A 56537-nucleotide genomic window follows, 5' to 3' on the forward strand; every position below is an offset into this window, starting at 1 on the left:
GACAAATAGTTTATTTCAAACGATTTAATGAACCGATTCCGTGTCTTGCAAACTAGCAAGACACGGAATCGGTTTTGTTATTCAACAAATAATTTATTGAAACCGTTTACAAGTTAAAAACCAATGTGCTATAGTCGATATAAAGTTAGATAATAAATTTAATTTACTAAGTTCATGGTCAACTAAGTGGAGGTGGATGCAGGTTAGCAGGGGCTAATCAAGCTGAAGCAGGAAAGGGAGGCATCGCGCAATGGAACCACACGATCCATGGGTTTCGTACCGTGAAGCTTTCGGGCGTTACGGAGCAATCCGCGGTTTTTATTTTCATCGGTCAACGCAACAGATGACAGAACAGGGTCCAGGCGATGTCCCGACAGACGAGCAGGATATCGTGCTCGTCCGACCACGACGTGACGGTGTGTTTCAATTCCGGATGTCATCGGTACAAGGGGTCCTGACGATCCGTTCATCCGAGCTACACATTCGAAAAAATGAGAGCGGATACATTGAATTACGCGCACTCATGCAACACATGCGCTCTGCCGGTTGTTTGACGCTGGGTGGAGAGTTATATCTCTTCGTCCGACCGGACGTCGATACGCTGGCATACCGTCTTCGATTGATCGCCCGTGTATTGATTCAGCTACAGGGAATGCCGATTCAGACGAAGGTGATCGAAGAATGGTGCCGACAGGCACTAATCGAAGGGGAACACGCTAGACGATACGCTTGACTACTTACACATAAAAGGGGAGCTCTTACATGAAATTCAAAAAAACGAAACTCGTTGCTGCAGCATCAGTCCTAACATTATCCGCATTCCTCGCCGCTTGTGGTGGCGAAGACGAGCAACAAACGAAAACAAAAGACGGTAAGACGATCGTCACATGGTGGGGCTGGGCACCGCAACCAGAAGCGGGGAAAACTGTCGTTGATGCTTTCAATAAATCACAAGATAAATACGTCGTTCAATTCAAACGATACAGTGAAGACTACGAAAAACAATTACAGGTCGCGATGCTGTCAGGTAAAGGTCCAGACATCATCGGTCTGAAAGAACCGATGATTCAGCAGTACAAGGATCGCGTCGTACCGGTCGATTCGTACATGGATAAAGCAGCAGGTAAAGGCTGGAAAGATAAGTTCGTCGAGCTTGGAATCGAACAAACAACGATTGACGGCAAACAATATGCAGTTCCAATTGGTTTCACAGGTCAAGCGTACTTGATGTACAACAAGACGATGCTTGATAAATACGGTGTGACACCACCGAAGAACTACAAAGAAACAGTCAGCGCAGTCAAGAAGATTAAAGACTCAGGCGATAAAGTCATCCCACTCATGCTCGGAGCAAAAGATGCATGGATTGACATCGATGTCTACAACGTCCTCAGCCACCAGGTCGCACCAGGTTACATTCAAAAAGTCCTCTCGGGTCAAGCAAAATGGACAGACGACGAAATGGTTAAAACAGCACAAGTCTGGCAAGATCTCTTCAAAGATAAAGTTTTCCAAGAAGGAGCGCTTGGTCTAGCGACATACAATGACGGGATGAACCAATTCTTTGATAAAAAAGCAGCGATGTGGGTCATCGGTTCATGGGAAGCACACTCGATGACAACAGCTGAGAAAAAAGACAAATGGAAAATCAAAGATGAACTCGGATTCGTTCCACTCCCGAACTTAGTAGGTGGAACAGAGCAACCGGTCATCGCATCGATCGATATGGCACTTGGTGTCAATAAAGAGTCGAAACAACAAGAAGGTGCAGCAGAGTTCATCGCCTTCATGAGTCAAGGAAAAGGACAAGAAGTCTACATGGGTGAGTTTGAAATGGCACCTGGTATCAAGGATGTCAAAGTCGATTCAGACGCTGCCTTCACATCTGAAGGCGAAAAAGAATCGTACAAGATGTTAAACGACACATTAGCAAAAGCGGTTGCTAGCCGTGGTATCCGAGATACGAAATTAAACGATATCCTCGGTAAGGAACTTCAAAACATCGCGACAGGACAAGATCCGAAAGAATCATTACAACGCGTTCAAGACGCAGCGGATCAATCAGCGAAATAAGACTCGACAGTGAAGTGGTACGCCTGCGTGCCACTTCCTGATTTTTGGACTTGAGGAAAGTGGGGAATCGATATGCAGACAGAGCGACAGGAATTGCCGATTAAACCAAAAGCAGAACCGCTCCAGCCGGTGGCGACACGCCCGCCCGCACCGAAGAAGAAAAAGAACATGAAGCGAAACATGGTCGGATGGGCCTTCGTTGCTCCGATCGTCTTGTTCGTCGTCAGCTTCATCTATTATGGGATTTTCTATAATGCCTATAACTCATTCTTCTCGTGGGACGGGATTTCGTTTGACAAAGTATTCGTCGGACTCGACAACTATGCTGAGATGTTCCAAGATCCGGACTTCTATCTCTCGCTGAAGAACACATTCATCTTCACGATTTTGACCGTTTCGATTCAAGCTGGTATCGGTCTCGTCTTGGCGTACTTCCTGCATACACCGGGACCATTGCGGACGGCGATGAAGTCGGTCTTCTTCTTCCCGGTCGTCTTGAGTCCTGTCGTACTCGGTGCGGCATTCTCACAAATTTATGATTTCCAGTTTGGTTACATCAATGAGTTCCTCCGTGCGATTGGTCTCGGTAGCCTCGAGCAGAACTGGCTTGGTGATCCGGACATCGCGCTTTATTCCGTCATTGCGATCAACATCTTCCAGTGGACGGGTTCTTCGATGGTCATGTACTACATGGCAATGTTGACGATTGAGAAGGAAATCTTCGAAGCAGCAAAAATCGATGGAGCTGGATTCTTCCGGACACTGTGGAGCATCGTCTTCCCGAACTTGAAAGGAACGACGTTCACTCTGTCGATTCTCGGAGTTATCGGTGGTCTGAAGACGTTTGACTTAGTCTGGATCACGACAGCTGGTGGACCAGGATCGTCGACGGAGTTCATTTCGACATACCTATTCCGAAAATCGATGTTGCAACAGGAAGTTGGTTTCTCGAGTGCTGTTGCCATCATCCTACTGACGATCGCCTTGCTGATCACGTACTTCCAATTGCGTGTACAAAAGAAAATGGATAACTAAGGAGGAACGACCCATGGATGTAGAATCTAAAAAAAGCCGCTGGATGATTAACCTCGTATTGGCGCTTGCGTCAATCGTCTGGTTATTCCCAATTTTCGTCATGTTCAAAGAGAGTCTTCGCGTCAATGGATTCGATAACTATATTGCGACATTGCAAAACCCGAACTTCCCGACATTCGTCTTCAACAGTTTCTTTGTCGCTTTCTTCATGATCATCATCTCGATCACGATTTTGGCGTTCGCAGCGTTCGCTTTCTCGAAGCTTGAGTTTGCTGGAAAACGTCTTTTGTTCAACATGGTCCTTGCTGGACTCATGTTACCGGTCGCTTCGATGATCGTACCCTTGTTCTTCACGCTTCGTTCATTTGACGGGCTGAACAACCACTGGGGACTGATCGGAGCGGAAGTTGCCTTCTTCTTACCATTCGGTCTGATGCTTATCAAAGGATACTTTGATGAATTGCCAAACGAATTGATGGAAGCAGCGTATATCGATGGTGCGACGATTCTTGAAGTCTTCTTCAAAGTCATGCTACCGCTCGCAAAACCAGCGCTCGCAACAGCTTTAATCTATGCGTTCCTTAACTCATGGAACGAGTACTTGATGGTTCTTACGTTCATGACCGACCCTGCTTATCAGACAGTCACGATGGCACCAAGTTTCTTCAAGGATGCGCTTGGCGGGGACCCAGGGAAAATCTACGCTTCACTTGTTTTGATCAGTTTACCGACGATGATCTTCTATATCTTCTTCCAACGTTTCTTCCAAAAAGGGATGACGGCGGGTGCAGTAAAATAATTGTTTTTGCGTAAGGGGGAGCACAATGTATTTAGGAGTCGATTATTATCCAGAACAAACACCACGAGCACTATGGGAGGAAGACTTCCGACTGATGAAGGAACTTGGTGTCAACGTCGTTCGTCTCGCAGAATTCGCTTGGTCGATGATGGAGCCGGAAGAAGGCGTCTATGACTTTAGCTTTTGGGATGACGTCATCGAACGTTTGAGTGCGGAAGGATTCGATATCGTACTCGGGACACCAACCGCGACACCACCTGCGTGGTTGTGTACGAAGTATCCAGAAATCTTACCGGTCGATGAGAACGGTGTGACGATCAGCTTTGGTGCTCGTCGCCATTATACGGTCCACAGCGAAACGTACCAACGACTATCCGTCAAGATCACGGAAGAGATGGCGAAACGATACGGTCAACATCCTCGTGTTATCGGGTGGCAAACGGATAATGAATATGGGCATGAGAAATCGGATCGTTCTTACGGTGCTGTCGACCGCGCTGCTTTTCAGCGCTGGTTAAAGAACCGTTACGGAACGCTTGATGCTTTGAACGAAGCATGGGGAACCGTCTTCTGGAGTCAGACGTACACGGCGTGGGATCAAATCCCGGTACCGCGTAAAGTCTATCAGGAACATAACCCATCCCTGCTCGTCGACTTCGATCGTTTTTGTGCCGACGGCTATACGTACTACAACAAATTACAAGTCGATGTCTTACGTCGCTACATCCCAGAGAACGTCTTCATCACGCACAACCTCGTCTACAGTGACATGGCGGTCAATCAACAGCAAATGGCGCAAGATCTCGATTACGTCGCGTTCGATAACTACCCGGTCTGGGGTGGACTACCGGAGCCGAACCGGTTCGAGAAGATGGCAAGCGATCATGATCTTTGCCGCTCTTCGAAGCAAGGAAAAGGCTTCTGGGTCATGGAACAGTTGAGTGGCGCACAAGGCTGGAGTAAAATCGGTTACTTGCCACGACCAGGGCATATTCGTCTCTGGACGTATCAAGCAGTCGCGCGGGGAGCAGAAGCGATCGTCTACTTCCGATTCCGGGCTGCTCATTTTGGAACAGAGGAGTTCTGTCACGGCATCATCGATCATGATGGAAAACCGAAACGGAAATTCGAAGAAGTCAAACAGATCATGACGGAACTGAATACGTATGGCGATGAGATTAACGCGAGCCGTTACGACGCGAAGGTTGGTGTCTATTTCGATCAAGAAAACGTCTGGGCGTGGACGCATCAGCCGCACAGTGATGCGTTTGATTTTCGGACGGAGTTCGTCCGCTTCTATGGCGGAGCGGTTCGTCAACAAGTCGCAACCGACATCGTCTTCCCAGGTGATGATTTATCTCGTTATAAACTGATCATCGTTCCACTCTATTTCTTGACGAATCCTACGTTCGATGACGCCTTGATTGCGTACATGGAACAAGGCGGTCACGTCATCTTCACGTACCGGACAGGTGTCAAAGATGCACAAAATCATGTCGTACCGACGACGTTACCGGGTAAATTCGCACCGTATGCGGGTATTGAAATCGACGAATATGAGTCACTTCAATCCGTTCAGCAACATCAGGTGGCAGGTATCGGCGAGATGTCAGGACAATCCTCAACAGCGCGCCTCTGGTGTGACTTGATCACACCAACGACAGCAGAGACGCTTGCTGTCTATGAAGATACGTTCTACGAGGGTGTAGCGGCTGTGACGCGCAATGCCTATAAAGGAATGATTACCTACATCGGCTCATCGATTGATGATGCGATGATTGATACAATTTACCGTCAAGCGTTCACAGAGGCTGGCATCGAGATGATCGATGCTCCGGATCAAGTTGAAATCATTCGTCGTCACGGCGAACAACGCGATTTCCTCTTCTTGATGAATCATGACACGAAAGAAGCACGGGACGTCACGCTCGACGGAACATACCAAGCATTGACAAAGGAAAAGACATATCGTGGAACGGTCCGACTCGCACCACTCGAGACACTGATTCTGACGACGTAAGGAGGAAGAGAACCATGGCAATCTTTGAAGTAGCAGGACGTCGTTTCGTCGTCGAGGGGAAACGGGTCGCTCACGTCGTGACAGTCGGTGCGAACGGGAAGCTGATTCACACCTATTTCGGTGCCAAGTTACCGTACCGGGATGATTATGAAGCATTACCGAGTCCGGTCGTCGCACACAGTTCGTTTGAATCACCAGACGGCGTCGCGACGTATGATTTCGTACCATTCGGCGAGATGTTGTACACGGAGCCAACTTTGAAATCGGAACGAGAGGACGGACAACGGATTCACCAGTTCCAGTTTGAACGCTCCGAGCAGACAGAAACGAAACTGACATTGTGGCTTTTTGATTCCTTGCAGGAGATGCGTGTCGGAGTGCAATATGAACTGTTTGAAGATTACGATATCATCGGTCGTTCGATTGTCGTCGAAAATACAGGACGATTACCTGTTCGTTTAACAGCAGCCCAGTCCTTTGCGATGGGACGTTGGCATCAACCGAATTTAAAACTGCATCACTTCGCTGGGATGTGGACAGGTGAGTTCAAGAAACAAATCACACCGGTGACACCAGGACGCCAGACGATTGAAAGTCGGCGCGGGGTGACGAGTCATCAAGCGAATCCTTGGTTCGCACTCGAGCAGGATGCGACAGAAGACGGCGGTGAAGTCGTTTACGGACATTTTGCCTATTCGGGTAACTGGGCGATTCACGTCGAACAAGATGCGTTTGGTTTCGTTCAGCTATCGGGTGGCATGAATCCGTTTGATTTCAGTTGGAAACTATCACATCAACAACAGTTGACGACACCGACGTTCTACATCGGGTATGCGGACGGTTTCGCAGATATGAGCGCCCATGCGCATGCGTTCCAACGTGATGTCATCATGCCGCGTGCGACTGATCGTCCAGTTCTCTATAATTCATGGGAAGCGACCTATTTCGATGTGACGGAATCTGGTCAACGTGAACTCGTCGATCTTGCAGCAGGAATCGGCTGTGAACTGTTTGTCGTCGATGACGGTTGGTTCGGTGAACGCCATTCCGATCAAGCGGGACTCGGGGACTGGCAAGTCAATCGGGAAAAGTTTCCGAATGGTCTAGAGCCTTTGATCTCATATGTGAAACAACAAGGGTTACAGTTCGGGCTATGGGTCGAACCGGAGATGGTCAATCCGGATTCTGATCTATACCGGGCGCATCCGGATTGGATTTATCATGCACGGGATGCGGTTCGGACGACGTCACGGAATCAATACGTCTTAAATCTAGGATTACCAGAAGTTGAGCAATTCATTCTCGAGATGATGGATGACTTGCTGACGCATCACGCGATCGACTACATCAAATGGGACATGAACCGTGCCTTCTCGGAACCGGGTGTTCCAAAAGACCAGACGGATCGCCAACAGGAATTATGGAAACGTCACGTCGATGCATTGTACCGGATCTTTGATGAATTGCGTCGCTTGCATCCGACGGTCGACTTCGAAGCCTGTGCCGGTGGTGGCGGACGAATTGATCTCGGGATCCTCGCACGGACGGAGCAAGTCTGGACAAGTGATAACACGGATCCACTCGATCGCTTACAAATTCAGCATGACTTCTCTTACGCTTATAACGCGAAGATGATGAGCTGCTGGGTAACGGACGGACCGAACTGGTTAAATGGACGCAACGTGCCACTTGCGACACGCTTCGTCTCCTCGATGCAAGGAACGCTCGGGATCGGTGGTAACTTAAGCGAGTGGTCGACGGATGAGTTAGCGGAAGCAAAAGGCTGGATCGAGACCTATCAAGCGATTCGTCCGACAATCCAACGCGGCATCCAGTACCGTCTTTCATCCTTCACACAACAGACACCAAGCGTCATGCAGTATACATCGGAAGAAGAAACAGTCTTGCTCGCGATCGCGCCACTTCGGCAATACGGAATACATCAGTATCACTTCAAGCTAAAAGGACTCGACCCAACAATGCGCTACCAAGTCGAGGACCGGACGTTAAGCGGTGCCTACTTGATGCAACAAGGCTTGACGTTCTCATACACGACGGATTATGAAGCCCGCTGTCTGCGGATTCAGCCGGTCCATCGTGCGCTCTCACTACTCGAATCAAAGGAGACGATCGTATGACAGACCAGACGTTAGAAGCACAATTTGAACAGCGGTTTGGCTCACCGTCGACGCATCGCTTTTTTGCCCCAGGTCGGATCAATTTAATCGGTGAGCATACGGATTACAATGGCGGTCACGTCTTTCCATGTGCGTTGACGTTCGGTACGCATGCGATCGCGCGAAAACGAGACGATCAACGTTTCCGCTTCTACTCGCTGAATTTTGAGCAGGACGGCATCATCGAAGTCGCACTCGAAGAACTGGCGTATGACGCGAAGCACGGTTGGGCGAACTATGCGAAGGGTATGATTACAGTCTTACAGGAAGCAGGGTACCGAATCGATTCAGGATGTGACATCCTGATTCAAGGTGACATCCCGAACGGAGCCGGTCTTTCGTCATCCGCTTCACTTGAACTCGTCATCGGAGTCTTGCTCGATCGATTGTATGGATTAGACATTCCACTTCTTGATCTCGTTCGGTTTGGTCAACAGGTCGAAAACCGTTATATCGGCGTCAATAGTGGTATCATGGATCAATTTGCGATCGGTATGGGGAAAGCGGGAGCGGGATTGTTGCTCGATTGTGAAACGCTCGACTATACGTATGCTCCACTCGATTTGACGGGATATACGATCATCATCATGAATACGAACAAACGCCGTGAACTGGCAGATTCGAAATATAATGAACGTCGGGCGGAATGTGAGGCAGCACTCGCTTATCTCAATCAGTTCACATCACGGGAAACGCTTGGAAAATGGACGACGTCAGAATTCACGAAAGTCGCATGGGAAGACGAAATCTTGATGCGTCGTGCCCGACACGCGATTTCAGAAAATGAACGAACACTTCAAGCACTAGCGGCACTCGAAGCGGGAGAACTGAAGACGTTCGGTCAGTTGATGAATGCTTCACACGTCTCGTTACGGGAAGATTATGAAGTGACAGGGATTGAACTCGATACACTCGTCGAAGCCGCTTGGGAGCAACCGGGCGTGCTCGGTGCACGGATGACAGGTGCTGGTTTTGGTGGCTGTGCGATTGCGATCGTTGAAGACGAGGCAGTCGACGCGTTCAAACAAGCTGTCGGCGAACAATATGAAGCAAGGATCGGTTACCCAGCGACGTTCTATACAGCGACGGTCGGTGACGGAGCACGTGAAATCGAACGGGAGGTCATCTAAATGGCAACTTTAGTCGTAGGTGGAGCTGGTTATATCGGCTCCCATGCTGTCTATCAATTGATTGATGCCGGAAAGGATGTCGTCGTCATCGACCATCTGCAGTCCGGTCACCGTGAAGCGGTTCATCCGCGGGCACGTCTATATGAAGGAGACATACGCGATCGTGCTTTTCTCGATCGCGTCTTTACGGAAGAGACGATTGAGCAGGTCATCCATTTCGCTGCTTTTTCACTCGTTGGCGAGTCGATGACGGAACCATTACGCTACTTTGATAACAACGTTTACGGGACACAAGTGTTGCTCGAAGCGATGATTGCCCATGACATTAAACAGATCGTCTTTTCTTCGACGGCAGCCACATACGGTGAACAGGAGCAGATGCCGATTCTCGAAACAGCAGAAACGCGTCCGACGAATGCCTATGGTGAGACGAAGTTGATGATGGAGAAGATGATGCGATGGTCTGAACAAGCATATGGCTTACGTTATGTCGCATTACGTTACTTCAACGTTGCCGGTGCGCGCGTAACAGGAGAAATCGGGGAAGATCATACGCCGGAAACCCATCTAATCCCGCTCGTCCTCGAAGTTGCCAACCGACAACGGTCAGAAATTTCGATCTATGGCGATGATTATCCAACGCCTGACGGTACCTGTATTCGTGATTACATCCATGTCGAGGACTTGATCGACGCCCATATGCGAGCACTTGATTATTTGGCTGATGGAAACGAGAGTACGGTCTTTAACCTCGGTTCAAGCCAAGGGTTTTCAGTTCGGGAAATCATTGAAGCAGCCCGTCGCGTGACGGGACATCCGATTCCAGAACGGATCATTGAACGTCGTGCAGGGGATCCGAGTATCTTAATCGCCGGATCTGCCAAAGCAAAAGAAGTTCTCGGCTGGACACCACAACGTACCGACATCGAAACGATCATCCGTGATGCTTGGAATTGGCATGCGCACAATCCAGAAGGGTACCGGACGAGCGTTCGTTAATAGAGAGACAGAATGAGGAGAGTGACGGCGATGAATGAACTCATCCAACAGTTAGTAGCGCAAGCGATCCAGAAACGCTTGATTGAACCGGAAGATGCGATCTACGCCCGGAACCGGATTCTAGCACGAGTCGGTCAAGATGACTTTGAAGAAATGACCGACGTACCATCTCGCCCGATTCCCGATATATTGGATGACATGATTGAAGTGTTGATCACGAATGGACAGTTACCGGCACGTCTTGAAGACAAAGAGCAGTTCGCAGCAGATGTGATGGACATCTTCGTTGCCCGTCCATCTGACGTGACGGCGGCATTCCGCCGTCTATACGCTGAATCACCGGTAGCGGCAACAGATTACTTCTATCAACTGAGCCAAGCGAGTAACTACATCCAAACGAAACGGATCGCTAAAAATAAACGGTATCAAGCAGAGACGGCTTACGGGACGATCGATGTCACGATCAACTTATCGAAGCCGGAAAAAGATCCACGTGAAATCGCGGCAGCTCGGACGGAAGCACCGACGACGTCGAACTATCCGACCTGTCTGTTGTGCGTCGAAAACGTCGGCTACGCGGGCCGTGCGAATCACCCAGCCCGTGCGAATCACCGAATCGTTCCGCTAACACTGCTGGAAGAACCGTGGGCATTACAATACTCACCGTACGTCTATTACAACGAACATAGCATCATCCTGTCGCAGGAACATCGTGACATGGTCATCAATCGGGATGCCTTTGCACGTCTGATTGCCTTCGTTGAGCAGTTTCCACATTACTTCGCTGGTTCGAACGCTGACCTGCCGATTGTTGGTGGATCGATCCTGACGCATGATCATTATCAGGGCGGACGCTATACGTTTGCGATGGACCGAGCAAAAACTTTAACATCCTTTACGTTCCCGGATCAGCCGACAGTCACTGGGGAGACATTACACTGGCCACTGAGTGTGTTGCGTCTGAAGAGTAAAGATGCGTCGGCATTACTCAATGCTGCGACGACCGTCTATGAGACATGGTTGACGTACACGGATGAGAGTCAAGAGATTCGTTCACATACTGGTGAGACGCGACACAATACAGTGACGCCGATCGCCCGTCAACGTGATGGACAATTCGAGCTCGATCTCGTCTTACGGAACAACCGGACGTCAGCAGAACATCCGGACGGTATTTTCCATACGCATGCCGATATTCACCACATCAAGCGAGAAAATATCGGTTTGATCGAAGTGATGGGACTAGCAGTCTTACCGGCACGCCTGCTTCAAGAGTTGCAACAGGTCGAACAGTTCATCACAGGTGAAGTCGACGAAGTAGCTGTCGCTCATGCTGACTGGGCGCAAGAACTAAAACAAGCGTATGTCGGACAACATGTCACGACATACGTCGAGCAAGCGGTCGCTGCGAAATTCGTACGTGGTCTCGAAGACTGTGGCGTCTTTAAACAGACAGAGGAAGGTCAGGCGGCGTTCGGGCGATTCGTTCAACTCGTGACGCGCCAACCAGTGGAGGAACAACGATGACACGACTACTTGAGAAAGAGTTGATTCGACATACATTACGTCAGGAAGGCATCGAAGTGACACTCTGGAACTATGGCGGCATTATTCAGGACATCCGGACGATTGATCGGGATGGTCATTTGGAAAGCGTCGTCTTAGGTCTAGAGACGGTGAAAGACTATCAACAACACTCGCCGTACTTCGGGGCAATCGTCGGACGCGTTGCTGGTCGAATCGGACAGGCACGTTTCGAAGTAGAGGGAAAAGTCTATCCGCTCGTCGCAAATGACGGGGCGAATCATCTGCATGGTGGAATTCACGGATTTGATCAAGCGTGGTTTGATGTCATCGAAGCGACGGATACATTATTCCATTTGCGCTTAAAAAGTCCAAACGGAGAAGAAGGTTATCCGGGAACAGTTACACTTGATGTGTTTTATCGACTAAAAGATACGACATTGACACTTGAGATGTCGGCGGTGACGGATCAGACGACACCACTCAATCTGACGAATCATACGTATTTCAATCTATCTGGAAATGCAAAGCGAGATGTGTTAGATCATGTCTTGACGTTACCAAGCGACTGCTACTTACCGGTCCAGCCAGACGGCTTACCGACAGGGGAACAACGGGATGTCTCCGGAACCCCGTTTGATTTCCGGAACGGTCAGTCGATTCGTGACGGGATTACGCTTGAGCATCCCGAGACGATTGCTGTTGGAAACGGCTACGATCATCCCTTCGTGTTGCGGGATGACACACTTCGACTTGAAGATCCGGTGTCCGGTCGTTTCGTCGACGTGACAACGAATCAGCCGGCGGTCGTGCTCTATACCGGAACGCAACTACTGACCGATTATACGGTTCATGGTGTTCCTGCTCGACCATCACTTGGTTTATGCCTTGAAGTACAAGTGCATCCGAATGCAGTCCATGAACCCGATTTTCCATCGATCTTGTTATCACCTGGTGAGACCTACCACTGGAAAACAGCTTATCATTTTAGTGTAGTATCTTGAAATAAGCCCCGCTTCCCGTGTCCAATTGGACAGGGAAGCGGGGCTTATTTGTGGTAGAACAGGGAAGGAAAAGTTTCAATTCACAGACGTTGCTCGAGCGCGAGTAGCGTCCGCTTCATATTCAGTCCGCCATGATAGCCGAGCAAATCGCCTTTTTTGCCGATAATCCGGTGACACGGGATCGCAAGCAGTAATCGATTTTTGCCGATTGCCGTGCCAATCGCGCGAGTCGCGTTCGGTCGGAAAAGACGTTCCGCGATATCGGAGTAGGTGGCGGTTTGACCGTACGGTACCGCACGTAGAGCATGCCAGACTTCAAGTTGAAACGGAGTACCGACTGGTGCGATTGGAAAGGAGAGTGTCGTCGACTGCTGATTCAAGTAGGCCAGCAGTTGCTCCGTATATGGAGCAAGCGCGGTATCAGAAGCAATTCGTTCCGCCCGAGGCAAGTGTTTCCGCGACCAGTCGTCGAATAAATCCTCCGGTTCATCCCAAGCACCGACATAACAGAGACCATCCGCTGTAGCGGCGACCGGAAACGTATGGGTGTTCCATTGCATGCGAGTGAAGTACAGTTCCATGACCATATTTTCCTTTCTACACGAAATGAAGTGACGCATCCCAAAGAGGTGCTTTTTGCGCAGAGGCACCTCTTTTGATTACGCGCGCGAACCGACCTGTTGCCGCGGTGGAAGGTGGATCGATTGACCGAATAAGGATTCCATCGATTCCGTCAAGGCTTCGACCCTACTCGGATGTGCCATGACAGGGAAGAGGAGATCTTCTCGTTTCGCTGTCAGTTCCAGTGCTTGGGTGAATTGACCGACGAGACGATGAGCATCGTCTCCTATCATATGAATACCAAGGATCAGTGATGTCTGTTCGTCAGCGATGACCTTGACGAACCCACTGCCACCTTCAATCGTCGTCGTTCCGTTTGCATTTAGTGGGAACTGTCCACTCTGAACAGTATGTCCGGCTTCACGGGCTTCCTGTTCCGTCATCCCGACCGAAGCAATCGGAGGAAACGTTCGCAGAACGGTAGGATAATACGGTGTCGTCGGATCGACGTCTTGACCGGACAAGTGAGCTGCTGTCCGCTTCGCTTCGTGAATCGCACGAGTGGCGAACTGTGGACCCGGTGTGACATCACCGATCGCGTAAATATGCGGTTGATTCGTTTGTCCGTATGCGTCGACGGTGATCGTCCCGTCTTCTGCAAGCGTCACACCGATCCGTTCGAGACCGAGCGTCAAACTGTTCGGAATCCGGGAAAGGGATTGGAACAGATAGGTGCCCTGATAGGTGACTTCTTCACCGTTTTTCATGACCGTGACGGTCGCGTCCATTGAAGCATCGATCCGTGTCACGACATCCGGCACGAGACGGATTTTTTGTTTTTTGAATGTCCGCTTCAGTTCCTTTTCAAGGCTTGGCTCGAGTGATAAGCGATCCGCAAACAACGTCACCTCTGTACCGAGCGCATGGAAACAGGCTGCGGCTTCAAGTGCTAATGTGTCGGAGCCAATGATCAATAAACTGTCTGGTAACTGCTCGAGTTGATAAAGCTGTTCGGCATTCAGTCGGCACGATTCCTCGTGCTGGATGCTGTGACTACCGGTCGCGATGATGACATCTTGGAATCGATACGTATCGAACTGATGTCCCGACTCAACACCGATCCGGTCTTCTGACAGAAAGGAAGCTGCACCAGAAATATGCTCGATTTGATTCGCCTGACAGAGGGCGACGACACCTTGACGTAATTGCTGCACGACACGATTGCGGTAAGCATTCAGTTTACTGAAGTCATGGACAGTAGGGGTGGTGAATCCAAGGTCTTCAAGATGAGGCAAGCGTAACATTTCTTCTGCCGCATGCGCATAAACCTTGGACGGGATACAGCCTCGGTTCAAACAAAGTCCACCGAGTTCAGCTTGTTCAATCAGTGTCACCTTACGACCGCCTTGCGCAGCACGGATCGCTGCCGTGTAACCTGCGGGACCCCCACCGATGATCAGGAGATCCCGTTCTTGTGTAAGTTCGCCAACAACCATGTTAGATCAACTCCAAAAGTAGGGTAGTCGGATGTTCAATCAGTGAAACGAATCGATTTGTAAAGGCAACGGCCGTTGCCCCGTCTGCGACGCGATGATCGAACGACATCGACAAATTCATCATCGAGCGGACGACGATTTGATCGTCTTCATCGACACAGGCTCGTTTTTTCGTCTTGTGGAAGGCAATCAATGCCGTTTCCGGATAGTTGATGATTGGCGTAGCCCCCGTACTGCCCAGTGGACCAACATTGCTCATCGTAAAGGTACTTGGCTTTAAGTCCGCTGCACGTAAGGCACCGTTTTGAGCACGTTGTTGCAACGAAATCAGTTGATCATGCAATTCCGTCAGTGAGAGCCGATCGGCATGACGGATGACTGGCACCATTAACCCGTCTGGTGTCTCGGTTGCCATGCCAAAGTGGAAATCCTGCTCTAATCGAATACATTCATTCGCTTCATCGAGTTTGGCATGGAAGACGGGATAGTCTTTTAAGGCAACGATCAAGGCTTTGATGAAGAAAGCATTGATGTTGATATTTCGTCCAGCGGTTTTCCATTCTGCGCGCAGGGCGAGCAAGCGCGTCATGTCAACTTCTTCAAAGTGGGTGACGTGCGGAATCGTGTACAGCGACTGGGTCATCTTTTTCGCGATTTGCTTACGAATGCCGCGGAACGGAATCGTTTCCGGTGGCGTTTGTTGTTGCGTGACCTCCTCTTCGACGACGGATGGAACCGTCTCCTGTGGAGCAACTGCAGCATTGACGAAGCGAAGGACATCGTCCTCTGAAACTCGACCTGATGGATCCGAAGCCGTCACAGCTTCGATATCAATCCCGTGGTCACGAGCAAGTTTTCGTGTATAAGGTGTCGCTAGGACACGTTTTGATGGAGATGCTTGAGCAGGTGGGGCCGCGACAGCGACAGGCGCTGGTTCAGATACGCGCGACACTTCAGGTTTTACCGCGACCGGCACTTCAGAAGCGTTACTTGCTTCGATGTGCAACAACGTCGTACCGACTTGCACCGTCTGACCGACCGGAATGATGATCTCCTTGACGATTCCGGAGACAGGAGCCGGTAGTTCAGCGACCATCTTATCGGTCGCAACCTCAACGACCGGTTGATCGGTCGTGACGTGGTCTCCGACTTGAACGAGATAATGCGCGATTTCACCTTCCGTCATACCTTCCCCGACATCATGTAACTTGACTTCGATCATGGGACTCAGCTCCTTAAAACTCGACCGTACGCTGAATCGTCGCAAGGACTCGTTCCGGCGTCGGAATGTAATGGTCTTCGAGGGCGAACAGTGGAACCGGAACATCAAAACCTGTCACACGGGCAATTGGTGCCCGTAAATAAAGAAACGCCGTATCGTTGATCAACGTGACGAGATCATTCCCGAGACCACCCATCGCTGCGGCTTCATGCACGATGACGGCACGACCGGTCTTTTGAACGGAAGCAGCGATTGTGTCCCGGTCAAGCGGATAGAGCGTCCGTAAGTCGAGGACTTCGCAAGAAATACCGCGTTCCTGTGCAGCCATCGCTGCCTTGTGAGCCACTTGGACCATTGCCCCCCAAGCGATCAACGTCACGTCCGTCCCTTCACTGACGCAGCGCGCTTTTCCGATCTCGACGGTATAGGACTCGCTCGGTACGACTTCCTTGAATGAACGGTAACTACGCATCGACTCGAGGAACAACACGGGATCTGGATCTTCAATCGCAGCAATCAATAACCCTTTTGCGTCGTACGGTGTCGCCGGACAGACGACCTTGAGACCGGGCATTGATGTAAAGAGCGCCTCCGTACTATCGGAATGGATTTCCGGTGCCCGGATGCCAGCACCATAAGGCGCACGAATGACCATCGGCACACTATAGCGTCCCATCGTTCGCATCCGGATACGAGAGACATGGGTCATGATTTGTTCATAGGCAGGGTAGATGAAGCCGAGAAATTGAATCTCGACGATCGGTTTAAAGCCATTGATGGCAAGACCGATCGATGTACCGACGATGCCGGCTTCACTGAGCGGTGTATCAACGATCCGGTCTTCACCGAACTCTTCTTGTAAGCCGTCCGTCGCTCGGAAGACGCCACCGTTTTTTCCGACATCTTCTCCAAGAACGAGTGTCGTCTCATCCTCCGACAATTTTGTCCGCAGGGCATCCGTGACAGCTTGAACGAGTGTCATCTCTGTTTGACGATTGATTGGTGTTGCCATCTCATTTCCCCCTTGCTAGCAAATACGCTTCTTTTTGTTGCTGCACATCAACCGGTAAAGTCGCGTACGTATGATCGAACAAGTCATTGATGTCTGGCGCCTTGAATTGCTCCATCGCAGCTACTGCCGCTTCGACTTCTGTTTGATGCCGTTCCTGCAGCTGTTGCATCCATGTTTCGTCAAAATAGCCTTGGTGTTTTAAGAAGTGTTCGAGTCGATCGAGCGGATCAACTCGGTCGCGCGAGCGTGCTTGATCCCGGTATTTTGTTGGATCATCTGCTGTCGTATGGGCACCAAATCGCCACGTGACGGCTTCGATCAATGTTGGTCCACCACCAGAACGGGCACGTTCAACGGCTGCTTGCATCGTAAAATAGACGGCAAAGGCATCATTTCCATCAATCCGAACACTCGGCATCCCATAGGCAATCGCTTTTTGCGCGATCGTCTCAGAATGCATCTGTTTTTCGATCGGAACAGAGATCGCGAACTGATTGTTTTGGTTAAACAGGATGACTGGTGCTTGGAAGACGCTTGCAAAGTTCATTCCTTCATGGAAATCCCCTTCAGACGTCGCTCCGTCACCAAAGTAGGCGACCGCGACATTCGTCGTGCCTTTTCGTTTTTCCGCCCATGCGGCACCGACGGCATGCGGAATTTGCGTTGCAATCGGCACAGCAGGAGGAAAGATGTGTTTCTCAGACGGGACGCAGCCTTCAACACGACCGTTCCAGTAGAGGAGTGTCCGCACCATGTCGGCACCGAACGTCAACGTTGCGCCGTGATCCCGGTACGTCGGGAACAACCAGTCTTGATCGGACAACGCGAGTGCACTACCGACTTGCGCTGCCTCTTGTCCTTCGAACGGTGCATAAGTGCCGAGGCGCCCTTGGCGTTGTAAGTTGATCGCCTTCCGGTCGAACGTCCGGATCCGGTGCATCTGTTCATATAGGGTGAGGGCAAGCTCTTTTGTCAGATCGTGTTCTTTTGAGGCATCGATGATACGACCTTCTTCATCGATAATGCGTTGAATCGGAAAATGTTGCTCCATGTCAGTCCCTCCTTCAGTGGTTACGGATATCCCATTTTGGTTTTGTCGTGTTCGTGAAGATGTTGTTGTGTTTCGCCCGAATCTGCATCCGTTTTTCACACATCCGGTTCGCCGCTTCGACCGTCGTGATGTTTTCTGCTTGCGACTCTTTGAAGACTTCGAGAACTGCGTCATAGATGTGACGCGTTTTTAGGAGAACCCGTTCGTGATTTGCTCCATACAGTTCGTCTGCCACTTGGATCAGCCCACCACCATTGACGATATAGTCTGGGGCATATAAGATGCCACGATCCATCAAGACGTGAGCAAGTTGTTCTTCCGCGAGTTGGTTGTTCGCCGAACCACAGATGGCTTTGCACGGTAAGAGCGCGATGTTTTGAGCGTGAATGACACCACCGTATGCACACGGGACAAAAATATCAGCATCCGTCAGATGAATTTCATGAGGCGAGACGACGCGAACCGTGCCAGGCGCCATTTCTGCTTGGGTTACGATTGCTGCTAGTGCCGCTTCATTGACGTCAGAGACATAAATCGTCGCCCCGGCGAGCAACAGTTGTTCGGCGACCTTAAAGCCGACTTTTCCGAGTCCTTGGATCGCGTAGGTTGCCCGACTTAATTCATCTGAACCGAATAACGTCTCGATCGTCGCCCGCAGTCCATAGACGACACCTTCAGCCGTTGGAATCGATGAATCACCACTACCACCAAATGCTTCCGGAATGCCGACGATCCGTGATGTTTCTCGGCTAGCATGAACGAAATCATCCATCGTCGTGCCCATGTCCGTTCCCGTGTAGAACCGACCACCGAGCGAATCGACGAAGCGACCGAAGGCACGGAAAAGCTCTGGTGATTTATCCGTCGCTGGATTACCGATGATGACGGCTTTACCACCACCAAAATCAACATCAGCGGCAGCGCATTTATACGTCATACCGCGCGACAAACGCAGCACATCGTCAAGTGCTTCATCAACAGAAGCATAAGGCGCCATACGGCATCCACCGAGAGCAGGACCGAGCGTCGTATCATGAATGGCGATGATGGCTTGTAACCCCGAGACAGGGTCGTTGCAAAAGACGACTTGTTCGTGACCAGCGATTTTTTCCATGATCGAGAGCGTTGGATTCGTAGATGGGTTTAACATGTTCATAGTAGAGTCCTCCTCTATCAAATATAAGTAAGCGCTTTCATTTTGTCGGAACATTATTTTGTAATTTTTCTTGAATCCGGCTTTTTTCTAAAATGAATTGTGTGACTTCCCCTGTACCGATGATCGTTTGTCCGTCTCGGACTTCAATGCTCGCGTCAACGCGACGTGAGGTCATCGACGTTACTGTCGCGGTTATGATCAATCGTGCTCCTTCCGCTGCCATACCAAGATGCTTCAGTGAAACTGCACCCCCAACACCTTCTTCACCAGCTTCTAGGTAAGGAAAGATTAGTTGACGTGCTGCCCATTCCATGTGATAAACCATCGAAACGGTGGAGTATGCTGGATGAACGAGCTGACCTTCGAATCGTGCAAACATATCTTCCGAGACGACCGCTTGAATCTCTGCTGTATCCCCGACAGCTAACCCTAGTTTCATCGTGATCCCCTTTCACAACACAGCATCTTTATTCAACCAAGTGGTCTTACCAAAAATAGTATAACACTTGTCACACGATATTTTATCAACCCGTTACAAAATGAGCAAATCATTTCAAAAATATTTTCCAAAAAAAGACTATATATCATGAAATCTCTTGTTTAATGTTGATTATTTTATCGATAAGGTGCGTTGAAGTGATAAAGTGAGAATCGTTTGGGAGCATTTAACAAAACAAGATTGACAACATTGTGAACGTATCGTACGTTAAACATATAACTAAAAACAAACGACCGTTTTATTATTGTATACATGATGAGGAGGTGCAGATATGTACGATCAACATCACGAAACGATGGATGCTCAAACGCGGGAGCAGCTACAGATGGAGCGATTACGTCAAACGATGGAACACATCACGCGCGTCCCGTTCTATCAAGAACGTCTGCAGACCTTACAGATGACGGCGAACGATTTTCAAACGATCGAGGATCTACGAAAGTTTCCCTTCACACGTAAACAAGATTTACGCGATCATTATCCGTTCGGACTATTTGCCGTCGAACGAGAACAGGTCACCCGGATTCATGCCTCGTCTGGAACGAGCGGTAAACCGACCGTCGTCGGATATACGCAAGAAGATTTAGATGACTGGGCCGGTGCCGTGGCACGCAGTTTAGTCTTAGCCGGTGGATCACCAGCTGATTTGCTGCACAATGCGTATGGTTACGGATTGTTCACAGGTGGTCTCGGGCTTCATGCAGGAGCAGAAAAACTAGGCATGACGATCTTACCGATTTCCGGTGGCAACACGGATCGCCAAATCACATTGATCGAGGATTTCCGACCGGACGGAATCTGTGGGACGCCTTCGTATATTTTACGCTTGGCAGAACGCATGATTGAACGTGGTATCGATCCACGGAAAACAAGTATGCGTTATGGCATCTTTGGGGCCGAGCCCTGGTCTGAGGAGATGCGGCAGACACTCGAACAGACCTTTGACCTGCAGGCACTCGATATCTATGGACTCAGCGAAATCATGGGACCGGGTGTCGCAATGGAGTGTCAAGAGCAAGCAGGTCTGCATATCATGGATGACTTATTCATTACGGAAGTCGTCGATCCCGTTACGGGGGAACCGTTACCAGATGGCATGGTCGGGGAACTCGTTTTTACAAGCTTGAAAAAGAAAGCGCTTCCAATCATTCGATACCGGACAGGCGACTTAGCTTCGATCACGCGTAAAGTGTGCGCTTGTGGTCGGACGACGACACGAATGTCACGTGTCAAAGGGCGGACGGACGACATGCTGATTATCCGAGGGGTCAACGTCTTTCCGTCAGAAATCGAGCGGGTCTTGCTCCAACAACCGGACGTGACGCCACATTATCAAATCCATCTCGTACGTAAAGCCGGACTCGATGCCGTTGAGCTACATATCGAATTCGAAAATATCTCAGAACGACAAATGCGTTCGATATGTGACGCCATCAAGTCGGAATGTCTCATTTCCATTGATCTCGTCTGTCACCCGCATCAAGGGTTACCACGATCGGAAGGGAAAGCCGTCCGGGTCGTTGATCGACGCTCGACATCACTCGTCTGATTCAAAGGAGGAACTAGCATGTATGATGCAACACAACTGTTCGAACCCGTCCAACTGACGGAAGACGAAAAATTAGCACGCTTCAAGGAACGAATCGAGCAAGGTGAAAAGATCGAAGCCGATGACTGGATGCCTGCCTTTTACCGAGACACACTGATTAAACTGATTTCGATGCACGGTATCAGTGAAATCATGGGTGCACTTCCGGAAAAAGAATGGGTTCCAAAAGCACCATCGCTTCGACGAAAACTTGGCATCATGGCGAAGGTCCAGGATGAAATGGGGCACGGGCAATTGTTGCTTCGTGTCGTTGAGGATTTGATGAAGCCGTATGGCAAGACACGTGGGGATTTGATGGATGATTTATTTACGGGACGATTGAAATTTCACAACGTCTTCCACATGCCGACACGGTCATGGGCCGATGCCGGAATGATTGGTTGGCTTGTCGATGGGGCGGCAATTATCACGCAGACGAACATGCTCGGCGCTTCGTACGGACCGTACGCGCGTGCCTTGCAACGGATCTGTGCAGAGGAAGTCTTCCACGCACAACATGGGGAGTCAATCATCATGGCACTCGCAGAAGGAACACCGGAACAGCGGGCAATGATTCAAGAATCACTGGATGAGTGGTGGGAATCCTTGTTGATGTTCTTTGGACCAGCCTCGAAAGAGACGACCGGGACATCGAAACAGGACGTGACGATCGCTTATAAGATTCGGACGAAAACGAATGAAGAGCTCCGGCAAAACTTCTTTACAAAGTACGTGCCGCGGATTCGTTCGCTCGGACTCGTCATTCCAGACCCGACGTTACGTTTTGATGAAGAGACAGGGCAATGGGAATACGCACAGCCGGACTGGACGAAATTCAAGACGATCATCCAAGGTGGAGGACCGCGTTCGAAAGAGCGACTAGATCTGCGCCGGACATCTTATGAGAATAATGCTTGGGTACGGGATGCACTCGCTGAAACGAAGGCATGAGAGGGGAAGGTACGATGAACGAGACGTTCTATCACGAATTCGAAGTCTTTAGCAAACGGACGCCGAACGCGGCGTTCACGCATCAATTCAGTTTACTTGCTCCAAATACAGAGATGGCGTTACTGATGGCACAAGAAAACTTCATGCGCCGGGAACCAGTCGTCGATATCTGGGTCGTCAAACGTGAAGATATCCGTGGTTTGTCACCCGATGAAAAGCAGATGCTCCAACGCCTTGATAATAAGGACTACCGGACGACTAAAGGATATGGCTACTTGAAGAAAAAATGGCGGCATTACGAGCAACAGATGCTCGATGAAAAAGAGATCATGTCTTGGCAAGGAGGCGATTCGAAATGACGGAACAAGAACGGACGGCACTCGCCTCCTTACTGTATCAACTCGCAGATGATGACTTCCTCTATGCGTATCGTGGTTCGGAATGGCTCGGGCTTGCACCGCATATCGAAGAGGACGTCGCTTCATCCTCAATCGCGCAAGATTCGATGGGGCACGCGGCGATGTATTACCAACTCCTTGAGGAACTTGGTGAAGGGAATGCCGATGCGTTAGCCCACGTCCGCTTGGCACATGAACGGAAGAACTCGATTCTTGTCGAACGTGTCAATGGACCCGGCTACTATATGGAAAAACCCGAATATGACTGGGCATTCGCTGTCGTCCGGAACTATTGCTATACGGTCGCGAAAAAGATCCGGATTGATGCGTTGAAATCGAGCAGTTACGAGCCACTCGCTGCTGCTGCCGTTAAGATCAATATGGAGTTGTACTATCATTTGCTGCACTGGCAAACATGGTTCACCCAGCTCTACCAATCGACGGAGACAGCTCGCCAGAAGATGGACGCAGCCCTAGAAAAAGTCCTCTATGACTTCGGCGACATGTTCGATTATGGCGAACACGGTCAACTGATCGAAGAGATGCGGTTGATCGAAGGGCAAGGGATTTTACTTGATCGTTGGTATCAGACGATCACACCGTTACTCGTCGAATTGAACGTGACCCTCCCAGAAATGCAGATGACACGCAATGGACGAGACGGCGATCACACGGAAGACTTGAATGACGCACTCGCGACACTCGGAGAAGTCTATCTGATCGATCAAACGGCAACGTGGTGAAAGGAGAGGGAAGCATGACGACGACACTTCAACATGCGATCCGTGAAGCCCTGAACGGGGTGAAGGATCCAGAAATCGATAGCGTCAGTATTTTAGATCTTGGCATGGTCGAGACGATGGACGCGGAAGCGACGGCGCATGGCTACACGGTGCACGTCACGCTTCTCCCGACGTTTCTCGGTTGTCCGGCGCTTGAAATCATTAAAAAAAATACCGAAGCTGCCTTGCAGGTGATTCCGAACGTCGAACAGGTCGATGTCCAGTTCCGGTTTGATCCACCGTGGACATCGGACCGAATCACAGAACAAGGGATGCAAGGATTGAAGGCATTCGGCATCGCACCCCCTCGATTCGAACAAGGAAAGTGGGAGATTGACTGTCCGTATTGTGGATCGACGTATGTGACGATGGAAAACTTATTCGGACCGACGGCATGTCGAAGTATTCTCTACTGTAAATCGTGTAAAAATCCATTCGAGGCGATGAAACCCGTCTCTACTCTCATGTGAAGGAAGGTAATCAATATGGCAAAATTAATCGCATTGTACAAACACCCGGAAAACAAGGAAGCATTCGATCAGCATTACTTTGAAGTCCATGGTCCGCTAACAGCAAAAATTCCAGGACTACAAGAAATGAACGTCACAAAAATCGTTGGTTCACCAATGGGTGGAGACGGAAAGTACTACTTAATGTGCGAGATGGTCTATGAAAGTCAGGAAGCGATGCAAGCTGGCATGCGTTCTATTGAAGGAAAAGCGTCAGGGAAAGACTTGATGAGCTTTGCGGGGGATCTCGTCACATTGATGATTGGTGAAGATGTCCATGCCGACACAACAGTACGTTAAGACGGAAATAGTTGGTCGGATCGGTCGAATTCGCCTCGACCGGACGGCACGATACAATGCGCTGAACCGGACGATGGTCCGCGAAATCGTCGAGGCGATGGAGATATTTGATCGTGACGACCAGGTGACGGTCATCGTCTTAACGGGAAACGGAAAGTCGTTTTCAGCAGGTGCTGATATCGAGGAGATGCTCGAAGCGACACCGATCTCGATGGAACTCCTCGATCCATTCGCGGACTGGGACCGGATCAGCCGAATCAAAAAGCCGATCATTGCAGGTGTCCATGGTTTCGTCCTTGGCGGCGGTTTCGAACTCGCACTTGCTTGTGATTTAATCTACGCCGATCCTGCGACACAGTTCGGTTTTCCAGAAGTCGGACTCGGCGTCATGCCGGGAGCAGGCGGGACGCAACGTTTGACGAAATGCATCGGTCGGACGCGGGCGCTCGAATGGCTCTTCACGGGTGACCGGATGCAGGCAGACGAAGCAGAACGACTTGGCATCATCAATCGAGTGACGATGGACGTTGAAGCGACGGTGCTTGCGATGGCAGAGCGGTTATCGAACCAGCCGAGCATGGCGTTACGACTGATCAAGGACGCAGCAAACAAAGCCGTCGATTTGTCGTTACAAGATGGCATGGAGCACGAACGCCGGAACTTCTATCTGTTGTTCGCAACGGCCGATCAAACAGAAGGTATGCAAGCTTTTCTCGAAAAACGCCCACCGATTTTCAATCAACAGGAACAGGAGTGAATACAATGTCGACAGTACATGAAAAAACACTTGAAATGAAACGGTCCGTCTATCATTTGCTCATTAACGGCGAACAAGTCGAAGGTGCAACAGGCGAGACATTTAAAACATATAATCCGGCAACAGGTGAAGTGATTGCAGAAGTTGCAAAAGCGTCGAAGGAAGACGCTGATCGTGCCGTTCAAGCCGCACGGGATGCGTTTGATCACGGGAAGTGGAAGATGTGGCCAGTCGGACGCCGCGCGCAAATCTTAAATAAGATTGCGAGCATCATGCGTTCCCGCTTCAACGAAATCGTCGAACTTGAGATTCTCGATACAGGGAAATCACTAGCAGCGGCGCAAGGACAAGTCACGCAAGCGATTGAAGACTTTGAGTTCTACGCAGGTGCGATCGTCGGTCACCGCGGTGTCGTCAATAACGTGCCGGGACAATTCCATAACTACACAGAAAAAGAAGCGGTCGGTGTTTGTGCGCAAATCATCCCGTGGAACTATCCGTTGATGATGGCAGCTTGGAAAGTCGCACCAGCAATCGCAGTCGGTTGTTCGGTCGTCGTCAAACCAGCGACGTTGACTCCGTTGACAGCGATCATTCTTGGTGAGATTTGTCTAGAAGCTGGTGTACCAGCGGGTGTCGTCAACGTCATTCCGGGATCTGGACGCGAGATCGGTAACCATCTCGTCGAGCATCCTCACGTCGATAAAGTCGCCTTCACGGGCTCGACGCCAGTCGGTAAAGACATCATGGGACGTGCGTCCGAGACGTTAAAACGAGTCACACTCGAACTCGGTGGAAAATCACCGAACATCGTTTTTGAAGATGCAGACGTGACAGCAGCCGTTGATGGTTCGTTGTTCGGAATCTTCTATAACAGCGGTCAATCGTGTGAAGCACGCTCGCGTTTGTATGTTCACGAAGAGATTTACGACGCGTTCATGGAGCAATTCGTCGCGAAGACAAAACAACTCGTTCTCGGCAATCCATTTGATAAAGGGACACACGTCGGAGCGATCATCGACCAACAACAAGTCGACGTCATCGATGGATATGTCCAGTCGGCGAAAGCGGACGGCGCAACAATCGTCACAGGAGGTCACGCGACAGCACCAGAAGGATACGAAAAAGGCTTCTGGTACGCACCGACGATCATCACGGACGTCACACACGAGATGAAAGCGGTCAACGAAGAAATCTTTGGACCGGTTGTCGTCGTCATGCCGTTCAAAGATGAAAAAGAAGCAGTTCGTCTAGCAAACGATACATCGTTTGGACTCGGATCAGCCGTTTGGACGAAAGACGGCGCGAAAGCGACACGTGTCGCAAATCAAATCAAAGCCGGCATCGTCATGGTCAACTGTCCGTTTTCTGCCTTCCCAGGCACACCGTTTGGTGGCTATAAACAATCGGGCTTCGGTCGAGAACTCTGTATCGAGACGCTTGATCTGTACACAGAAACAAAAAGTATCTTGTCGTATTACGGCAGTCGTCCACTCAATCCGTTCGGACTATAAGCAAGAGGGAAGGCTGGAGTTCCGTCGGGAAGTCCAGCCTTTTTTAACAGCACAGGGGATAAGGGGGAATTCAGATGGTAGAACAAATCGTCGTCGTCGGATCCGGCGTCATGGGACGTGGCATCGCTTATGTTGCCGCACACCGCGGATTTCAGGTGACACTCGTTGATATCAAAGAAGCGTATGTCGAAAGTGCCTATCGAGAACTCGAACGTATCGCAGAGAAAGGCATCACGCGAGGGAAGATGTCCGCGAATGAGGTCGAGGGACTGTTCGATCGACTGCATCTGTCGACCGACCTAGCTGAGGCGGCACAACAAGCGGATCTCGTCATTGAAGCAGTACCGGAACAACTCAGCATCAAACAGCAAGTCTTTGAAACGCTAGAAGCGAATGCACGTCCGGACTGTTATTTCGCGACGAACACGTCGACGATGAGTCCAACGGAAATTGCGTCCTTTACGAACCGGGCGGACCGGGTCATGGCGATGCATTTCTTCAATCCGGTCCATCTGATGCCGCTGATCGAGCTCGTTCGTGGTCTTGAGACATCGGATGAGACGGTTGCAGCTCTTGAACAGGTAGCGCGTCAAATGCAGAAGGAAACGGTCGTCATCCGTGAGTTTCCTGGGTTCGTCACTTCGCGGATCAGTGCGCTCGTCGGAAACGAAGCGTTCTACATGTTACAAGAAGGACTCGGGACACCAGAAGAGATCGATAAAGCGATCAAACTCGGCTTAAACTACCCGATGGGACCATTCGAACTCGGGGACTTGGTCGGACTTGATACTCGGCTCCACAACTTAAAGTATCTGCATGAGAAGCTCGGCGAAAAATACCGTCCGGCACCACTGCTCGAACAGTATGTCAAAGCGGGTCGACTCGGTCGTAAGACAGGTCGTGGTGTCTATGATTATACGAATCGCGAGGTGACATCATGAAACGGGTCGCCATCATCGATGCCGTTCGGACACCGATCGGTCGCTATAACGGCGCGTTGCGTCAGGTCCGTCCAGATGACTTAGGAGCACGCGTCATCGAAGCGTTGCTTGAGCGTAATCCACAAGTCGATCCGAAGACGATCGAGGAAGTCATTTTTGGCAATGCGAATCAGGCGGGAGAAGACAATCGCAACGTCGCCCGGATGTCGGGACTACTAGCTGGTCTACCGGTCGAAGTCGCCGGTACGACGATCAATCGTTTATGTGGATCAGGACTCGACGCCGTCATCGCGGCGGCGCGCGGAATTGCCTTAGGTGAAGGTGATATCTATATCGCTGGTGGGACGGAAAGCATGACGCGTGCACCGTTCGTTCTCGCGAAGCCGGATCAGGCCAACCCACGTGGCAATCAGACGATGTACGATACGACGATTGGTTGGCGCTTCGTCAATGATCGTTTAGCAGATCAATACGGAACGGATTCGATGCCGGAAACAGCTGAGAACGTCGCCCGTCAGTACGGAATCTCGCGCGAAGCACAGGACGACTTTGCGTTCGAAAGCCAACAACGCGCAAAACGAGCGATCGAGGCAGAGCACTTCACGGACGAACTGGTTGCGGTCACACAAACGGACCGGAAAGGTAACGTCAGCGTCTTCGACCGCGATGAACATCCTCGTCCTGAGACGACACGTGAGAAACTGGCGACACTTCGTCCGTTATTCCCGAACGGTACCGTGACGGCGGGGAATGCATCTGGTGTCAACGACGGTGCGTCGGCGTTGTTATTGATGAGTGAAGAAAAAGCAAACGAACTCGGTTTGACGCCGCTTGGGTATTACCGGGCGAGTGCGACGGCAGGGGTCGAACCTGCCATCATGGGGATCGGACCGATCGACGCGACGAAAAAAGTCCTCCGACGGGCAGGGTTGACGGTCGAACAGCTCGATCAAATCGAGTTGAACGAAGCGTTTGCGGCTCAAAGTCTTGCCTGTATCGAAGCACTTGGTTTACCAAGCGAAAAAGTCAACGTCAACGGCGGTGCGATTGCCTTCGGTCATCCACTTGGTGCAAGTGGGGCGCGGATTTTGACGACATTATTGCATGAGATGCGCCGGACGAACCGGACGTATGGTCTCGCGACGATGTGTGTCGGAGTCGGACAGGGTATCGCACTTGTCGTCGATCGGGAGGGGCTCGTATGATTCACTTAGAACGAGAAGGCTATATCGCAATCGTTCGGATTGATCGTCCAGAACGTTTGAACTGTCTCGATTATCCGACGCTTGTCGCTTTGCAAGAACAGGTCGATGCGTTATCGGTCGACCCGGAAGCGCGGGTCGTCCTGTTTACGGGAACGGGGAAAGCATTTAGCGCCGGCGCCGATTTAAAAGAACGCGTGCATTTAAACGAAGAAGAAGTCCGGCGCAATGTCCTTGCGATCCGGAATGTCTTCACTTCGATCGCACAATTGCCGCAACCAACAATCGCAGCCGTCAACGGTCACGCGCTCGGCGGTGGGTTCGAGTGGATCCTTGCCTGTGATTTCCGTTTTCTCGTCGAGGATGCACTCGTCGGCTTGACGGAAACTAGCTTCGGGATCATTCCAGGAGCCGGTGGAACACAACGCTTGCCACGACTGATTGGGGAGACGCGGGCAAAGGAATTGATCTTCACGGCGAAAAAAATCGATGCGATGACAGCAGAACGGTACGGACTCGCGACAGCCGTCGTCGCCCGGGAAGCGTTGATGACGACCTGTCTTGAGTTTGCCGGTCAGATGTTACAGAATGGTCCGATCGCCTTGCGCCAAGCGAAGCGAGCGATTGATCAAGGGCGGGATGTCTCACTCGAAGAAGGACTACAGCTCGAAACAGAAGCTTATGAAGTCGTCATTCCGACGGCTGATCGTCAGGAAGCGCTACAAGCCTTCGCTGAAAAACGACCACCGCGCTTTGAAGGAAGATGAGGATGGTCGACGTTTGAAATAAACCGTATACTAACGATACACACTATGAACGACTGAAGAGAGAGTGAATACCATGAGTGCGAACACCCAATCGATGATCTTTACGATTTACGGCGATTACATTCGCCATTACGGCAATCAAATCTGGGTCGGGAGTTTAATTCGACTCGTCAAAGAGTTCGGACATAACGAACAGGCCGTTCGGGTTGCTGTGTCCCGAATGGTTAAACAAGGCTGGCTCGTCTCCGAGAGACAAGGAAATAAAAGCTTCTATTCATTGACACCACGTGGGGTGGAACGGATGGAAGAAGCAGCGCGCCGGATCTACAGATCAACACCGCACGACTGGGACGGGAAGTGGCGGACGCTGATGTACACGATTCCTGAGGATAAACGCCAAATTCGCGATGAGCTCCGCAAAGAACTGACGTGGAGTGGGTTTGGCAACTTATCGAACGGGGTTTGGATTTCACCGAACCCGCTTGAAAAAGAGGCGGAACGATTGATTGAAGCGTACGAAATCGAAGAGTATGTCGATTTCTTCGTCGGTGAATACCACGGTCCGAAGCAAGACCAATCCCTTGTTGAGCGCGCTTTTCCACTAGAGGAATTGCAGGAACGTTACGAAACGTTCATCACGGATTATAGCCGACAATACATCGTCCATCAGAGTCAGCTCCAACTAGGAGAAATGACGGATGAGCAGTGTTTCGTCGAACGGACGATGCTCGTACATGAGTACCGAAAATTCCTCTTCACGGATCCGGGACTCCCGCAAGAACTATTACCGGATGCTTGGAGCGGACACCATGCGGCACTGTTGTTCGAGCAATATTACCGTCTGCTTGCGCAACCAGCGAGCCGGTTCTTTGAATCAATCTTTGAAGAGACACACGATGTGTCACAACGTAGCGCTTCGTATGATGCAACAGAACACCCGCTGTTTGCGGAACGATGATATATAAAAAAGCGGGACGGATCACGCGATCCGCCCCGCATTCGTGTCATTCAGATGTGTTTTGTTCGGTTGATCCTGCGAGAATGTTTCGGAAAGCGTAACCTTTATCGACATAGGAATCAATCGACTCCTGAATCATCGCGAGGTCCGCTTCCGTCAGTTCACGCACGACTTTACCCGGTGAGCCGATGATCAGCGAACGGGGTGGGAAGACTTTTCCTGATGGAATCAACGTGTTCGCCCCGATGATGCATTCTTCACCAACATCTGCGTGATCAAGAACGGTCGCGCCCATTCCGACGATCGAACGACGTCCGATTTTACAGCCGTGTAAAATCGCGTTATGTCCGACCGTCACTTCATCCTCGATGACGACAGGTGCGCCTTCGTACAGATGAATCGTTGCGTTGTCTTGGATACTGCAGCGTTTGCCGATTGTAATCGGTCCTTCGTCACCGCGTAAGACAGCGTTGAACCAGATGGTAGACTCGGAACCGATCGTGACGTCTCCAATCAGATAAGCGCCAGGAGCGATGAATACATCGGATGCTACGTTCGGATGAATCGATTGATACGGAATCTTCATAACAGAACGACCTCATTTCTAGGATAAGATGAACTACTATTCATTCCCTGTCAGTATATCATGCGGTGGGAGTCGAGAACGGAGGAAAGATATGTTTCCGATTTGTGAGCTATTCAACATTCGTTATCCATTGATCCAAGGAGGGATGGGTAACATTAGTCATGCAGCACTCACGGCAGCGGTGTCGAATGCCGGAGGACTCGGAACGCTTGGGTGCGGTACGTTGTCGGTCGATGAAGTAGCGTCTCGGATTCAGGAGACACGAACCCTGACGGAGCAACCATTTGCCTTGAACATCGCGATTCGTGTATCTCCTTATACGGAAGCACTGATCGATCTCGCGATTGCAGAAAAGATTCCGGTCGTCTCTTTGTCGGCAGGAAATCCGGCACCATACATAGAGCGACTACAAGCCGCTGGCATCAAAACGATTGCGGTCGTCGCCTCGGTCAAACAGGCAGTAAAGGCAGAACAGGCAGGCGCTGATGTACTCGTAGCAGAAGGGGTTGAAGCGGCAGGTATCAATTCCCCGCTTGAACTGACGACCCTCACTTTGATTCCGCAGCTTGTCGACCGGGTCAAGATTCCAGTTCTTGCAGCGGGTGGGGTTGGCGATGGGCGTGGGCTAGCAGCTGTCCTGTTGCTTGGTGCTGCCGGCGTCCAGCTCGGAACACGGTTGATCGCGACGGAAGATGCGAAGGTCCACCCAGTTTATAAATCGCGCTTAACGGATGCGACAGATACCGATACACGCATCATCGGGCGCTCCGTTGGATTTGTCCGACGTGTCCTTGATGGTCCTTACGTCGAACAGCTCACAGCCAAGACACCTGCTGCTTTTCTCGATCAGACGAATGAGTCGTATCATATTACAGGCGCTCTTGAAGGCGATGAAGAGAAAGGATATGTCAACGCTGGACTGGTTGCCGGTTTGATTCGTGATGTGCCAACGGTTGCTGAGTTGTTTACGCGCATGATGGAGGAAGCAGAGGAACAGCTGAAGCGGACGACTGCTCGTTTTGCGACATGAACATACAATGATGACCCGTAAACCCGCTTGTGGAAAGCGGGTTTTTTCATGTTTTTTTGAAAATGGGACATTTGTCCTTTTCAAGTGAGGCACGAATAAGGTCTACTCTAGTGTAGAGATTAAAGGAGGAGATGACGTGCAAGGAGTCGTGTTTGCTTTGATGAGCGGTCTGTTCATCGCCCTGCAAGGTATATTCAATGCGCGCCTTGCGACAGGCGTCGGACCGTGGTTATCCGTATTGATCGTCCACTTTGTTGGTCTGATGGGTTGTTTAGTCATTTATAGCTTCGTACGAGATCGGAAAATCGGCGGATTCCGTCAGTTACCGTGGATTTATGCGAGCGGTGGTTTGATTGGCGTGCTAGTCGTCGTAACGGAACTGACAGCGATCCAAAAACTCGGCATGACATGGGCGATGTGTTTGTTACTCGTCGCGCAGATTTTATGTGCCTTTCTGATTGATTTAAAAGGATGGTTCGGTGTCTTAAAAAAACAAGGAAATCGTGGTCAGTGGGTTGGTGTGGGTCTCATGCTTGCAGGAGTTGCGATTTTCTCACTTGCTTAAAGGGAGGGAACGAACATGGAAACCGTCATCCAACAATATGGACTGGATACGATTTTAACGGAAGAGACGCGCGCTTGGTTGCGTGAAGAAACCTTCCGAAAAGGAGAACTCCTCTGTACGACCGGTGCGACAATCGACCGGATGTACTTCATCGTCGCAGGCAAGGTCAAGATTTCTGCTGCTTCGTCAGAAGGGAAACAACGGATTTTACGATTCAAAACACCACTGACAGTGATTGGTGACGCTGAATTCATCAACGAACGGGAAGTGCTGAATACGGTCGAAGCAGTGACCGATGTCGATGTGTTGAGCGTGCCGTATGCGATTTTACGCGAGCACAATACAACGAACGTCTTTCTGCAATTTTTACTACGAACAATTACAGCGAAGTGGTATGCCGATTCGAAATCAGCGTCGCACCACGTACTCTATACGGTCGAGGAGCGATTTGCAGGCTACTTATTATCGATTGCGTCCGAAGCTAGTGACAGTTTGTTTTATCAGGAGATGCGGACGTCGAATCTACATGACGTCGCTGACTGGCTTGGAACGAGTTATCGTCATCTCAACCGGATCATCACGAAGTTGTGTGAGGAAGAGATTCTTGTTCGACGACGTGGCAAGATCATCATCGTCGATTTGGAACGGGTTCGCGAGAAAGCGAACGGTAACAGCTATGAGTAAGGAGGAACGAACATGATAATAGGCATTGTGTGTGCCGTATTGGCTGGAATGTTAATCAGTTTGCAGACGGTATTGAATGCTCGGATGAGTGATGCATTCGGCGCATGGGCGACGACGACGCTGGTTTTCTTCGTCGGATTCATCGGAGCAAGCATCACGTATGTCCTGTTTCATGGTGGAACGATCGGACAGATTCAAAATGTGTCACCACTCTACTGGTTCGGTGGACTCGTAGGTGTCGGTGTCGTCTTTTGTGTCATGCGCGGGATTCAATTGCTTGGTCCGTCCGTCGCGATTTCTGTCGTGTTGATTTCGCAGTTGAGCTTTGCCCTCGCTGTTGATACGTTCGGTTGGTTCGGTTTGCCGCAAATCGACTTATCGTTTGGTCAGCTCATCGGTCTCGCTGTCATGGTGTGTGGCATCTTCGTCTTGAAACGGTATCAAGTCGTGGCACCGGAACAACAGGCAAAGGATCAAGTAGAACGTGTTTCATAATAATTGAATACAGAACGGAGACAGTGGAGTTCCAATCCACTGTCTTTTTTGACTAATCTTCTATTTGTATCATGCGTTTTCTGAAATAGAGTGATAGGACAAAAATAAGAAGACCACAGTACAACATAATCGTCGTGATCGAAACGTGAAACGACAATAGAAACGAGAGGAGGGCGTAAGATAATGGAACGAGACCGTTGGACGATGCATTGACAACACTCATGACACGTCCCATCGTCTGTTCCGCACACTGAGACTGGATGAACGTAATGAAGCGAATATTGATGATGGAAGAAAGGACACCAAGCGATAACAGGATGATCAAGTACAACAAAATCTGCTGAGTTTGACTAAGCAGGAAGAGAAGCAAACCTAAGGCGCCAATCAATCGGACCGATGAGGTAAGCCCATTTACTTTCGTCTGCGCAAAACCACTCCAGAGCGCTCCTCCGAGCATTCCCATTTGATAAGCCCCTTGCATATAACTTAAATCCATCGCGTCTCCTTGTAACACATCATGAACGAGTAAGGGAATTCCGAGTAGGAGCGGTCCAAAGAAAAAGAAATTAACGCAGATGACGAGAAAAAGCGTCTGCTTGAGTTGCTGAAAGTGTAAAACGTAATGCAGCCCTTCTTTTAGTTCAGATAGAGCGGAATGCTGGAGTGATCGCCTAGTCTTAGCCTCACGAATCCCATACGTGAAGAGAAGCGTCAGACAGAGCGTCCCGAAAATCACGAGAAAGACGTGCGAGTAAGAAGAATAGCTGAGAATGACTCCACCAAGAATCGGACCTGAAAAGAGGGCGATTTGATTAGATGTCTGAATCAGTGAATTGGCTTTAGTGAGTTGTTCTTTCGGAACGAGTGTAGGAAGTAAGGAAGCATTCGCCGGCGAAAAGAATGCATCCACACTACCGAATAGAAAGGCGAATCCTAAAATCGTCAGCAATGTAAGCTGATCGGTATGAAGTAATGCGAGAAGACAGAGAATGAAACTGATTCGTAAAGCGCTCGAGATGCGCATGATCGTCGAACGTTTATAGCGATCGGATAAGACGCCACCGAATAACATGAGAAAAATACGGGGTAACAAGGTGGCCATGAGGACGAATCCAAGATATGAAGCCTGGTTTAGCGTATGGATGACATACCATTGTTCAACAAACAGATAGGTTGATAGGGAGAGGGCAGAGCACATACCGGACCCCCATAAAAATAAAAAAGATCGATTTTTAAACAGCGATTGTTGCGTATCCATTTCAATAGGCAGCATGTGGCACCTCCGGTTTAGACGTCGTCATTCTCAAATAGTGGTTCATCAATTGCAAAGGCAGTCGTCATGATATAGAAGTGTTTTTTATCTTCTTCGTCTAGTGAAGGGGACCGTGTGAACTCGTCCAATAGAGCACGATATTTTGTAGCAAAGCGTTGAAAGTCGGCTTCAGACATCGTCAGTTCCTTTTGAAGTGATAAGCTCATCCAGTCCTCGACGTTCGAAGATGAAGGAGAAAAAGTAGCTGTCGGTGCCGTAAGAACGCGTGTCTTTGCCCGGTCCAGTACTTCAAGATACGATTGCCGAGTCGCTTCTTTCGTCTCGATGAAGTTCAGAAGATGATCAGCAGGAATGTATCCTCGGGCAATCGCTTGATAGTATTTCAATAGATTGCCGCCTTGTTCTTCTGTTCGAACGAGGCGAATCAAGTCATGCTTTTCAAGTTCCCGTACGTGATAAAGGACCTTTGCGCGCGATAACGTTAGCAAATGAGCCAACTGATGCACCGTATGCGGTTTTTCGACGAGAAACATGAGAATTTTTGTTCGCAATGGATCACTGATCACTTTTAACTGTTCATAGTTCTCTAATATATGAATCGCTTTTTGTTCCATTCAATCATCTCCTTTTTAACCGGTTAATTTTTATTAACCGTAAAGCAAAAGCTTCTTTTTGTAAACGATTACAAATTTATGTAAGGGTAACGGCAAAGGATAAAGCAGTTGGTTTACATACAAAAAACTGACTTCATTGACATCTCGATCCTCCACCTTCTACTAGAAAGTACGGGAAAAACGAGATGTTTGAAATCAGTCTCAGCTACTGTATGTGGTTCGAGGCGGTTAGACCGTCGTCGTATCTTTCCATTCCTGTTCGATGAAGGCATCACGACCAGAAGCAGCACGATCTTTTTTGTAGTGTTCTGGATTTTTCTTATGGAAGTCTTGGTGGTACTCTTCCGCTGGATAAAATTCAGAAGCAGCATCGATCCGCGTCACGATTGGCTGTTTGAAACGGTTGCTTGCAGCAAGAGCGTCACGAGAAGTAATCGCAGCTTCATGCTGCGCATCCGTATGATAGAAGATTGCTGGCGCGTACTGCGTACCGCGATCTTGGAATTGACCTTCTGCATCCGTCGGATCCGTTTGGGGCCAGTAGAGTTCAAGTAAACGCTCGTACGGGAACAGGCTCGGATCAAACGTGATTTGGACGACCTCGAGGTGTCCCGTCGTTCCTGTTTTGACTTGCTCGTATGTCGGGTTATCGACGTGTCCGCCCATGTAACCTGATACGATTCCCTCGATTCCTGGTAATTCTTCAAATGGTGTCACCATGCACCAAAAACATCCACCTGCAAATGTTGCTTTTTCCATCTGTCTCTTCCTCTCCGTGGGAAATCCCCATTGTATGTCTGACAGCGAGAAAACGAAAACGACTCCTTCGCTTGGTTGCAAAAGGAGTCGCCGCTTTTTATCAACCAAAGCTTTCGCTTTGCTGGTCGTAGCACCTTGCTATGCGCAGGTTGCTGGGACGTCATCGATCCAGATCTCTCGGTCCACTCTTGATAAGGGTATATGAAGTTGATGTCATTCGTTATCATTGTTGTGATGATACCATTCACAAAGAAATAAAGTCAATCCTTAGAATTTAAGGCACGTAAAACGGTTGCTCCAAGTGTCTTCGCACCGATCAACAACGCTTGTTCATTGATCTCGTACTGTGGATGGTGCTGCGGATAGTTGACGCGACCGTCCGTATAGCCAGAGCCGGTAAAGAAATAACTACCCGGGACGTGTGTTAAGTAATGTGCGAAGTCGTCCGCCGCCATCATTGGTGTGAGTGCCATGACGGATGCTTCCGGTAAGAAAGCAGCAGCTTCCTGAACGAGTTTTGTCTCATCCGGGTGATTCCAGAGCGCCGGGTAACCAGTCGTGAAGTCAATCGAATACGAAGCACCGATGCCGGCACACGTCGTCTTAGCGACAAGATCGACTTCTTGCCGGAGCTGATGCCGAAGTGTCTCATTGAACGTTCGGATTTCCCCGACAATGCGTGCCTCACCCGTAACGATATTTGGTGCTGTTCCTGCATGGAAAGAACCGATTGCGAGAACAGCCGGCTCAAACGGATCAACCCGTCGACTAACGAGATGTTGTAAGTTGCAGACGAGTTGCGCTCCAGCGACGAGAGCATCTTTTGTTTTATGCGGTGCCTGGGCATGCCCACCTTGACCATGGACGATGATTTCGAATTCGTCGATCGCACACAATGTATGTCCTTCCCGGAATCCGATCGTGCCAACCGGTAAATCATTTTCGAGATGTGTCGCGAAAATTGCATCGACCCCTTCGAGGACGCCGGCTTCGATCATTTGGATTGCTCCACCGGGAAAGACCTCTTCTCCATGCTGGTGGATGATCCGAATCGTTCCTTGCAATTGATCGCGTAACGGATAGAGTGTAGCAGCAAGGGCCATCACGATCGCCGTATGACCATCGTGTCCACATGCATGCATGACACCGGGATGGATCGACCGGAAGGCAAGCGTCGTCTCTTCTTGAAGTGGTAAAGCATCAAAATCGGCACGGACCGCAATCGTCGGACCAGGCTGTTTGCCTTCGATCGTCGCGACGACACCACGACCTCCGACGGCTGTTTGATGAGGAATGCCCTGTTCTGCGTAAAAGGCGGCAATCCGTTCTGGTGTGCGGACTTCCTGGAAAGAGAGTTCCGGGTGTCGATGAAAATCGCGACGTAACGCGATCATTGTCGGTTCGAATTGTTCGAGTGCTTCAAAAAGTTGAGTTTGCATGTTCAAGCTCCTTTAACGTGTGTCTTTTCGCGAAAATGGGTACAGATACAGGTAATCACGAAAGGGGATAATGTAACATGGGAGAAATCGTCGTCAATGCTGTACTTACAATCAAAGCTGGACTTGCGGATCAAGTCTTCCCGATTTTACAAACGGTTTATCATGCTTCACAAAAAGAAGAAGGATGCTTACGTTATTCCTTGCACCAATCGATCGAGGATGAGCATCAATTCATGTTGTATGAAGTGTATCGGGACGAAGAAGCGCTTGAAGCGCATATCGCATCCGACCACTATAAAGCCTACCGTGAACAGATCGAATTATACTTGATGGACCGACAAGTGGCGAAATACGTCGAGATGACTTTCTGACGTGTTGCGATAAGAAGAGACGAACCCGTCGAAACCGACGGATTCGTCTTTTTTATTACATCGATTTAAAGCCGAGGAAATGCTCCTGCCAACGCGGTTCATAGATTGAATTGATTTGCAGCTGTGAACCACCCGCATGGATGAAGTGTTCGTTATCAAGCATGATTCCAATATGCGATGGACCGTCTGTATAGGTGTTCTGGAAGAAGACGATATCTGAGCGTTTACCACTTGAGATGCTCGTCCGGCGATTCGTGAAGAACGCACCATACCAGTAGCCACGAACGTTCGTCCGACCACCGTATTTTCCAGCTTGGTTCGTCGCATAGTGAATCAGTCCGGAACAGTCGAAGCCACCGTTTACGGCATTTTGCGAACCCCATGTGTAGGGTGTTCCGATATGCTGGACGGCTGCTTGGATCAGCTTTTCACCACGCGTATTATTCTTTTTGACGACTCGTTTATCCGACGTGATCGTCACGGCGGATACCGGAAGATAGACAGGTGTCCAACCTGATTGGATGACATAGAAATTTCCGACCCGGTGACGCGGATAGACGCGTTTGCCTTGTTCAACAAGTCCACTGCCTTTTGGGCTCGTCGGACTTGCGAAAAAGGATGTCGTCTGTTTGACGGTATAGATTTTCGCCCGGTCGATCGCTTTTTGTGCCAGGCTCATATCGGGTTTACTCGTGCTGATATAAGGGTTGAGGACATAACCGGTTTGACCACTGACTAAGCGGACTTGCCAAAAGTCATCATCAATCGATTTCAAACCGACTAATTTCGTCCCTTTCTTCAAATAAGCGGCCGGACGACTGTAAGCGACGTCGGCAGAGAAGAGGGGAGTTTGATCTAGATGAACATAAAACGTCGTCCCTTTTTTTGCTTTTGCCATCGGTTTGTTCAGTCCGATACGACTCGAATCGACGAAACCAAAGGTATTTTTGTATTTGACACGTGTATAATAACCGCTTTTTCCGTAGATCGAGATCGAGGCACCTTTTTTTAATGTACCGATTTTTTTACCCGACAGTTTTGCCTGCGACCGGATGACGACGTCGTCTTCTGTCACGTAACGTTGACCAGAGACATCATACAGATCCGGCTTTTTTGTCACGAGATCCGTCGTCTTGACGTAACCGTAGATCGATCCTTTTTTCAAGCGTGTGTAACTACCGCTCGTTCCGTAAATCGTCAATTGATCAGCCCGTTTAACAGTATAGACTGTTTTACTGCTCGTCGAAGCCGACGTATAAACAGACAAGTTGCGTTTCGCGTATCGTGTCCCGGTTGATGCATAGACTTTTCCAGTACCGAGATCAGCTGTCTTGACGTAAGCATGAATCCCACGGAAGATGATTCGACTATAGGCACCGTTCGTCCCGTAAACGGTCAGTAAAGTATTCGTTTGATGTTGCTTTAAGATAGGACTTGAAGATTTGGCATCCGAATAGATGGGTGTAGCGCGCTGAACATAGAGGCGTGCGGTCTTCGGATAGTACTTTAATGTCCCAAGATGTGCCGTCAACACATAGGCGTAATCGTCGTTTCGTTTGATTCGTGTAAACGAACCCTCGATTCCGTACGTCTGAAGCGAGGTATTTACAGAAATCGATTGAAGGACTTTCCCTTTCGTAGTCGCAGTAGCATAGACTGTCGTCTGCTGTTGGACGTAACGCACCCCTGTTTCCGGATGGTTCACGATTGGCGTATCTGCTAAATCAGTCGTCAATACGAAAGCGTAACCCGTTTTAGTCGCCACACGCGTAAAAGTACCCGTCGTACCAAACGTTTCGAATGCTTGATTTTGAACGATGGCTGTCTTTGTACTCGTCGTCTTCGGCTCAACGAAAAGTGAAGTTGTTCGTTTAACATAACGCAGTCCTGTTTCCGGATAATTTTCGACCGGCGCATCTGCTAAATCAGTCGTCAATACGAAGGCATAACCTGTTTCAGTCGCCACGCGCGTAAAGGTACCCACCGTACCGAATGTCTCGAATGATTGATTTTGAGTGACGGCTGTCTTCGTACTCGTCGTCTTCGGCTCAACGAAAAGGGAAGTTGCTCGTTTGACGTACTGTGTTCCAACCAATTTCGGAAGTTGCTCGAGTTGTGTCGTAGGTACGTAGACGTATTGCTCTTTCCATTTCAGGCGTGTGAACGTGTCAAAAGTGCCGTATGTATCGATTCGCTGATAAGCGGGAAGTGTCGTCACGACGGTGGAGTCAAAAGGTGAAGCGACTAATGAGAGTGGACTTTTCGAAGTCAACGTTGCTTGTTTTTGGAAGACAGGCGCTGTTTGCGTTAACGCACTTGTTGCGACATAAGCAATTCCTTCTTGCCAACTGACACGAGTGAAGTCACCGTCCGTATCGAGCGTCTTGAATGTCATTCCTGCTGGTAGTTGTTGGATGACAGCGGTAGAGTCAGCTGTTTGTAGCAATGCGGTATTCTCTTTCAAATAAGCCGTTCCTGTCGTTTCTGTGACTGTTTGTACTTCTGCCGTCGGTTGAGCAGGTGGCGATTCAGCGAAAGCAGGTGCGGGTAGAACCGAGCTCAACATCAATGTTGCAGCGAGTCCAGCAACATGAGCAGTCCATTTTTTCATCAAGAGGTTCACTCCAATTCTTAAAATTTGTCATTAGGAATAGTGTAGCATGCGCTTGTTTAAAAATTGATGAAAATCAAAAAAATAGGAGATTGGGCATAAAAAAACGGTATGCCGAAGCACACCGTTTGAAGTCATATTTTAGTCATCGTCCTCATGATCGACTTGCCATTCCCAGTCGAGCATGCCGTAAATTAAAGAGTCGCGCCAGTGGTCTTCTAAATAGACCGTCTCGCGAAGCTGTCCTTCCTTTGTCATACCGACTTTTTGTAAGACACGTTCAGAAGCGACGTTCCGTGGATCACATGTCGCTGTGATTCGGTGTAATTCTAGTTTTTCAAAACCGAATTGAAGAAGGAAAGAGGCAATTGACGTCGCGTACCCATTTCCCCATTCATCGGGTGAGAGGACATATCCGATTTCGGCGATTTTATGTTCCACGTCTGTAATGACGAGTTCACCGGCACCGATGACGACGTCACTTGGAAACGTCACGGCAAAGACATAACGACGTCTTGGTGTCTCGAGTTCACTTTCTAGTGCATCGTGCAGGAATTGTTTCGTATCGGTCTCGGAATTCGGTCCCCACGACTGAAATTGGCTGACGATGGGTTGTGACGCATAGGCGTGGACCGCTTCTACATCTTCCGGTGTAAAACGACGAATCCGAAGTTGGTCATTGATTTTATAACGCATGCAGCATCCTCCTCTTTCAGATGAAGTCACTTTAATTCTATTAGACAAATCGAAGACGAATTCCTGTTTGACACGGGAAAAAGGGCGTGCTAGGGTGGACGTATCGAATGAAATAGGCAGTATCCTCTAGGGTTCCGTACGGCTGGACCGAGGGAGGAACATGGACGTTTGTCCATGCAACGGAGGGATAAAAGCCCGGGAGTAAAGCGAATCGTCTCGCTTGCTCCCGGGCTTTTTCATTTGAAATCATCTATTAGGAGGCAATTACTATGGCAAAGTATTGGATCGGGATCATTATCGCAGCGTGTTTTGAAGTCGGTTGGGTCATCGGGTTAAAACATGCGGCAACACCATTCGAATGGGGAGCGACAGTCATCTGTATCATCGTTAGCTTCACCGTATTGATTAAAGCAAGTAACCATTTACCGGTCGGAACGGTCTATGCTGTCTTCGTTGGTCTCGGGACGGCAGGGACGGTCTTGACGGACATCGTGTTGTTCGATCAAGCGGCTTCCGTGATGAAATTAGCATTGATCGCTGTCTTACTCGTTGGCGTCATCGGTCTAAAATTAGTCAGTGGAGAGGAGAAATCAGCATGAGTTGGGTGTATTTAGTCATTGCCGGAATCTTTGAGATGTTTGGTGTCGTCTTGATCAATACATTTAATCAAAATAAGAATGCGAAGAATCTACTGTTGATGGGAACAGGGTTCGGACTCAGTTTTCTATTCTTGACGCTTGCAATGAATGGCTTACCGATGGGAACAGCGTACGCGGTCTGGACAGGAATTGGAGCAGCGGGCGGAGCGATTCTCAGCATGGTGCTTTATAACGAATCAAAAGACTGGAAACGGCTCGTCTGTATCGGTCTTGTCTTAAGTGCGACGATCGGTTTAAAACTTGTCGGCGAATGACCGTTTACATGTCAAACAGATGACGTTTTAACGGAACGCATATTTTTTGGCATATTTTAATGCAAAAGAGGAAATACTCCTTATAGAAGCTACGCATGACAAATCGTGTTAATAAGGGGAGAACATCCATGAAAACGAAACAATATATCGGAACGTTCTATTCAGAAGACGAATTGATCTCAAAAATGGACGAACTACACATTCAAGGACATCGGGAAGAAGACTTTTACGTGATCGTCAAGGAGAAGTCGAATATCGCACTCGTCCGTAGCCAGATGGACGCAGAAATCGCGACAACAAAACCGTCTTGGATGGACCGGATTCGTGGGAACAAAGGTCGTGATCAAGAAGTCGATGATCTGTTCGAGTCACTTGATCTATCAGATAATGAAATCGAACAACGAAAAACGGAAGTCGAAGGTGGGGGCTTTGTTCTGTTACTTGAAGTCCAAGACATCCAGTTCGATCCACATTTAAATACAGACAACACACATCCTGATGTAAAAGTCCGTTATGGTAGTGGAGAAGAAACGCATACGTCATCAGACGCTAATTCTAACGCACAGCTTGGCTCAGGTAATTCGCTTGACGTTGATAAGGATTCAAAGGAAGAGCACGCGGAGATTGATTTGCATCGCGCAGGTACCGATAAGATGCCGCAAGACGAGCAAGCAATCGATCATTCGAAAAAGCTCGATGGAAACCGAGAACCGAATATTGCGATGCGTCGGGATGATGATTTCCGGCGTCCAGAAACAGAATACGAGGAAAAAGAACAGGATGCAACGCAAGACGGTGAAGAACATCGTCAATCCAAACATCAATCGAATGACATTGCCAAGCAAGACCATGGAAATAATTTAGACCGCTAAAATAATAGAATGGAATCACACGTCAGGGTCATAATCGAAGAAGGTACCTTTCGGATAAAATCTGAAAAGTACCTTCTTTTTGTATGGAGATAAAACGAGAATCGTCTCGTTTTATTTATCATCCGGATTTGATCCTGTACGCACATTAGCGTTCAATTGATCAATCGCTTGCATATCAGTGTCTGACAAGCTGAAGTCGAAGACATCGAGATTTTCGCGAATCCGGCTTGGTGTGACGGATTTCGGAATCGCGACGATGTCATGTTGCAAGTGCCAACGGAGAACGACTTGAGCAGGTGTTTTCTGATGACGGTCGGCGATATCGACGATGATCGGATGCGTCAACGCATCGCGTCCTTTCATCAACGGACTCCATGCTTCGACGACGATACCTTGCTTGCGGCAAAAGTCTCGAATCGCTTCTTGGCTAAGAAACGGATGGAGTTCAATCTGATTGACGGCAGGAACAACCGATCCTTCGGCTAAAATTCGTTCCAAGTGAGGAATATGGAAGTTCGAGACACCGATGGCACGCGTCTTCCCTTCTGCATAGAGATGCTCGAGCGCTCGCCATGTCTCGACATAGCGATCTTCTTTAGGCATTGGCCAATGAATCAGATACAAATCAACATAATCAACGCCGAGCTTTTGCAGACTCGTCTCAAAAGCGGCAAGTGTCTCTTCATAGCCATGATCGGAATTCCAGACTTTCGTCGTCAGAAAGATCTCTTCCCGGGGAATACCCGAGTCACGCAGAGCACGACCGACGCCTTCTTCGTTCTCATAAATCATCGCCGTATCGATTGAGCGATACCCGGCGCGAAGCGCTTCGCTGACCGCTTCATATACTTCTTCTTCCGGTACTTTAAAAACACCATATCCGAGTTGGGGCATACTGATACCGTTATTTAACGTGATCTGTTGCATCGATTCATCGACTCCTTTATAGTAAATTCTTTTCTTGTCTAGTGTACGCGCTCCTCCTATAAAAATCGAATGATTGCCGAAGCGCGTTCTTTTGCGTATACTGAGCGATAACAAATATTAGGAGGCGATTCTGTGATTCGACAAGCTGTTTTACAATACATACATGAGGAACATGCACTCGATCAACTCGAAGAAATAATAGGTAACCGTTCGGCAGTCTTGATTCATGGACGTCAAGCCTACGAAGCAGCTGCTTTTGCTTTACCGGATGTTCCCCGCTTTTTATTTGAAGGGCATTGTACGGATCAACAGGTGGCATTCTTCAAACAAGTATGTGCTCCGTATGATGTGATTCTCGCACTCGGAGGGGGGAGTGTCATCGATACGGCAAAACAGGTCGCGTTTCAATTACAACGTCCTGTCATCGTCATTCCGACGATTGTCTCGAACTGTGCCCCGTGGACTCCGCTCAGTGTCATGTATAACGAACAGGGACAGTATATTCGATTTGACACGTTTCCTGTCGTGATTGAAGCTCTTTTACTCGATCATCGTATCATCGCAACGAGTCCGTATGATTATTTTGTCGCCGGACTCGTCGATACGCTAGCAAAATGGTATGAAGCACGTGCCTTGAGTGGGTCTACAGCAAGCGATCCCGTCATCGAGACGGCACTCCGGACAGCTGAGCGATGCAAGGACCTCATTTTGTCGACGAATGTGACAGAAAAACGTTTTCGTGAATATCCAGCTGAAATCCAATACCTCGTCGAGACCGTCATTCCATTAGCTGGAAGCATTGGAGGTTTTGGTGATGCGGCGACACGCGGTGCAGTCGGACACGCGGTACATAACGCATTGTCTCCTTATCCAGAAACACATACGTTCTTACATGGGAGTAAGGTCGGTTACGGGTTACTCGTCCAAGAGAAGCTGCTCGGACATGATGATGATTATATAGAGTTGCGTGACTACCTTCTTGCACAAGAGCAGCCAACGACCCTCACTGATTTCGGAGTTTCGCTCAACATTGTCGAAGCACTTGCTTTTCAAACATCGAAAGAGGAGCTGTGCCGTCTGTTGCGTCCAATCGTATCAGCAGAACAACTAGTCGATGCCATCACACAGAACGAGACAGTTTCCGTTTCGACTTCTTAACCTAAAAATACGCACATGTTCCGAATCAGACGGTCCATGTGCGTATTTTTATTGTGCTTTCGCCAAATGAGCGTAAGGAGTGGGACGACCGAGTAGGTATCCTTGACCAAGATCAAAGCCGAGTTCGCGGCAAAAATCGAGTTCTTCTTGACGTTCGATGCCTTCAGCTAAGATTTGAATCCCCATTTCTCGCGTTAGATAACGGGCTTTTCGTAAGAACGCTTCGTTCTCTGAGTTCGTATCGCAGTGATCGATGAAGGAACGATCGATCTTAATATAATCCGGTTGAAGCAAGGACAACATATCAAGTGTTGAGAAACCAGCGCCGACATCGTCTAGTGCCACTTGAATGCCTTGCTTTTTATACTGTTCGAAGACGTGTTTCAAATGGTTGACGTCTTCAATTTTTTCCGTTTCGACGACTTCGAAGACAAGCCGACTTGGATCAACTTGATAACGCTCAACGATTTCAAACGTATGGCGCAGGCAGTACTCCGGATTATAGATCGTCGAAGGGAGAAAGTTGATGAACGTTTTTGTTGTGCCACCGATATGATGTGTCGCGCGAATCGCTTCTTCGCGCGCCCGTTGATCAAGCCGAGAATGAAGCCCCATCTTCGATGCTGTTGAGAATAGGACACCTGGTGAGATAGGAGTGTTGTCATCTGCTGCTCGCAGTAATGCTTCATTCGCAACGAGTACATTTTGTTGAATATCATAAATCGGTTGCAAATGGCTCGTCATGACACCGTGTTGGATAAAATCAATTGCTGACCGATGCTTTAGTTGTTCTAGAAGTGCTGAAGCTAGAATGGGTGCTGTCACATAACGCGATTGTGTGGCGCGACAGGATACCGAATAATCCGCTACACGCAAGAGCGATGTTAGTAACTGTTCGAGTTGTTCGAACGATTGATAGGAATAGATTTCTGGTGTTGGTGATTGGATATGGAGTGCTCCAGCTTCGACGAAACGGATTGATGTCGTACATTCGGCGCAAGGATGCCACATAAAAGATGTCCACCTCTCGATACATCAAAAGATGTATTTATTAAATTGGTTAAACTCTTTACCCTGAGAGAAAAAGAAATTAAACCTATTTTTCATAATCATTGACCTCATATAAAAAAGAGAAGGGAACGACGGATGCATTTCCGTACGTTCTCTTCTCTATCGGTCACATGATTTCATTGTGAAGTGTAAAATATCCAGAAAGCGAGATGCAACACAGCTGCAAGTGGCACCAACCATTGAAATTTCGCTTTCCGTGTCTTGTGCCGGACTGTATACATACCGATCCAAGAACCAAGCGCACCACCGAGAAAAGCAATCGTCAATAGTGTCGCTTCCGGTGTCCGGTAAGCATGTTGTCGTGCTCGACGTTTATCCTGCCACATCGAGCCAAATCCGATGAGTGTCAGGAGGATGTAATAGCCTAAGATAATCCTCATGAAAACCGACTCCTTTTCTAACGTTCGGCACCACCGCCGCCGGAACTTCCGCCACCACCACGACTACCGCCGTTTCCACCACCGCCACCGCGCATGATTGCGGAAAAAATGTTCAAAATCGCAAAGAAGAACATACCGCCAGTGAACTTCATATCGAGGAACAATAAGATCAGTAATCCGGCACCGATCAGAATCTTCGTCCACAGCGGAAGCCCACCATCATTTTGAGATTTCGGAGGGTCTTGCGACTCAAGCGACTGATCTTTTGAAATGACACTGACGACAGCTTTGTATGTTTCACTTGCTGCTTTTCCATACTGACCATTCTCTTTATAAGGAACCGCGTATTGATCGAGGATACGACCGGCCGTGATATCGGTCAGAACCCCTTCGAGTTTATAACCGACCTCGATCCGAAATTGGCGATTCTTTTCGTTCGGAGCGACGACGACGAGTACACCATTGTCTTTTCCTTTTTGACCGATTCCTTGTCGCCGGAATGTTTCATTGGCGTAAGAACTTAAGTCCTGTCCTTTTAGATCGGGAACCGTCTTTAGCACGACTTGCGCCGTCGTGTACTGTTCGAGTTCCTGACCGAGTTGCGCGAGTTCGGCTTCTTCCGACGGTGTGAGCAACTGAGCATCATCTTGAATGAAAAAGGCTGCTCCCGTTCGTTCTGAAACGGCACTAGCCGTCGGAACGAAGAGGAAGAAGACGAGGAACGCGCTCAACAGAAGTCGCGTCCACCGCCGAATCATTTCGAATCACTGTTAAAGTCGACAGTCGGATTTTCTCGGTCGCTGTCTGAAATTTCGTAATACGGCTTTTTCTCAAATCCGAATGCAGAGGCATAGAGTGCTGTTGGGAAGCTCCGACGTTTTTTGTTATAAAGCGTCACGGCATCGTTGTAATCCTTGCGGGCGATCCCGAGACGATTTTCTGTTCCTTCCAGCGTATCCATCAATGATTGGAATCGTTCGCTTGATTTTAGTTCCGGATAAGTGGTTTGCAAAGCAATCAATCCACGAAGCGAAGACGTGACTTGTTGATCGGCTTCAATCCGTTGTTCGGTTGACGCGGCGCGCGCAAGACCAGCTTGAGCTTCAGCGACTTTGCCGTATACTTTTTCTTCTTGACCCGCGACACCTTTGACCGTTTCGACGAGGTTCGGAATTAAATCCGCACGACGCTTGATCTGGTTATCGACTTGCGACCATTTATTCGATACATCTTCTTCTACATTGACGAGGCTGTTGTATTGGCCGATTGCTAAAAACGCAATCACGACGACGACAACGACTCCGATGATTAATGGGAGTTTTGATCGACTCCGACTTCTGCGTGCCATATGGCGTTCACTCCTTTAAGTATGTCTCATCCCTATATACCCTTAACCGAATGAATTAGTTTCAAAAAAAATAAAAAACCGTCAGCTAAAATAGCTAACGGTTAGAATTTACATGTAGACGATGACAGCAAGAACAGCTGCTAAGACAAGACGGTAGATTGCGAACGGGACGAGTTTGATCTTGTTGATCAGCTTCAAGAAGAAACGAATCGATAAGAGGGCAAACACGAACGATGCGATAAATCCGACGGCATAGAAACCGAAATCACTCGCATGAATGTTATCCCAGTTCTTAACGAGTGAGAGGAAACTGGCACCGAACATGATCGGTACGGCCATGATGAACGTGAAGTCAGCTGCCGTCCGGTGATTCATGCCGAGGAAGACCCCTCCTGAAATCGTTGAACCAGAACGGGAGAAGCCAGGCCAAAGGGAAATACATTGGAACAGACCGACGAATGCTGCTTGGCGATATGTAATCTGATCAAGCGATGTCGTTTTCGGTTCCTTTGGTCCGAGTTTGTCGGCTGCAATCATCAAGAGGGCACCGACCGCAAGACCGATGATGACTGTTTCAATCGAGAAGAGGTTCTCATCGATGAAGTCTTCGAATAACAATCCGAGAATAGCAGCAGGTAATAGACCGATCAAAACGTGACGTAGTTTTAACTTGTGTGTACCTGTCGCATCGTGTTCTCCTTCAATTTTATACAGACCAATCAAACTGAAGAGACGTTTCCAAAAGACGACGATGACCGCAAGGATTGATCCGAGCTGGATGACGACCTTAAAGGTGTTCGCTGAGTATTTACCGAGAAATTCGGTTGTTTGTAACCACATGTCATCAACGATGATCATATGACCTGTTGAAGAGACAGGTGCGAATTCCGTCATTCCTTCGACGAAACCGAGTAAAAGAGCTTTCAAGAGTTCAATGATATGCATGGTAATCTCCTTCTATAATGATGTGCTATGTAAAAACATATCATGTTTTATTCTTGTGAGATAGAACCAATCGGAATATCGGGCGCAGGTCTGAGGGAACGTGACCAATCTGATCCGTGAAGACGCACTTCGATCATAGAAAGCAAGAGAGACGAAATACTTAGGACAGCAACGCAAACTTCAAGACGAAGTTTGTGTGTAGGACGGCATCTTGAATAAAATCCTCCGCTTATCACACAAGGTCAGGACAACTTCAAATTGAATAATGATTCGAATGGGAATAGATAAACGAGCAGTGGAGGATTCAATCCACTGCTCGTTGCTTTTGAGCTCAACCTAAAGCGACATCGAGAATCATCATGACCGTGAAACCGACCATTAGACCAAGTGTCGCTAAATCGGATCCGTTCTCTGCTTGTGATTCCGGAATCAATTCTTCGACGACGACGAAAATCATCGCACCAGCAGCAAACGATAACGCATATGGTAGAAGTGGTTGAACGAAGAAGACAGCCGCCGCACCGACCATCGCGGCAATCGGTTCAACGATTGCTGACAATTGACCGTAATGAAAGGCACGCCGGCGCGACATCCCTTCACCGCGTAACGGAATCGATAACGCAGCACCTTCGGGCATGTTTTGAATGCCAATCCCGAGTGCGAGTGTCAAAGCCCCGGCGACGGTCGCTCCGTCCATATTCAAGGCAGCGGCACCAAAAGCGACACCGATCGCAAGACCTTCCGGAATGTTATGCAACGTGATCGCAAGAAACAGCAACGTCGTTTTCTTAAGTCCTGTTGAAGGACCTTCAGCTGTTTCAAGTGGTGCGGATAAGTGCAAATGCGGTGTGACGAAGTCAAGGAGACGGACGAAAAATCCACCCGCAAGGAATCCAATTGCAGCAGGAATCCACGCGATGCCACCGTCCTGCTCCGTGAATTCGATCGCTGGGGCGAGCAAAGACCAGAATGAAGCGGCGATCATGACACCGGCTGCAAAACCAAGCATCATGTTCATGACGCGTTTTTCAATCGTTGTAAAGACGAAAACGAGTGCCGCACCAAGTGCGGTTAATCCCCAAGTCATCATACCGGCAAGTAATGCTTGCACGACGACGGGGAGGGAAGTGAACCAATCCAACATAACTATTCCTTCTTTCCGGGCACGATTTGAAGCGGCTATCTGTATGAAAGCTTACCCGTTTTCGATCCGAACGATTCGTGTGAAGGAGATTTCTACTGCAACACGACCACGCAGAAAGAGAACAGAACGTTCAGGCTCTAGCCGTTCAACAAAACCGACGACCGTCACGTAGCTACTTTCCTTATAATACGTGATTTCGAGTTCGTTTCCTTCTATTAAAGCCTCTTGAAGTAGAAAGTGCCACGATTCTTGCAGTTGTTCATCGATTTCAGGCAAGTCGAGCTGATGCATTTGGACATAATACTCCCGGAGCAATTGCAAGTGCTCCGGCATGAGAAAAGGGATCCACTTTAAATTCCCTCGATCACGATACGCTGTCATGAAGATCACCTCCTGGATGACCGCCAACGAAACGAAGCCGCCGTTTGGCGACGCTCGTATCGAGAAACGAGACAGCGAGACGAATCGTTCCTTTCCCGTAGCGGAGGTTAACGATGTCCATTGCTTTTAATAACCGCCGCCGCTTCCAGAGTCGCGTATTATCCTCGAACAAGGATAACTGTAAGGTGCCTTGATCGGCAGTTAGATGTCCCACTGCGACAGATAAAAAACGAACGGGTTCCCCGTCAAGCCAATTCGGTTCGAATAATTGTAAGACATGACGCAGAATGATTCGCTCATCGGATGTCGGATAAGGCAACCGGACTTGACGCGAGAAGCCACTTCGGACGACGTTTCGAGAATAGCGGACACCGATATGAACAGTCCAACCAACTTGATTCGAAAAGCGGCAACGTGCCGCAACATCCTGCACGAGTTCGTTGAGCACATTCCGGATACGTTCGAATTGATAATAGTCCTGCATCAAGGTCACACCGTGTCCAATCGTCCGTTGAGGGGCTTTCTCGAACAAATGGCGAGGGGCAAGCAGTGTCGGTGACGCGTCAAGACCCCAAGCGTGGTGCCATAGTTCGGCGCCGATGACACCGAAGCGTTCATGTAACTCTTCGACTGGGCGCATGGCAAGGTCACCAATCGTTTCAATCCCCATCATCTGCAGATGTTGTTCCATGCGGTGTCCGACTCCCCACATCTTCCGAATCGGAAAATCATGGAGACGTCGTGCGACATCAGCGTATCCACATTGTGCGATGCCTTCTTTTTTCCCGATTAAGTCAAGCGTCAGTTTCGCGATGACGTTATTTGGACCAATCCCGATGCGGACGTGAATGCCGGTCTGCTTCAGAATCGCTTCTTGAATCTTTTTGGCAGCTTGCAGATCGGAACCAAACAGGCGATCGGTTCCAGTCATGTCAATGAAACTTTCGTCAATCGAATAGACACGAATCGCTTCAGGTGGGGCAAATTGATGCAGGACATCTAAAACACGAATCGACGTTTTCATATAAGCGAGCATGCGCGGTTCGACGAGTTGAATCGTACGACGAATGGCGTAGGGTAATTGCTCGATTTCGTACAGTCGACCGGCTGTCTTGATTCCAAGCGCTTTTAAGGCGGGAGTAGCGGCGAGAATGACGGATCCGCTTCGTTTTAAATCGGAGACGACCGCAAGACGTGTCGTTAAGGGAGGGAGATTGCGATACTGGCATTCACAGCTGGCGTAGAAGGAAACACTGTCAACACAAAAAATACGTTTATTCTGTGGTAAAACGACGGAAGGAAACATTTGAATCACTCCTTTACATAAAAGAACATATGTTCTTATTTTGATTTTCTTTGACTATAGCATGGTCTCAAAGTGTCTCAAAATAAAAAACTGTTGAAAAAAGAGGGAATTCGAACGATTGACCCTTATGCAAAAGGAGTTTGATACACTAAAGGAGAGAAAAAGGGGGAATTTCTATGAAAGAGATCGTTATCCGTTTACCAGAATTACCGAAAACGCTTCAAGCAGAGACGTTCGATCAAGTCGAAATCGACGATCCATATCTGAAAGGAGCACGTTATGAAAAGGAGTCGATGCCTGTCGAACTGACGGAGCGTATCGATGCCTATCAAGTATGTTTTCAAAATGTCTCGTTCGCGAACCTCACCTTTGACCGCGGTTCGTTCGAAGATATTCGTTTCGAGCAATGTGACTTAACAGGATGTCACTTCCAAGAAACCCGTTTTCACCGCGTGTCTTTCGTCGGATGCCGGATGACGGGTGTTCAGTTTGAAGATTGTACGCTTGATCATCTGACGATCGAAGAAGGACTCGCAGACTATGCCCAGTTCATTCGTAGTACTGTCCGTCATCAGCATTGGAGTGAAACGACGATGAAAGAAGCACAGTTCTTCGAAGTGAAACCGACCCATTGGAAACTCGAAGCGGTCCGGCTTACTGATAGCCAATGGATTGAAACACCATTAAAAGGTCTTGATCTCCGGCAGACGGAACTCTCTGGTATCACAATCGATCCGCGATTTTTACCGGGCGCAGTCATTACGGAAGAACAAGCAGTCGCCTTCGCTCGATTATTAGGATTGGTCATTCCATGAAAAAAGTCTCTTTTCGATGAATTTCGAAAAGAGACTTTTGATTTGTTCTTAAAATGACATCGTTTCGCCATCTTCCGGAATGAGGAAATGGGCAGAGAGGTGGAAGGCAGCTAAAAAGTCAGCAATCATGTCGCGCCGCAGGAGACAGTGATTGACGGACTCGAGGTGCGAGACGATGATCGTTGCTTCCGCTGCTGCTTCGTGTACGGCAAGGAGATCACGCTGCGACATCGTGATCGGTTCTCCCGTCAGGAACTGGGCAGCCCCACTGTTGACGACGATGATATCTGGTGTATGTTGTTCAATCGCATGCGCGACCTCGTCACACCAGATCGTATCACCTGCGATATAAAGCGTCGGTTCGTCCGGATGCGTGAGGACAAGTCCGGAGACATGTCCCATTCGTTCACCGATTTCACCGACACCATGCTGTCCACCTGTTCGATGGACCTGGATATCACCGATCGTCACACCGGAATCGAAGGAAGAGACGTTCGTGAAGCCGGCTTCTCGGATTTGCCGTGCGTCTTCTTCTTGCTGCGCATAGAATGGCAAATGCTTGGGTAGAAATTGTTTTGCAGCATCATCGAAATGATCCGCGTGCAGATGCGTGACGAAGACAGCGTCAGGATCGAGCAGTGTCTTAACATCGACCGGTAAGTCGACGAGTGGATTGGCGACGGCATTCGGCGTTTGACCGAAAGGAGGTAAACTGCCTTTTTCGCCGAGAAACGGATCAATCAGTAAAACTTGATTGGCATACGTGACGACAAGCGTCGCATTACGAATTTGTTGAATATCCATTAGGTTCATCCTCTCTCAATGACTCGGATTGATTATTCCCCGTCTGGCATTCAATGAATCCTATCGTAAGCGTTTCTCCATCGCCATGACGTCGACGTATTCGCCGTTCAAGCGACCTTGTTCCTTAAATGTCCCAACAATCCGGAATCCGGAACGGATGTAGAGCTTTTGTCCGATTTTATTGAACGGGAAGGTAAAGAGAATCAGCTTATGCATCTGATGATCGCGCGCATGTTGTTCGGCAGTTTCTAACAACTGTGTCCCGATCCCTTGTCCGCGATGTGTTCGAGTAATGTAGACGGAAATCTCACCAACTGTCGCATAGACAGGACGCGGGTTATACGGATCAAGAGAAATGAAGCCGAGGACACCTGTCTCATCTTCTGCGACATATCCAGCGTAGCGATGCGTACGCTCTGCATACCACTGGGTCATGAACGATAAATCTTTTCGATCCGTCTCAAGCGTTGCGATTCGGTCTTCGATGCCTTCATTATAAATGGATAGAACGGCGGGTAAATCATGTTCCGTTACAGGACGAATATGCATGTTGCTCACTCCCCAATCGCTTTTCCCTCATTATATCTGTTACGTGTCGATGTAGTGATATGTTTGTGAGATAAGAAAAAGCGCCGATTCTCCTTATATAGAAGAAATCAACGCTTTTGTCGTTCTTAAGAGACCGTGGATGTCTCGTTCTCGTAAATTGGAACCCAGCCATCCGTCGTGACGAAAATTCGAACAGCGACGACTTTCCGATCCTCTTGGAGCGTAAAGTAGTGGCGTGTATTGACAGGAACAGAAATCAAATCACCAGGATTGAGTTCGATGTTATAGTAGCCGACTTCTTCGTCTTTGATCGCGAAGACGCCGTGACCGCTTACGATGAAACGGACTTCATCATCCGTGTGATGATGTTCTTTCTGGAAGTTGACGAGCAACTCGTCAAGGTTCGGTGTCGTATCCGAAAGTGAAATGATATCAGCTGTCTGATATCCACGACGTTCTGATACGTCTTTGATTTCTGGAGCGAACGTATCGAGAATCGTTTGTTTGTCGGCATCCGTCAGTGTGAAGTTCTCGACGAGAGGTGCTGGTAGTTTTGAGACGTCCCATTGTTCGTAAAGAACGCCGCGCGATGCGAGGAAGTCAGCGACTTCCGTTTGATCCGTATACCGTGTGTTTGTTTCTTGGAATAAGACTGTTGCCATGAGATGATTCCTCCTTTTAATAGATAGATTGACGGCATGATTGCAACGTCAACGTATAGTTGAATAAAAACTCGAAGGCTTCGAGGTGTTTCTTTGCTTCAAAGGCGATCGGTGCCCAGACCGTGATTCCGTGATTGCGAATCAGGACGGCACCGCTGTCCGCTGTGACATATGGCGCAAAAGCAGCAGCGAGTGTCGGGATGTCCGCGTGATTCGGAATGATCGGCACCGTGACCGTCGCATCTTCTTCCCAGTGACCGAGTGCCTTGATGATTTCTTGACCGGAGAAGGTGATACTTCCCTGATCGCCATATAACTCCGAAATCACATTGTTCGCAATCGTATGGACATGCAGGGAACATCCGGCGTTCGTTCGGTTGAACACTTCGACATGGAGCAATGTCTCAGCAGAAGGGCGCCCGGATTGCTCGCCGATCAATTGACCGGTCGCATCGACATGAACGAAGTCGTCAGGAGTCGTCTGCCGCTTATCTTTCCCACTTGCCGTCACAAGAAATTCAATCGGAATACCGGACGTCCGAATGGCGAGGTTACCACTCGTACCAGGGAACCAATCGCGCGCTGCAAGTTCTTGTTTGATGGCGCGTAGTTCTTCATACCGTCGCATGAATGTCATATCGTCACCTCCGATCGTGCTAAATCATGAACGATATCGTGGAACGTCTCAAAAGGTGTATAGGCGATATCATTTTCTTCACACAACGTGATCAGATAATCACGGGCATAGACACGATCCGCTTGTTTTGCGAGTTCGAAGTCCGTCACTGAGTCACCGATGACGATGATGACGTCATCGTCTTTGCATAATGTACGGGCAACGGATGTTTTACAACAGCCGCATCCATTCGTGCAATGGGCATCGCAGGCGTGTGGCCAATCGATGTGGACGAATGGACCACTGAAATCGGCAATGTTACAGTAAATCTGCTCTTGCTCGAGGAACGGTGCTAAGATCGGTTCGACGAAAAAGTCCATTCCACCGCTAACAATCGAAAAATGGATTCCTTGACGACGACTGTACTGAAGCAACTCCGAAAATCCTTCGCGAATGACAGCGCGCTCCATCAAGAAATCAAGATAGTCCGCTTTACCGTCGGACGGCAGAAGCGCGAACATCTGCCCGACACCACTTTGGATCGATAACGTCCGGTCGAGCACGCCACGTTTCAACGGTTCGAAGTCATTCACTGGCGCAAATACCTCCATGAGTGCAATGATGTTATCCTGCATCGTTACGGTACCGTCGAAGTCACAAAGAATTCGTAAGGTCATGACTTGATCCCCCAAGCGTCGAGCGCGACTCGTAATTCTTCATGTCGTGACGCAGCATTCGATAGGGATTCATTTGCGAGTGCCGCATCAAGTGCTTGACGAAAAGCGATAACACCAGCCGCAGCACCTTGCGGATGACCATGTACGCCACCACCAGCGTTGATGACGGAATCGATCCCGAAGTCGCGTACGAGTTGAGCAACGAGTCCTGGGTGAATACCGGCTGAAGGGACAGGGAAAATCGCTTTCGTCTGACCGAGGCGAGTCGCTTCAACCGCGATGCCGCGGGCGACGTCCTTCGGAAGAGCGACATTGCCGTAAGGTGACGGGAATAGTGTTAAGTCTGCACCAGCAACGCGCGGTAATGTGCCAAGTAAGACAGGCGCTGCAACACCGTGGTTCGGGCTAGCAATCAATGCAC

General features: G+C 49.1%; 62 protein-coding genes and 1 riboswitch (2 of these 63 cut by a window edge). Of the genes, 33 read left to right on the plus strand and 29 right to left on the minus strand.

Annotated elements, in window-relative coordinates; translation table 11 throughout:
- From VJ374_RS02050 to VJ374_RS02100, 11 genes are all read left to right on the plus strand, one after another.
- Positions 1–28, plus strand: the 3' portion of a protein-coding gene (locus VJ374_RS02050; RefSeq protein WP_056063838.1) for an ROK family transcriptional regulator. The gene continues 1133 nt to the left of window position 1, outside the view; 28 of the gene's 1161 nt are visible here — the last part of the coding sequence; its start codon lies off the left edge, out of view; its stop codon occupies positions 26–28.
- 222 nt (positions 29–250) lie between these two features.
- Positions 251–733, plus strand: a complete 483-nt coding sequence (locus VJ374_RS02055) for a hypothetical protein (protein ID WP_035411111.1) — start codon at positions 251–253, stop codon at positions 731–733.
- Positions 734–762: 29 nt separating this feature from the next.
- Positions 763–2073, plus strand: coding sequence for an ABC transporter substrate-binding protein (locus VJ374_RS02060; RefSeq protein ID WP_056063835.1), 1311 nt, complete (start codon positions 763–765; stop codon positions 2071–2073).
- Positions 2074–2145: 72 nt separating this feature from the next.
- Positions 2146–3108, plus strand: a complete 963-nt coding sequence (locus VJ374_RS02065; RefSeq protein ID WP_035411105.1) for a carbohydrate ABC transporter permease — start codon at positions 2146–2148, stop codon at positions 3106–3108.
- Between the two features lie 13 nt (positions 3109–3121).
- On the plus strand, positions 3122–3907 hold the full coding sequence (locus VJ374_RS02070) for a carbohydrate ABC transporter permease (RefSeq protein WP_035411101.1): 786 nt from the start codon (positions 3122–3124) through the stop codon (positions 3905–3907).
- A 25-nt stretch (positions 3908–3932) separates the two neighbouring features.
- Positions 3933–5927, plus strand: coding sequence for a beta-galactosidase (locus tag VJ374_RS02075; protein WP_329469972.1), 1995 nt, complete (start codon positions 3933–3935; stop codon positions 5925–5927).
- A gap of 14 nt (positions 5928–5941) precedes the next feature.
- Complete coding sequence (locus VJ374_RS02080; RefSeq protein WP_329469973.1) at positions 5942–8065, plus strand: alpha-galactosidase; 2124 nt, start codon at positions 5942–5944, stop codon at positions 8063–8065.
- Positions 8062–9234 (plus strand): galactokinase, encoded by a 1173-nt coding sequence (locus tag VJ374_RS02085; RefSeq protein ID WP_329469975.1) that lies wholly within the window; start codon positions 8062–8064, stop codon positions 9232–9234. Before VJ374_RS02080 ends, VJ374_RS02085 begins: the two co-directional genes overlap by 4 nt.
- On the plus strand, positions 9235–10233 hold the full coding sequence (gene galE, locus VJ374_RS02090) for a UDP-glucose 4-epimerase GalE (protein WP_290786130.1): 999 nt from the start codon (positions 9235–9237) through the stop codon (positions 10231–10233).
- A 30-nt stretch (positions 10234–10263) separates the two neighbouring features.
- Positions 10264–11760, plus strand: coding sequence for a UDP-glucose--hexose-1-phosphate uridylyltransferase (locus VJ374_RS02095; protein WP_329469977.1), 1497 nt, complete (start codon positions 10264–10266; stop codon positions 11758–11760).
- Entirely contained in the window at positions 11757–12761 is a 1005-nt protein-coding gene (locus tag VJ374_RS02100; protein ID WP_308102157.1) for an aldose epimerase family protein, read from the plus strand. The genes VJ374_RS02095 and VJ374_RS02100 overlap by 4 nt, the downstream gene beginning before the upstream one ends.
- 80 nt (positions 12762–12841) lie before the next feature.
- Here VJ374_RS02100 and VJ374_RS02105 read toward each other — a convergent pair whose 3' ends face one another.
- The 7 genes from VJ374_RS02105 to VJ374_RS02135 all read right to left on the minus strand — a co-directional run bounded on the left by VJ374_RS02105 (position 12842) and on the right by VJ374_RS02135 (position 19698).
- A complete protein-coding gene (locus tag VJ374_RS02105) occupies positions 12842–13342 on the minus strand; it encodes a methylated-DNA--[protein]-cysteine S-methyltransferase (protein ID WP_290774447.1) in 501 nt (166 codons plus the stop codon).
- Positions 13343–13420: 78 nt separating this feature from the next.
- Positions 13421–14818, minus strand: coding sequence for a dihydrolipoyl dehydrogenase family protein (locus VJ374_RS02110; protein WP_035411077.1), 1398 nt, complete (start codon positions 14816–14818; stop codon positions 13421–13423).
- Between the two features lies 1 nt (position 14819).
- Positions 14820–16040: a dihydrolipoamide acetyltransferase family protein gene (locus VJ374_RS02115; RefSeq protein WP_308102154.1), complete on the minus strand. Its 1221-nt coding sequence runs from the start codon at positions 16038–16040 to the stop codon at positions 14820–14822.
- Between the two features lie 13 nt (positions 16041–16053).
- A complete protein-coding gene (locus VJ374_RS02120) occupies positions 16054–17052 on the minus strand; it encodes an alpha-ketoacid dehydrogenase subunit beta (RefSeq protein WP_056063806.1) in 999 nt (332 codons plus the stop codon).
- 1 nt (position 17053) lies between these two features.
- A complete protein-coding gene (gene pdhA, locus VJ374_RS02125) occupies positions 17054–18103 on the minus strand; it encodes a pyruvate dehydrogenase (acetyl-transferring) E1 component subunit alpha (RefSeq protein WP_290747998.1) in 1050 nt (349 codons plus the stop codon).
- Between the two features lie 13 nt (positions 18104–18116).
- Positions 18117–19259, minus strand: a complete 1143-nt coding sequence (locus VJ374_RS02130; RefSeq protein ID WP_035411065.1) for a Glu/Leu/Phe/Val family dehydrogenase — start codon at positions 19257–19259, stop codon at positions 18117–18119.
- Positions 19260–19296: 37 nt separating this feature from the next.
- Entirely contained in the window at positions 19297–19698 is a 402-nt protein-coding gene (locus tag VJ374_RS02135; RefSeq protein ID WP_329469984.1) for a thioesterase family protein, read from the minus strand.
- A 331-nt stretch (positions 19699–20029) separates the two neighbouring features.
- Here VJ374_RS02135 and VJ374_RS02140 point away from each other — a divergent pair, with 331 nt between their 5' ends.
- The 12 genes from VJ374_RS02140 (at position 20030) to paaX (ending at position 30425) form a co-directional block, all read left to right on the plus strand.
- Positions 20030–21307: a phenylacetate--CoA ligase family protein gene (locus tag VJ374_RS02140; RefSeq protein ID WP_329469986.1), complete on the plus strand. Its 1278-nt coding sequence runs from the start codon at positions 20030–20032 to the stop codon at positions 21305–21307.
- 18 nt (positions 21308–21325) lie between these two features.
- Positions 21326–22297, plus strand: coding sequence for a 1,2-phenylacetyl-CoA epoxidase subunit PaaA (gene paaA, locus VJ374_RS02145; protein WP_035411059.1), 972 nt, complete (start codon positions 21326–21328; stop codon positions 22295–22297).
- Between the two features lie 14 nt (positions 22298–22311).
- Complete coding sequence (paaB, locus tag VJ374_RS02150; protein WP_329469989.1) at positions 22312–22656, plus strand: 1,2-phenylacetyl-CoA epoxidase subunit PaaB; 345 nt, start codon at positions 22312–22314, stop codon at positions 22654–22656.
- Complete coding sequence (gene paaC / locus VJ374_RS02155; RefSeq protein WP_056063799.1) at positions 22653–23438, plus strand: 1,2-phenylacetyl-CoA epoxidase subunit PaaC; 786 nt, start codon at positions 22653–22655, stop codon at positions 23436–23438. Before paaB ends, paaC begins: the two co-directional genes overlap by 4 nt.
- 14 nt (positions 23439–23452) lie before the next feature.
- Entirely contained in the window at positions 23453–23947 is a 495-nt protein-coding gene (gene paaD, locus VJ374_RS02160; protein ID WP_056063796.1) for a 1,2-phenylacetyl-CoA epoxidase subunit PaaD, read from the plus strand.
- Positions 23948–23962: 15 nt separating this feature from the next.
- Positions 23963–24286 carry an EthD family reductase gene (locus VJ374_RS02165; protein WP_308102149.1) on the plus strand — a complete coding sequence of 108 codons (324 nt, stop codon included), beginning with the start codon at positions 23963–23965 and terminating at the stop codon, positions 24284–24286.
- Positions 24264–25043 carry an enoyl-CoA hydratase/isomerase family protein gene (locus VJ374_RS02170; RefSeq protein ID WP_329469991.1) on the plus strand — a complete coding sequence of 260 codons (780 nt, stop codon included), beginning with the start codon at positions 24264–24266 and terminating at the stop codon, positions 25041–25043. The genes VJ374_RS02165 and VJ374_RS02170 overlap by 23 nt, the downstream gene beginning before the upstream one ends.
- A gap of 5 nt (positions 25044–25048) precedes the next feature.
- On the plus strand, positions 25049–26557 hold the full coding sequence (locus VJ374_RS02175) for an aldehyde dehydrogenase family protein (protein ID WP_329469992.1): 1509 nt from the start codon (positions 25049–25051) through the stop codon (positions 26555–26557).
- A 74-nt stretch (positions 26558–26631) separates the two neighbouring features.
- Complete coding sequence (locus VJ374_RS02180) at positions 26632–27498, plus strand: 3-hydroxyacyl-CoA dehydrogenase (RefSeq protein WP_058703595.1); 867 nt, start codon at positions 26632–26634, stop codon at positions 27496–27498.
- On the plus strand, positions 27495–28703 hold the full coding sequence (locus VJ374_RS02185; RefSeq protein ID WP_290747972.1) for an acetyl-CoA C-acyltransferase: 1209 nt from the start codon (positions 27495–27497) through the stop codon (positions 28701–28703). Before VJ374_RS02180 ends, VJ374_RS02185 begins: the two co-directional genes overlap by 4 nt.
- Positions 28700–29467 (plus strand): enoyl-CoA hydratase-related protein, encoded by a 768-nt coding sequence (locus VJ374_RS02190; protein ID WP_329469995.1) that lies wholly within the window; start codon positions 28700–28702, stop codon positions 29465–29467. Before VJ374_RS02185 ends, VJ374_RS02190 begins: the two co-directional genes overlap by 4 nt.
- A 73-nt stretch (positions 29468–29540) precedes the next feature.
- On the plus strand, positions 29541–30425 hold the full coding sequence (gene paaX / locus VJ374_RS02195) for a phenylacetic acid degradation operon negative regulatory protein PaaX (protein WP_329469997.1): 885 nt from the start codon (positions 29541–29543) through the stop codon (positions 30423–30425).
- A 46-nt stretch (positions 30426–30471) separates the two neighbouring features.
- Here paaX and VJ374_RS02200 read toward each other — a convergent pair whose 3' ends face one another.
- The gene (locus VJ374_RS02200) at positions 30472–31011 is read right to left on the minus strand and encodes a gamma carbonic anhydrase family protein (protein ID WP_308102143.1); all 540 of its coding nucleotides are present in this window, start codon (positions 31009–31011) and stop codon (positions 30472–30474) included.
- A 91-nt stretch (positions 31012–31102) separates the two neighbouring features.
- Here VJ374_RS02200 and VJ374_RS02205 point away from each other — a divergent pair, with 91 nt between their 5' ends.
- From VJ374_RS02205 to VJ374_RS02220, 4 genes are all read left to right on the plus strand, one after another.
- Positions 31103–32041 (plus strand): NAD(P)H-dependent flavin oxidoreductase, encoded by a 939-nt coding sequence (locus VJ374_RS02205; RefSeq protein ID WP_329469999.1) that lies wholly within the window; start codon positions 31103–31105, stop codon positions 32039–32041.
- A 136-nt stretch (positions 32042–32177) separates the two neighbouring features.
- Positions 32178–32606, plus strand: coding sequence for a DMT family transporter (locus tag VJ374_RS02210; protein ID WP_035411027.1), 429 nt, complete (start codon positions 32178–32180; stop codon positions 32604–32606).
- A gap of 15 nt (positions 32607–32621) precedes the next feature.
- Positions 32622–33290, plus strand: a complete 669-nt coding sequence (locus VJ374_RS02215) for a Crp/Fnr family transcriptional regulator (RefSeq protein WP_308102141.1) — start codon at positions 32622–32624, stop codon at positions 33288–33290.
- A gap of 12 nt (positions 33291–33302) precedes the next feature.
- Positions 33303–33785 (plus strand): DMT family transporter, encoded by a 483-nt coding sequence (locus tag VJ374_RS02220; RefSeq protein ID WP_308102140.1) that lies wholly within the window; start codon positions 33303–33305, stop codon positions 33783–33785.
- A gap of 52 nt (positions 33786–33837) precedes the next feature.
- Here VJ374_RS02220 and VJ374_RS02225 read toward each other — a convergent pair whose 3' ends face one another.
- The 4 genes from VJ374_RS02225 to VJ374_RS02240 form a co-directional block, all read right to left on the minus strand.
- Positions 33838–35058, minus strand: coding sequence for an MFS transporter (locus VJ374_RS02225; protein ID WP_308102139.1), 1221 nt, complete (start codon positions 35056–35058; stop codon positions 33838–33840).
- Between the two features lie 14 nt (positions 35059–35072).
- Complete coding sequence (locus tag VJ374_RS02230) at positions 35073–35672, minus strand: ArsR/SmtB family transcription factor (protein WP_329470003.1); 600 nt, start codon at positions 35670–35672, stop codon at positions 35073–35075.
- Between the two features lie 228 nt (positions 35673–35900).
- Entirely contained in the window at positions 35901–36431 is a 531-nt protein-coding gene (gene msrA / locus VJ374_RS02235; protein WP_056063762.1) for a peptide-methionine (S)-S-oxide reductase MsrA, read from the minus strand.
- A 94-nt stretch (positions 36432–36525) separates the two neighbouring features.
- A riboswitch (SAM riboswitch) is annotated at positions 36526–36629 on the minus strand.
- A 62-nt stretch (positions 36630–36691) separates the two neighbouring features.
- Positions 36692–37870, minus strand: coding sequence for a M20 metallopeptidase family protein (locus VJ374_RS02240; protein ID WP_329470006.1), 1179 nt, complete (start codon positions 37868–37870; stop codon positions 36692–36694).
- 77 nt (positions 37871–37947) lie between these two features.
- Between VJ374_RS02240 and VJ374_RS02245 the strand changes: the two genes are divergently transcribed.
- On the plus strand, positions 37948–38241 hold the full coding sequence (locus VJ374_RS02245; RefSeq protein WP_035411012.1) for a putative quinol monooxygenase: 294 nt from the start codon (positions 37948–37950) through the stop codon (positions 38239–38241).
- A 55-nt stretch (positions 38242–38296) separates the two neighbouring features.
- Here VJ374_RS02245 and VJ374_RS02250 read toward each other — a convergent pair whose 3' ends face one another.
- Both VJ374_RS02250 and VJ374_RS02255 read right to left on the minus strand, forming a co-directional pair.
- Entirely contained in the window at positions 38297–40852 is a 2556-nt protein-coding gene (locus tag VJ374_RS02250; RefSeq protein WP_329470007.1) for an SH3 domain-containing C40 family peptidase, read from the minus strand.
- Positions 40853–40993: 141 nt separating this feature from the next.
- Complete coding sequence (locus VJ374_RS02255; protein WP_035411009.1) at positions 40994–41548, minus strand: GNAT family N-acetyltransferase; 555 nt, start codon at positions 41546–41548, stop codon at positions 40994–40996.
- Between the two features lie 269 nt (positions 41549–41817).
- On the opposite strand from VJ374_RS02255, the gene VJ374_RS02260 reads away from it, so the two are divergent.
- The 3 genes from VJ374_RS02260 (at position 41818) to VJ374_RS02270 (ending at position 43333) form a co-directional block, all read left to right on the plus strand.
- The gene (locus VJ374_RS02260; protein ID WP_035411006.1) at positions 41818–42147 is read left to right on the plus strand and encodes a DMT family transporter; all 330 of its coding nucleotides are present in this window, start codon (positions 41818–41820) and stop codon (positions 42145–42147) included.
- Positions 42144–42461 carry a DMT family transporter gene (locus VJ374_RS02265; RefSeq protein ID WP_035411003.1) on the plus strand — a complete coding sequence of 106 codons (318 nt, stop codon included), beginning with the start codon at positions 42144–42146 and terminating at the stop codon, positions 42459–42461. Before VJ374_RS02260 ends, VJ374_RS02265 begins: the two co-directional genes overlap by 4 nt.
- A gap of 128 nt (positions 42462–42589) precedes the next feature.
- Positions 42590–43333 carry a general stress protein gene (locus tag VJ374_RS02270; RefSeq protein ID WP_056063752.1) on the plus strand — a complete coding sequence of 248 codons (744 nt, stop codon included), beginning with the start codon at positions 42590–42592 and terminating at the stop codon, positions 43331–43333.
- A gap of 111 nt (positions 43334–43444) precedes the next feature.
- Here VJ374_RS02270 and VJ374_RS02275 read toward each other — a convergent pair whose 3' ends face one another.
- Positions 43445–44260 (minus strand): aldo/keto reductase, encoded by an 816-nt coding sequence (locus VJ374_RS02275; protein ID WP_329470010.1) that lies wholly within the window; start codon positions 44258–44260, stop codon positions 43445–43447.
- Positions 44261–44392: 132 nt separating this feature from the next.
- On the opposite strand from VJ374_RS02275, the gene VJ374_RS02280 reads away from it, so the two are divergent.
- Positions 44393–45418 (plus strand): iron-containing alcohol dehydrogenase family protein, encoded by a 1026-nt coding sequence (locus tag VJ374_RS02280; RefSeq protein WP_329470011.1) that lies wholly within the window; start codon positions 44393–44395, stop codon positions 45416–45418.
- A gap of 48 nt (positions 45419–45466) precedes the next feature.
- Here the strand turns inward: VJ374_RS02280 and VJ374_RS02285 are convergent, their stop codons facing one another.
- The 8 genes from VJ374_RS02285 to VJ374_RS02320 all read right to left on the minus strand — a co-directional run bounded on the left by VJ374_RS02285 (position 45467) and on the right by VJ374_RS02320 (position 51993).
- Positions 45467–46429 (minus strand): EAL domain-containing protein, encoded by a 963-nt coding sequence (locus VJ374_RS02285; protein ID WP_290747937.1) that lies wholly within the window; start codon positions 46427–46429, stop codon positions 45467–45469.
- Between the two features lie 176 nt (positions 46430–46605).
- Positions 46606–46869 carry a DUF1294 domain-containing protein gene (locus VJ374_RS02290; RefSeq protein WP_035410989.1) on the minus strand — a complete coding sequence of 88 codons (264 nt, stop codon included), beginning with the start codon at positions 46867–46869 and terminating at the stop codon, positions 46606–46608.
- A gap of 17 nt (positions 46870–46886) precedes the next feature.
- Positions 46887–47627, minus strand: a complete 741-nt coding sequence (locus VJ374_RS02295) for a TPM domain-containing protein (protein ID WP_035410986.1) — start codon at positions 47625–47627, stop codon at positions 46887–46889.
- Positions 47624–48217: a LemA family protein gene (locus VJ374_RS02300; protein ID WP_029340715.1), complete on the minus strand. Its 594-nt coding sequence runs from the start codon at positions 48215–48217 to the stop codon at positions 47624–47626. The genes VJ374_RS02295 and VJ374_RS02300 overlap by 4 nt, the downstream gene beginning before the upstream one ends.
- 108 nt (positions 48218–48325) lie before the next feature.
- The gene (locus VJ374_RS02305; RefSeq protein WP_035410984.1) at positions 48326–49162 is read right to left on the minus strand and encodes an undecaprenyl-diphosphate phosphatase; all 837 of its coding nucleotides are present in this window, start codon (positions 49160–49162) and stop codon (positions 48326–48328) included.
- A 331-nt stretch (positions 49163–49493) separates the two neighbouring features.
- Positions 49494–50306: a ZIP family metal transporter gene (locus VJ374_RS02310; RefSeq protein ID WP_023467025.1), complete on the minus strand. Its 813-nt coding sequence runs from the start codon at positions 50304–50306 to the stop codon at positions 49494–49496.
- Positions 50307–50357: 51 nt separating this feature from the next.
- Positions 50358–50687: a YolD-like family protein gene (locus tag VJ374_RS02315; RefSeq protein ID WP_056063735.1), complete on the minus strand. Its 330-nt coding sequence runs from the start codon at positions 50685–50687 to the stop codon at positions 50358–50360.
- Positions 50671–51993, minus strand: a complete 1323-nt coding sequence (locus VJ374_RS02320) for a Y-family DNA polymerase (protein ID WP_035410978.1) — start codon at positions 51991–51993, stop codon at positions 50671–50673. The genes VJ374_RS02315 and VJ374_RS02320 overlap by 17 nt, the downstream gene beginning before the upstream one ends.
- Before the next feature lie 176 nt (positions 51994–52169).
- Here VJ374_RS02320 and VJ374_RS02325 point away from each other — a divergent pair, with 176 nt between their 5' ends.
- Positions 52170–52808 carry a pentapeptide repeat-containing protein gene (locus tag VJ374_RS02325; protein ID WP_035410976.1) on the plus strand — a complete coding sequence of 213 codons (639 nt, stop codon included), beginning with the start codon at positions 52170–52172 and terminating at the stop codon, positions 52806–52808.
- A 48-nt stretch (positions 52809–52856) separates the two neighbouring features.
- Here VJ374_RS02325 and VJ374_RS02330 read toward each other — a convergent pair whose 3' ends face one another.
- The 6 genes from VJ374_RS02330 to VJ374_RS02355 form a co-directional block, all read right to left on the minus strand.
- Positions 52857–53612, minus strand: a complete 756-nt coding sequence (locus VJ374_RS02330) for an MBL fold metallo-hydrolase (protein ID WP_056063727.1) — start codon at positions 53610–53612, stop codon at positions 52857–52859.
- A 60-nt stretch (positions 53613–53672) separates the two neighbouring features.
- Positions 53673–54161 carry an arsinothricin resistance N-acetyltransferase ArsN1 family A gene (locus VJ374_RS02335; RefSeq protein ID WP_056063724.1) on the minus strand — a complete coding sequence of 163 codons (489 nt, stop codon included), beginning with the start codon at positions 54159–54161 and terminating at the stop codon, positions 53673–53675.
- A 125-nt stretch (positions 54162–54286) separates the two neighbouring features.
- Positions 54287–54823, minus strand: coding sequence for a 1,2-dihydroxy-3-keto-5-methylthiopentene dioxygenase (locus VJ374_RS02340; RefSeq protein ID WP_035410968.1), 537 nt, complete (start codon positions 54821–54823; stop codon positions 54287–54289).
- A gap of 16 nt (positions 54824–54839) precedes the next feature.
- A complete protein-coding gene (locus VJ374_RS02345) occupies positions 54840–55460 on the minus strand; it encodes a methylthioribulose 1-phosphate dehydratase (protein WP_329470018.1) in 621 nt (206 codons plus the stop codon).
- The gene (locus tag VJ374_RS02350) at positions 55457–56116 is read right to left on the minus strand and encodes a 2-hydroxy-3-keto-5-methylthiopentenyl-1-phosphate phosphatase (protein WP_035410962.1); all 660 of its coding nucleotides are present in this window, start codon (positions 56114–56116) and stop codon (positions 55457–55459) included. The genes VJ374_RS02345 and VJ374_RS02350 overlap by 4 nt, the downstream gene beginning before the upstream one ends.
- Positions 56113–56537 carry the final stretch of a 2,3-diketo-5-methylthiopentyl-1-phosphate enolase gene (locus VJ374_RS02355; protein ID WP_329470021.1) on the minus strand. The gene runs 766 nt beyond the window's last position, so 425 of the gene's 1191 nt are visible here — the last part of the coding sequence; its start codon lies off the right edge, out of view — the gene reads right to left on this strand; the stop codon is at positions 56113–56115. Before VJ374_RS02355 ends, VJ374_RS02350 begins: the two co-directional genes overlap by 4 nt.

The organism is Exiguobacterium sp. 9-2, from assembly GCF_036287235.1.
Lineage (GTDB): Bacteria > Bacillota > Bacilli > Exiguobacteriales > Exiguobacteriaceae > Exiguobacterium_A.

Excerpts from the sequence above, each read along its gene's own strand:
- VJ374_RS02055 (WP_035411111.1), top strand. The coding sequence starts at position 251 with ATGGAACCACACGATCCATGGGTTTCGTACCGTGAAGCTTTCGGGCGT.
- VJ374_RS02060 (WP_056063835.1), top strand. The coding sequence starts at position 763 with ATGAAATTCAAAAAAACGAAACTCGTTGCTGCAGCATCAGTCCTAACA.
- VJ374_RS02065 (WP_035411105.1), top strand. The coding sequence starts at position 2,146 with ATGCAGACAGAGCGACAGGAATTGCCGATTAAACCAAAAGCAGAACCG.
- VJ374_RS02070 (WP_035411101.1), top strand. The coding sequence starts at position 3,122 with ATGGATGTAGAATCTAAAAAAAGCCGCTGGATGATTAACCTCGTATTG.
- VJ374_RS02075 (WP_329469972.1), top strand. The coding sequence starts at position 3,933 with ATGTATTTAGGAGTCGATTATTATCCAGAACAAACACCACGAGCACTA.
- VJ374_RS02080 (WP_329469973.1), top strand. The coding sequence starts at position 5,942 with ATGGCAATCTTTGAAGTAGCAGGACGTCGTTTCGTCGTCGAGGGGAAA.
- VJ374_RS02085 (WP_329469975.1), top strand. The coding sequence starts at position 8,062 with ATGACAGACCAGACGTTAGAAGCACAATTTGAACAGCGGTTTGGCTCA.
- galE (WP_290786130.1), top strand. The coding sequence starts at position 9,235 with ATGGCAACTTTAGTCGTAGGTGGAGCTGGTTATATCGGCTCCCATGCT.
- VJ374_RS02095 (WP_329469977.1), top strand. The coding sequence starts at position 10,264 with ATGAATGAACTCATCCAACAGTTAGTAGCGCAAGCGATCCAGAAACGC.
- VJ374_RS02100 (WP_308102157.1), top strand. The coding sequence starts at position 11,757 with ATGACACGACTACTTGAGAAAGAGTTGATTCGACATACATTACGTCAG.
- VJ374_RS02105 (WP_290774447.1), bottom strand. The coding sequence starts at position 13,342 with ATGGAACTGTACTTCACTCGCATGCAATGGAACACCCATACGTTTCCG.
- VJ374_RS02110 (WP_035411077.1), bottom strand. The coding sequence starts at position 14,818 with ATGGTTGTTGGCGAACTTACACAAGAACGGGATCTCCTGATCATCGGT.
- VJ374_RS02115 (WP_308102154.1), bottom strand. The coding sequence starts at position 16,040 with ATGATCGAAGTCAAGTTACATGATGTCGGGGAAGGTATGACGGAAGGT.
- VJ374_RS02120 (WP_056063806.1), bottom strand. The coding sequence starts at position 17,052 with ATGGCAACACCAATCAATCGTCAAACAGAGATGACACTCGTTCAAGCT.
- pdhA (WP_290747998.1), bottom strand. The coding sequence starts at position 18,103 with ATGGAGCAACATTTTCCGATTCAACGCATTATCGATGAAGAAGGTCGT.
- VJ374_RS02130 (WP_035411065.1), bottom strand. The coding sequence starts at position 19,259 with ATGAACATGTTAAACCCATCTACGAATCCAACGCTCTCGATCATGGAA.
- VJ374_RS02135 (WP_329469984.1), bottom strand. The coding sequence starts at position 19,698 with ATGAAACTAGGGTTAGCTGTCGGGGATACAGCAGAGATTCAAGCGGTC.
- VJ374_RS02140 (WP_329469986.1), top strand. The coding sequence starts at position 20,030 with ATGTACGATCAACATCACGAAACGATGGATGCTCAAACGCGGGAGCAG.
- paaA (WP_035411059.1), top strand. The coding sequence starts at position 21,326 with ATGTATGATGCAACACAACTGTTCGAACCCGTCCAACTGACGGAAGAC.
- paaB (WP_329469989.1), top strand. The coding sequence starts at position 22,312 with ATGAACGAGACGTTCTATCACGAATTCGAAGTCTTTAGCAAACGGACG.
- paaC (WP_056063799.1), top strand. The coding sequence starts at position 22,653 with ATGACGGAACAAGAACGGACGGCACTCGCCTCCTTACTGTATCAACTC.
- paaD (WP_056063796.1), top strand. The coding sequence starts at position 23,453 with ATGACGACGACACTTCAACATGCGATCCGTGAAGCCCTGAACGGGGTG.
- VJ374_RS02165 (WP_308102149.1), top strand. The coding sequence starts at position 23,963 with ATGGCAAAATTAATCGCATTGTACAAACACCCGGAAAACAAGGAAGCA.
- VJ374_RS02170 (WP_329469991.1), top strand. The coding sequence starts at position 24,264 with ATGCCGACACAACAGTACGTTAAGACGGAAATAGTTGGTCGGATCGGT.
- VJ374_RS02175 (WP_329469992.1), top strand. The coding sequence starts at position 25,049 with ATGTCGACAGTACATGAAAAAACACTTGAAATGAAACGGTCCGTCTAT.
- VJ374_RS02180 (WP_058703595.1), top strand. The coding sequence starts at position 26,632 with ATGGTAGAACAAATCGTCGTCGTCGGATCCGGCGTCATGGGACGTGGC.
- VJ374_RS02185 (WP_290747972.1), top strand. The coding sequence starts at position 27,495 with ATGAAACGGGTCGCCATCATCGATGCCGTTCGGACACCGATCGGTCGC.
- VJ374_RS02190 (WP_329469995.1), top strand. The coding sequence starts at position 28,700 with ATGATTCACTTAGAACGAGAAGGCTATATCGCAATCGTTCGGATTGAT.
- paaX (WP_329469997.1), top strand. The coding sequence starts at position 29,541 with ATGAGTGCGAACACCCAATCGATGATCTTTACGATTTACGGCGATTAC.
- VJ374_RS02200 (WP_308102143.1), bottom strand. The coding sequence starts at position 31,011 with ATGAAGATTCCGTATCAATCGATTCATCCGAACGTAGCATCCGATGTA.
- VJ374_RS02205 (WP_329469999.1), top strand. The coding sequence starts at position 31,103 with ATGTTTCCGATTTGTGAGCTATTCAACATTCGTTATCCATTGATCCAA.
- VJ374_RS02215 (WP_308102141.1), top strand. The coding sequence starts at position 32,622 with ATGGAAACCGTCATCCAACAATATGGACTGGATACGATTTTAACGGAA.
- VJ374_RS02220 (WP_308102140.1), top strand. The coding sequence starts at position 33,303 with ATGATAATAGGCATTGTGTGTGCCGTATTGGCTGGAATGTTAATCAGT.
- VJ374_RS02225 (WP_308102139.1), bottom strand. The coding sequence starts at position 35,058 with ATGCTGCCTATTGAAATGGATACGCAACAATCGCTGTTTAAAAATCGA.
- VJ374_RS02230 (WP_329470003.1), bottom strand. The coding sequence starts at position 35,672 with ATGGAACAAAAAGCGATTCATATATTAGAGAACTATGAACAGTTAAAA.
- msrA (WP_056063762.1), bottom strand. The coding sequence starts at position 36,431 with ATGGAAAAAGCAACATTTGCAGGTGGATGTTTTTGGTGCATGGTGACA.
- VJ374_RS02240 (WP_329470006.1), bottom strand. The coding sequence starts at position 37,870 with ATGCAAACTCAACTTTTTGAAGCACTCGAACAATTCGAACCGACAATG.
- VJ374_RS02245 (WP_035411012.1), top strand. The coding sequence starts at position 37,948 with ATGGGAGAAATCGTCGTCAATGCTGTACTTACAATCAAAGCTGGACTT.
- VJ374_RS02250 (WP_329470007.1), bottom strand. The coding sequence starts at position 40,852 with ATGAAAAAATGGACTGCTCATGTTGCTGGACTCGCTGCAACATTGATG.
- VJ374_RS02255 (WP_035411009.1), bottom strand. The coding sequence starts at position 41,548 with ATGCGTTATAAAATCAATGACCAACTTCGGATTCGTCGTTTTACACCG.
- VJ374_RS02260 (WP_035411006.1), top strand. The coding sequence starts at position 41,818 with ATGGCAAAGTATTGGATCGGGATCATTATCGCAGCGTGTTTTGAAGTC.
- VJ374_RS02265 (WP_035411003.1), top strand. The coding sequence starts at position 42,144 with ATGAGTTGGGTGTATTTAGTCATTGCCGGAATCTTTGAGATGTTTGGT.
- VJ374_RS02270 (WP_056063752.1), top strand. The coding sequence starts at position 42,590 with ATGAAAACGAAACAATATATCGGAACGTTCTATTCAGAAGACGAATTG.
- VJ374_RS02275 (WP_329470010.1), bottom strand. The coding sequence starts at position 44,260 with ATGCAACAGATCACGTTAAATAACGGTATCAGTATGCCCCAACTCGGA.
- VJ374_RS02285 (WP_290747937.1), bottom strand. The coding sequence starts at position 46,429 with ATGTGGCATCCTTGCGCCGAATGTACGACATCAATCCGTTTCGTCGAA.
- VJ374_RS02290 (WP_035410989.1), bottom strand. The coding sequence starts at position 46,869 with ATGAGGATTATCTTAGGCTATTACATCCTCCTGACACTCATCGGATTT.
- VJ374_RS02295 (WP_035410986.1), bottom strand. The coding sequence starts at position 47,627 with ATGATTCGGCGGTGGACGCGACTTCTGTTGAGCGCGTTCCTCGTCTTC.
- VJ374_RS02300 (WP_029340715.1), bottom strand. The coding sequence starts at position 48,217 with ATGGCACGCAGAAGTCGGAGTCGATCAAAACTCCCATTAATCATCGGA.
- VJ374_RS02305 (WP_035410984.1), bottom strand. The coding sequence starts at position 49,162 with ATGCATATCATTGAACTCTTGAAAGCTCTTTTACTCGGTTTCGTCGAA.
- VJ374_RS02310 (WP_023467025.1), bottom strand. The coding sequence starts at position 50,306 with ATGTTGGATTGGTTCACTTCCCTCCCCGTCGTCGTGCAAGCATTACTT.
- VJ374_RS02315 (WP_056063735.1), bottom strand. The coding sequence starts at position 50,687 with ATGACAGCGTATCGTGATCGAGGGAATTTAAAGTGGATCCCTTTTCTC.
- VJ374_RS02320 (WP_035410978.1), bottom strand. The coding sequence starts at position 51,993 with ATGTTTCCTTCCGTCGTTTTACCACAGAATAAACGTATTTTTTGTGTT.
- VJ374_RS02325 (WP_035410976.1), top strand. The coding sequence starts at position 52,170 with ATGAAAGAGATCGTTATCCGTTTACCAGAATTACCGAAAACGCTTCAA.
- VJ374_RS02330 (WP_056063727.1), bottom strand. The coding sequence starts at position 53,612 with ATGGATATTCAACAAATTCGTAATGCGACGCTTGTCGTCACGTATGCC.
- VJ374_RS02335 (WP_056063724.1), bottom strand. The coding sequence starts at position 54,161 with ATGCATATTCGTCCTGTAACGGAACATGATTTACCCGCCGTTCTATCC.
- VJ374_RS02340 (WP_035410968.1), bottom strand. The coding sequence starts at position 54,823 with ATGGCAACAGTCTTATTCCAAGAAACAAACACACGGTATACGGATCAA.
- VJ374_RS02345 (WP_329470018.1), bottom strand. The coding sequence starts at position 55,460 with ATGACATTCATGCGACGGTATGAAGAACTACGCGCCATCAAACAAGAA.
- VJ374_RS02350 (WP_035410962.1), bottom strand. The coding sequence starts at position 56,116 with ATGACCTTACGAATTCTTTGTGACTTCGACGGTACCGTAACGATGCAG.